The organism is Mitsuokella sp. AF21-1AC, from assembly GCF_003458855.1.
Taxonomy (GTDB): Bacteria; Bacillota; Negativicutes; order Selenomonadales; family Selenomonadaceae; genus Mitsuokella.
The window spans coordinates 1-45,001 of sequence record NZ_QRVW01000023.1 but is presented as its reverse complement, the minus strand read 5'-3'; the positions used below and the strand labels follow the sequence as shown (position 1 = coordinate 45,001).

39 protein-coding genes, 4 tRNA genes, 1 pseudogene, 1 riboswitch and 1 other annotated feature are annotated in these 45,001 nt (G+C 55.1%); of the genes and pseudogenes, 3 read left to right on the top strand and 41 right to left on the bottom strand.

Annotated elements, in window-relative coordinates; all coding sequences use genetic code 11:
- The 5 genes and pseudogenes from iscB to DWX75_RS09000 all read right to left on the bottom strand — a co-directional run.
- Window positions 1-891, bottom strand: a pseudogene (iscB, locus tag DWX75_RS09025) (RNA-guided endonuclease IscB); the annotation flags it as partial.
- Between the two features lie 458 nt (window positions 892-1,349).
- Window positions 1,350-2,762: a glycoside-pentoside-hexuronide (GPH):cation symporter gene (locus DWX75_RS09015; protein WP_118015994.1), complete on the bottom strand. Its 1,413-nt coding sequence runs from the start codon at window positions 2,760-2,762 to the stop codon at window positions 1,350-1,352.
- Window positions 2,763-2,791: 29 nt separating this feature from the next.
- Window positions 2,792-3,397 (bottom strand): AAA family ATPase, encoded by a 606-nt coding sequence (locus DWX75_RS09010; RefSeq protein ID WP_118015993.1) that lies wholly within the window; start codon window positions 3,395-3,397, stop codon window positions 2,792-2,794.
- Window positions 3,398-3,715: 318 nt separating this feature from the next.
- Entirely contained in the window at window positions 3,716-5,674 is a 1,959-nt protein-coding gene (gene htpG, locus DWX75_RS09005) for a molecular chaperone HtpG (RefSeq protein ID WP_118015992.1), read from the bottom strand.
- A 259-nt stretch (window positions 5,675-5,933) separates the two neighbouring features.
- Window positions 5,934-6,212 carry a diaminopimelate epimerase gene (locus tag DWX75_RS09000; RefSeq protein ID WP_233519550.1) on the bottom strand — a complete coding sequence of 93 codons (279 nt, stop codon included), beginning with the start codon at window positions 6,210-6,212 and terminating at the stop codon, window positions 5,934-5,936.
- A 217-nt stretch (window positions 6,213-6,429) separates the two neighbouring features.
- Between DWX75_RS09000 and DWX75_RS08995 the strand changes: the two genes are divergently transcribed.
- Window positions 6,430-7,326, top strand: coding sequence for an AraC family transcriptional regulator (locus DWX75_RS08995; protein WP_233519549.1), 897 nt, complete (start codon window positions 6,430-6,432; stop codon window positions 7,324-7,326).
- Here DWX75_RS08995 and DWX75_RS08990 read toward each other — a convergent pair.
- From DWX75_RS08990 to map, 23 genes are all read right to left on the bottom strand, one after another.
- Entirely contained in the window at window positions 7,281-8,132 is an 852-nt protein-coding gene (locus DWX75_RS08990) for an Mrp/NBP35 family ATP-binding protein (RefSeq protein WP_118015990.1), read from the bottom strand. The genes DWX75_RS08995 and DWX75_RS08990 overlap by 46 nt on opposite strands.
- A gap of 125 nt (window positions 8,133-8,257) precedes the next feature.
- Window positions 8,258-12,262 (bottom strand): DNA-directed RNA polymerase subunit beta', encoded by a 4,005-nt coding sequence (rpoC, locus tag DWX75_RS08985; protein WP_118015989.1) that lies wholly within the window; start codon window positions 12,260-12,262, stop codon window positions 8,258-8,260.
- 18 nt (window positions 12,263-12,280) lie between these two features.
- Window positions 12,281-15,997 carry a DNA-directed RNA polymerase subunit beta gene (rpoB, locus tag DWX75_RS08980; RefSeq protein ID WP_118015988.1) on the bottom strand — a complete coding sequence of 1,239 codons (3,717 nt, stop codon included), beginning with the start codon at window positions 15,995-15,997 and terminating at the stop codon, window positions 12,281-12,283.
- 277 nt (window positions 15,998-16,274) lie between these two features.
- The gene (rplL, locus tag DWX75_RS08975) at window positions 16,275-16,643 is read right to left on the bottom strand and encodes a 50S ribosomal protein L7/L12 (protein ID WP_118015987.1); all 369 of its coding nucleotides are present in this window, start codon (window positions 16,641-16,643) and stop codon (window positions 16,275-16,277) included.
- A 151-nt stretch (window positions 16,644-16,794) separates the two neighbouring features.
- Entirely contained in the window at window positions 16,795-17,334 is a 540-nt protein-coding gene (gene rplJ / locus DWX75_RS08970) for a 50S ribosomal protein L10 (RefSeq protein WP_118015986.1), read from the bottom strand.
- Window positions 17,335-17,529: 195 nt separating this feature from the next.
- Window positions 17,530-18,210, bottom strand: a complete 681-nt coding sequence (gene rplA, locus DWX75_RS08965; RefSeq protein WP_118015985.1) for a 50S ribosomal protein L1 — start codon at window positions 18,208-18,210, stop codon at window positions 17,530-17,532.
- Between the two features lie 61 nt (window positions 18,211-18,271).
- Window positions 18,272-18,697 (bottom strand): 50S ribosomal protein L11, encoded by a 426-nt coding sequence (gene rplK / locus DWX75_RS08960; RefSeq protein ID WP_118015984.1) that lies wholly within the window; start codon window positions 18,695-18,697, stop codon window positions 18,272-18,274.
- 42 nt (window positions 18,698-18,739) lie between these two features.
- Window positions 18,740-19,291, bottom strand: coding sequence for a transcription termination/antitermination protein NusG (gene nusG, locus DWX75_RS08955; RefSeq protein WP_118015983.1), 552 nt, complete (start codon window positions 19,289-19,291; stop codon window positions 18,740-18,742).
- Between the two features lie 15 nt (window positions 19,292-19,306).
- Window positions 19,307-19,486 carry a preprotein translocase subunit SecE gene (gene secE, locus DWX75_RS08950; protein WP_118015982.1) on the bottom strand — a complete coding sequence of 60 codons (180 nt, stop codon included), beginning with the start codon at window positions 19,484-19,486 and terminating at the stop codon, window positions 19,307-19,309.
- 33 nt (window positions 19,487-19,519) lie between these two features.
- The gene (rpmG, locus tag DWX75_RS08945; RefSeq protein ID WP_005839118.1) at window positions 19,520-19,669 is read right to left on the bottom strand and encodes a 50S ribosomal protein L33; all 150 of its coding nucleotides are present in this window, start codon (window positions 19,667-19,669) and stop codon (window positions 19,520-19,522) included.
- 180 nt (window positions 19,670-19,849) lie between these two features.
- A tRNA-Met gene (locus tag DWX75_RS08940) sits at window positions 19,850-19,926 on the bottom strand.
- A gap of 8 nt (window positions 19,927-19,934) precedes the next feature.
- A tRNA-Thr gene (locus DWX75_RS08935) sits at window positions 19,935-20,010 on the bottom strand.
- 11 nt (window positions 20,011-20,021) lie between these two features.
- Window positions 20,022-20,097: transfer RNA gene (locus tag DWX75_RS08930), tRNA-Met, on the bottom strand.
- Between the two features lie 50 nt (window positions 20,098-20,147).
- Window positions 20,148-20,223: transfer RNA gene (locus DWX75_RS08925), tRNA-Met, on the bottom strand.
- A gap of 128 nt (window positions 20,224-20,351) precedes the next feature.
- A complete protein-coding gene (locus DWX75_RS12140; RefSeq protein WP_233519551.1) occupies window positions 20,352-20,834 on the bottom strand; it encodes an IS30 family transposase in 483 nt (160 codons plus the stop codon).
- A complete protein-coding gene (locus DWX75_RS12135) occupies window positions 20,777-21,406 on the bottom strand; it encodes a helix-turn-helix domain-containing protein (protein ID WP_199497574.1) in 630 nt (209 codons plus the stop codon). The genes DWX75_RS12140 and DWX75_RS12135 overlap by 58 nt, the downstream gene beginning before the upstream one ends.
- A 131-nt stretch (window positions 21,407-21,537) precedes the next feature.
- Window positions 21,538-22,230, bottom strand: coding sequence for a M15 family metallopeptidase (locus tag DWX75_RS08915; protein ID WP_199497573.1), 693 nt, complete (start codon window positions 22,228-22,230; stop codon window positions 21,538-21,540).
- A 140-nt stretch (window positions 22,231-22,370) separates the two neighbouring features.
- The gene (locus tag DWX75_RS08910; RefSeq protein WP_233519547.1) at window positions 22,371-23,159 is read right to left on the bottom strand and encodes a transporter substrate-binding domain-containing protein; all 789 of its coding nucleotides are present in this window, start codon (window positions 23,157-23,159) and stop codon (window positions 22,371-22,373) included.
- 209 nt (window positions 23,160-23,368) lie between these two features.
- Window positions 23,369-24,493 (bottom strand): IS200/IS605 family element RNA-guided endonuclease TnpB, encoded by a 1,125-nt coding sequence (gene tnpB / locus DWX75_RS08905; RefSeq protein ID WP_118015980.1) that lies wholly within the window; start codon window positions 24,491-24,493, stop codon window positions 23,369-23,371.
- 5 nt (window positions 24,494-24,498) lie between these two features.
- Window positions 24,499-24,906, bottom strand: coding sequence for an IS200/IS605 family transposase (gene tnpA / locus DWX75_RS08900; protein ID WP_040636139.1), 408 nt, complete (start codon window positions 24,904-24,906; stop codon window positions 24,499-24,501).
- 454 nt (window positions 24,907-25,360) lie between these two features.
- Window positions 25,361-26,656 (bottom strand): diphosphate--fructose-6-phosphate 1-phosphotransferase, encoded by a 1,296-nt coding sequence (gene pfp, locus DWX75_RS08895; RefSeq protein ID WP_118015979.1) that lies wholly within the window; start codon window positions 26,654-26,656, stop codon window positions 25,361-25,363.
- A gap of 150 nt (window positions 26,657-26,806) precedes the next feature.
- On the bottom strand, window positions 26,807-28,123 hold the full coding sequence (locus tag DWX75_RS08890) for a DEAD/DEAH box helicase (protein ID WP_118015978.1): 1,317 nt from the start codon (window positions 28,121-28,123) through the stop codon (window positions 26,807-26,809).
- Between the two features lie 34 nt (window positions 28,124-28,157).
- The gene (gene map, locus DWX75_RS08885) at window positions 28,158-29,030 is read right to left on the bottom strand and encodes a type I methionyl aminopeptidase (protein WP_118015977.1); all 873 of its coding nucleotides are present in this window, start codon (window positions 29,028-29,030) and stop codon (window positions 28,158-28,160) included.
- Window positions 29,031-29,236: 206 nt separating this feature from the next.
- Between map and DWX75_RS08880 the strand changes: the two genes are divergently transcribed.
- Entirely contained in the window at window positions 29,237-30,082 is an 846-nt protein-coding gene (locus DWX75_RS08880; protein WP_118015976.1) for a polysaccharide deacetylase family protein, read from the top strand.
- 80 nt (window positions 30,083-30,162) lie between these two features.
- Here the strand turns inward: DWX75_RS08880 and clpB are convergent, their stop codons facing one another.
- The 12 genes from clpB to DWX75_RS08820 form a co-directional block, all read right to left on the bottom strand.
- Complete coding sequence (gene clpB / locus DWX75_RS08875; RefSeq protein WP_118015975.1) at window positions 30,163-32,757, bottom strand: ATP-dependent chaperone ClpB; 2,595 nt, start codon at window positions 32,755-32,757, stop codon at window positions 30,163-30,165.
- 169 nt (window positions 32,758-32,926) lie between these two features.
- A complete protein-coding gene (locus DWX75_RS08870) occupies window positions 32,927-33,616 on the bottom strand; it encodes a thiamine phosphate synthase (RefSeq protein ID WP_199497577.1) in 690 nt (229 codons plus the stop codon).
- A gap of 2 nt (window positions 33,617-33,618) precedes the next feature.
- On the bottom strand, window positions 33,619-33,969 hold the full coding sequence (locus tag DWX75_RS08865; protein ID WP_118015973.1) for an MTH1187 family thiamine-binding protein: 351 nt from the start codon (window positions 33,967-33,969) through the stop codon (window positions 33,619-33,621).
- Between the two features lie 28 nt (window positions 33,970-33,997).
- A complete protein-coding gene (locus tag DWX75_RS08860) occupies window positions 33,998-34,837 on the bottom strand; it encodes a hydroxyethylthiazole kinase (RefSeq protein WP_199497572.1) in 840 nt (279 codons plus the stop codon).
- 53 nt (window positions 34,838-34,890) lie between these two features.
- Window positions 34,891-34,989, bottom strand: a riboswitch (TPP riboswitch).
- 11 nt (window positions 34,990-35,000) lie between these two features.
- Window positions 35,001-35,999 carry a hypothetical protein gene (locus DWX75_RS08855; protein ID WP_118015972.1) on the bottom strand — a complete coding sequence of 333 codons (999 nt, stop codon included), beginning with the start codon at window positions 35,997-35,999 and terminating at the stop codon, window positions 35,001-35,003.
- Window positions 36,000-36,191: 192 nt separating this feature from the next.
- Window positions 36,192-36,761 (bottom strand): aminodeoxychorismate/anthranilate synthase component II, encoded by a 570-nt coding sequence (locus DWX75_RS08850; protein ID WP_118015971.1) that lies wholly within the window; start codon window positions 36,759-36,761, stop codon window positions 36,192-36,194.
- Window positions 36,742-38,241: an anthranilate synthase component I gene (trpE, locus tag DWX75_RS08845; protein ID WP_118015970.1), complete on the bottom strand. Its 1,500-nt coding sequence runs from the start codon at window positions 38,239-38,241 to the stop codon at window positions 36,742-36,744. Before trpE ends, DWX75_RS08850 begins: the two co-directional genes overlap by 20 nt.
- Window positions 38,242-38,256: 15 nt before the next feature.
- Window positions 38,257-39,060, bottom strand: coding sequence for a tryptophan synthase subunit alpha (gene trpA / locus DWX75_RS08840; RefSeq protein ID WP_118015969.1), 804 nt, complete (start codon window positions 39,058-39,060; stop codon window positions 38,257-38,259).
- Window positions 39,060-40,247: a tryptophan synthase subunit beta gene (gene trpB / locus DWX75_RS08835; RefSeq protein WP_118015968.1), complete on the bottom strand. Its 1,188-nt coding sequence runs from the start codon at window positions 40,245-40,247 to the stop codon at window positions 39,060-39,062. The genes trpA and trpB overlap by 1 nt, the downstream gene beginning before the upstream one ends.
- A gap of 32 nt (window positions 40,248-40,279) precedes the next feature.
- Window positions 40,280-41,062 carry an indole-3-glycerol phosphate synthase TrpC gene (trpC, locus tag DWX75_RS08830; RefSeq protein ID WP_118015996.1) on the bottom strand — a complete coding sequence of 261 codons (783 nt, stop codon included), beginning with the start codon at window positions 41,060-41,062 and terminating at the stop codon, window positions 40,280-40,282.
- A 2-nt stretch (window positions 41,063-41,064) separates the two neighbouring features.
- Window positions 41,065-41,688: a phosphoribosylanthranilate isomerase gene (locus DWX75_RS08825; protein WP_118015967.1), complete on the bottom strand. Its 624-nt coding sequence runs from the start codon at window positions 41,686-41,688 to the stop codon at window positions 41,065-41,067.
- Between the two features lie 66 nt (window positions 41,689-41,754).
- Window positions 41,755-42,008: a binding site (T-box leader), on the bottom strand.
- Between the two features lie 64 nt (window positions 42,009-42,072).
- Complete coding sequence (locus DWX75_RS08820) at window positions 42,073-42,771, bottom strand: Tat pathway signal sequence domain protein (protein WP_118015966.1); 699 nt, start codon at window positions 42,769-42,771, stop codon at window positions 42,073-42,075.
- 222 nt (window positions 42,772-42,993) lie between these two features.
- Between DWX75_RS08820 and DWX75_RS08815 the strand changes: the two genes are divergently transcribed.
- Window positions 42,994-43,200 (top strand): hypothetical protein, encoded by a 207-nt coding sequence (locus DWX75_RS08815; protein ID WP_118015965.1) that lies wholly within the window; start codon window positions 42,994-42,996, stop codon window positions 43,198-43,200.
- A 133-nt stretch (window positions 43,201-43,333) separates the two neighbouring features.
- On the opposite strand, the gene DWX75_RS08810 is transcribed toward DWX75_RS08815, so the two are convergent.
- Window positions 43,334-44,785: a transposase gene (locus tag DWX75_RS08810; RefSeq protein WP_233519546.1), complete on the bottom strand. Its 1,452-nt coding sequence runs from the start codon at window positions 44,783-44,785 to the stop codon at window positions 43,334-43,336.
- Window positions 44,786-45,001 lie beyond the last annotated feature (216 nt).

Here is a 45,001-nt window from a genome sequence, read left to right as displayed (position 1 = left end):
TCGACGTCAACCGATTCAGGTTCTAAATCCGCAATACAAATAGCGTCGTTGGAATGTGTCTTTATAATATTCCAGTCTTCACGCTTGTTTGCTGTGTCGCCGCCTGTGGTTAATACCAGGGGGGCACGACTCTGTAACTGTTCTCTAAACCAATGCTTGCCCTGCATGACCCGCTGGGCGTCGTCCAAGCCTTCGATATGACCTGCGGGACCAATCATCTTATAATACTTATCGGCAAACTGCACTTCTCTGCCGAATGTTCGAGCATGACATTTCGGGCAAAGCGTAATCAGATTGCTGATCGTGTCGGCCCCGCCTTTCTTTTTTGGAGTGATGTGATGTACCTCGAAGCGAGTATTTTCCTGGCCGCATTCCATGCACTTGCAGTCGTCACGGAAGATTGCCGCAATACGGAGGTTGGTGTCCAGACGGTTCGATTTCTGATACTGCCAGTGATACGGTTTATAGCCATCAGTCAGTGCCCGCATGTCAATCTTTACGTCCTCAAGCCAGTACCCATCCATGCGAATCCACTGACGTAATCGATCAATAACCCTCAGGGTTGCCTGCTTGCGTTGAATAATGGATGGCATAAGCCTCCCGCTGCGTCTTGATGAGGCACGATTGTTGAACCTTGCAGGGCGATAATGCTTATGATACCTGTGGTAACGACGATAGCCACGACGCTGCTCAAGTTTTTTCTTTACGTCCTTGCGTTGCTCAATTGTGCCCTTAAAGAGCACTTTGTTGCAGTTGGATAACCATAGGGAACCTCGACACCAGCTTTGCCTTATGCTGGCGAACCTGTCGCCAAGCATTTTGCTCGATTGTGGGGTCGAGCTGTTTCCCTTCAGCGTCCAAAACGAACGCATATTTCTTAATATCAGGCATCTCTGCCACCTTCCATTTTGGAGAACTTTCCTTCGTGCCCAAGTCATCGGAAGTTCATGTGTTTCCCTGTTGTCACCGCAAGGCATTAGCGGTGTTTCTTGGTTGGCACTCCCAGAGCAGCAGGCTGAAAGTACACCCGCAGGTGGTTTTTTAACTTTTCCCGATAACGTAGTTCATCCCGCAAACAGTTTTCACTGAACACGGTCACTTGGGCTAGAGACGGCTCGTTAAGCATGTACCCATAAGAATATTTGCCCACTTATGAGCACATTTGTCGATGTTATCGTCTACTTAACAGTTCGTCCTTAAACTTATACCTTATACCTTTTGTTTTCTCTTTTCCCGTAAGGATACATGAGAAAAGGCCGCTGTATCTTCATGGTACAACGGCCTCCTCCTCAGGTCAAATAACGGCTTTGTTTATTTGTACCCAGATGCTCGATCTGGCTGAGGCCTGATTATTTGCTCAGGTCTTCCCATTTCTCTTCAAGCTCGCGGACGATGCGCGCATGCTCTGCTTCCGTCAGCGTTACCTTTGCACGGTAGATGAAGGAAGCGATAACCATGAGGACGATCGGTGCGGCGAACATGACAATCTGGAAGTGGAACAGGGCATCCGGCTTGATATCAGCAGCGGAAGCACCGCCCGTCATGCCGACCCAGACGGCGACAAGGCCGATGATGCCGCTCGAGACAGCACCAGCGAATTTATCGACGAGCGGACGCACGCAGAGGCAGACAGCTTCATCGCGATGGCCGATCTTGAGCTGGCCATACTCGACGGAGTCCGTGATCGTCATGAGGACGACGAGGAAGACGAGCGGCTGCGGCAGAGCGAAGAGGCCTGCGCCGATGAGAGCCATCGTGACATTCGTGCCGGACATCGCATAAATCAGGAGTGCGACGAGCATGATTGCAATGGAAGCGAAGAAGAGCTTGCGGCGGCTGAACTTGGCCGTCAGAGCCGGGAACAGGGCAACGGCGATCAGGCCGATAACCGTGTTGATGACACCGAGGATCGAGAACTTCGTAGCATCACCGATGACGTAGATGAAGTAATAGAGGTTGAAGTTGTTGACGATGTTGATGCCGATACCATAGACGAGGTAAGCGATGGCCGTCCACATGAGCTGGTCGTTCTGCGTCAGGACCTTGAATACGTCTTTCGCGGAAGTCTCCGTCTTGTTCTCACGCAGTGCAGATTCCTGCTCGTGCGTGCCAAGGCCGAGGATGATGGCACCGAGCGTTGCGATACCGCCGCCGACGCAGGCGAATGCGAACCAACCAGTCGGGTCACCAGCACCGCCGTTCTGGTTCAGCGAGAAGTAGAGGACAACCGGCATGACGATGACCGTGACGAGGTTGGCGCCGAAAACGGAACCGATACGGGCGATCGTGGCCGTGATATCACGTTCGTGGGAATCAAAGGAAAGAGCCGGGATCATGGACCAGATGGCAACGTCCTTGGCGCTGTAGAAGATATCCATGATGAAGTAGACGATGGCGAAGAGAATCAGATAGAGCGTCGGATTCGTGACCGTCAGGCCGCCGAAATCCGTAAACAGCATGGCCAGTGTGATGGCTGCGACGAAGGCACCGACGATGACCCATGGCTTAAAGCGGCCCCAGCGCGTCTTCGTCTTATCGATCAGGTTGCCGATGAACGGATCGACGAAAAGTTCGAGGATACGGAGCACGAGGATGATTGTCGTGACAATGCCGATCATGTAGGCATCGTGGCTCGGATTATTGGAATGGAACAGGTTGCTTGTGACAAAGATCATGAAATAAGTGCCGATCATGGCATAGAACACGTCATGACCAAACGTGCCGCACGCATAGCAGATGCGCTGCAGTAATTTGCTATTCATTATGAATGCCTCCCTAAAAAATCAAGCCCTCAGCCTTTGATCTTGTCGATGTACGCGATGATGGCATCGGCAATCGTATCGAGCGATGCGCCCTTGCTCGTGTTGACAACGAGATCGTAATTCGCACCATCGCCCCACGTACGGCCCGTATAGTAATTGTAGTAACGGGCACGCTTCTCATTTTCGCGGTTGAGTTCCTTGAGGCTCTTGCCCTCATAGACCGTCTGACCGCGTTTCTCGCGATACTCATCATCGGCACAGACGAAGATGTCGAAATGGTTGTCGCTGTTGCGCAGGGCATAATCGGCGCAGCGGCCGAGGAAGATGCAGGAGCCATCCTGGGCGATCTTGCGAATGACAGCGGACTCGCTCATGAACATGCCCTGACTGGACTCGCCCATGTGCGTGCCGAAGGAATGGAACGGGATAAAGCTCATGGAAAGCGGCTTGACCGTATTCTCCATCTCGAGCAGTTCCTCCTCGCTGAGGTCATGGATGCCGAGCTTGGCCGCAGCCAGATGCACGAGCTGACGGTCGTAGAGCTTGATGCCCAGCTTCTCAGCCAGGATCCCTGCCAGCTCACGGCCACCCGCACCATACTGACGGCTGATCGTGATCACAAGGTTCTCTTTCATAGTGATTTCCCCCTTCAAATGTAAACGTTTTCTCACTACGGTAAAAAAACAGGTAGGCAATTTCCCCTCACGCCGTTTGAACACCTCGGCAGCGCGCCACCGATTGTCTTTTCTTTCGTAGTAGCAAACGTTTTCTTTTGCTTACAACTGTATTATACGCTATGGAATAATAAAAATCAAGATGGTTTTTGATTTTTTATTTGTTTTCATAATTGTATGTACATTTCTATAACAAATAAAAAAGAGAACATAGAGGGTAAACGTATTCCCCTATGTTCCCTTTTCTGAGAAAATCTATGAGAAAATGCTAAAAACTGCTTATTTGGCCATGAGCTTGGCGACTTTATTCGCGAAGTCGACCGGGTTCTCCGGCAGGATGCCCTCGATGAGCAGGGCCTGCGTGTAAAGAAGGTCGCAGTAATCCTTGAAATCCTGGCTGTCCTTGCCTGCCGTATGAAGCTGCTGCAGACGCTGGAAGAGCTCATGATGCGGGTTGATCTCAAGGATGCGCTTTGCTTTGAAGAGCGGATTCTTCATATCGGCAAAGGTCTGCTCCATGGCAAGCGACGGACCCGCTTCATCGGCGACAAGGCAGACGGCACTCGATTTGAGGCGTGCCGACACCTTGACATCCGCGACCTTATCGCCTAGGACTTCCTTGATGTCCTTCATGAGATCGCCGTTATCCTTCTGGATCTCCTCCGTCTCTTTCTTGACTTCCTGGCTCTCGGCATCGTCGAGATCGAGGTCGCCGCGGCTGATCGAGTGGAACGGCTTGCCCTCGTACTCGTGGATTGTCTCCAGGCAGAACTCATCGACCGGATCCAGAAGATACAGGACCTCGATGCCCTTGTCGCGCAGCGTTTCCATCTGCGGCAGATGCTCAATCGTTTCCTTATCCTTGGCCGTCGCATAGTAAATCTTCTTCTGGCTTTCCGGCATGCGTTCCACGTACTCCTTGAGCGAGACAAGCTTGCCTTCCTTGGAGCTCAGGAACAGGATGAGATCCTTGAGCTTGTCGACCGTATCCGACGAACCGCTGTAGATGCTGTTGTAGATGCCGATTTTCAAAGACTTGCCGTACTCGTTCCAGAACTTCTCGTAAGCTTCGCGGTCATTCTTGAGCTTGCGGGCCAGTGCCTTGAGAATGTTCTTCTCAAGCGCACGGCCAATCGTCCTGAGTTCGCGGCTCTGCTGCAGGAGCTCACGCGAGATATTGAGCGAGAGATCCGGCGAATCGACGAGGCCCTTCATGAAGCGCAGGTAATCCGGCAACAGGTCCTTACACTTGTCCATGATGAAGACATGGCGGCTATAGAGCTGCACGCCCGGCTCGTAATCCGTCTGATAGAGGTTGTACGGCGCATGTGCGGGGATGGCCAGGAGGGCCGTGTACTCCACGGCACCTTCGGCCTTCGTGTGGAAGACTTCCATCGGATCTTCCCACTCATGGAACTGATGCTTGAAGAATTCGTTGTACTCCTCTTTCTTGATTTCGGACTTGTTCTTCGTCCAAAGCGGCTGCATGGAGTTGAGCGTACGCGTCTCGACCTTCTTGATCTTCTCGGCTCCTTCAATCTCCTTGCCGTCCTTGTCCTTCGGCGTTTCTTCAAACGTGAAATCCATCTTGATCGGATAACGGACGTAATCGCTGTACTTCTTCACGAGGCGTTCGATCTCGTACGGATCCGTAAAGTCCTGCTCAGCTTCCTTGCCGCAGAATTCCTTCTTGAGATGCAGCGTGATGCTCGTGCCGCGTTCGACGCGCTCCGCTTCCTCGATGGTGTAGGAACCATCGGCCGAGGACTCCCACTTCCAGGCCTGTGCATCGCCGGCCTTGCGGGAAACAATCGTCACCTGGTCGGCGACCATGAAGGCCGAATAGAAACCGACGCCGAACTGGCCGATCATTTCCTTATCGGTGAGGTCCTTGTTCTCCTCTTTCGCCTTCTTGAGCTGCTCGAGGAATGCCTTAGTACCGGACTTCGCAATCGTGCCGATGTTCTCGATGAGTTCCTCGCGGTTCATGCCGATGCCGTTGTCGGCAATCGTCAGCGTATGCTGCTCGGCATCCGGCGTCAGGAAGATCTCGAAGTTCTCATCGCCTTCGAGTAGGCTGCGGTCCGTCAGGCTCTCGAAATGCGCCTTGTCGATGGCATCAGAAGCATTCGAGATGAGCTCGCGCAGGAAAATCTCATGGTTCGTGTAAATGGAATGGATCATGAGATCCAGCAGCTGCTTGGTTTCTGCCTTAAACTCGTATTTTTCTTTTCCCATGTGAATCTGCCTTTCTTATGGTAAAATTTGTTGACAAAGTCATTGTTAGCACTCACAATGTCCGAGTGCTAACGTACAGCTACTACTATACACCATAAACAACAAAAAGTCAAAGATAAAGACGAAAAAAGCCTGTCCTGGCAAAACCAGAACAGGCCCTTTCGCCTTTTTAACCCTGAAACGCATCTCTCTGTATGGTTCGCGGCAGATGCAGGCTTCGCTGCAGAGCCGCGCATTCAGGACATCCTGTCAGCGGTCTTCAGCCGGCACAGACGAGGCGCTCGGCATCAACGGCGCGCAGGCGCTCGACGAAGCCGTTCGTCAGGCGCAGCTCGTAATCTTCCTTGCTGCGGCTCAGCACGGCGTAATCGGCAGCGGTGAGTTCCTGCTGCTCGCCTTCCGGCGTGAAGGCGGCAAAGGAAGGAACTTCCTCACTGCCTGTGAAGACCAGCAAGCGGTCAGTGCCGACGCCATGACGGCGATGCATCAGCAGGCGGACAGCCGCCGCGCCCGGCAGGAATCCCTGTGTACCATCCATCACCATGTATTCCTTGTTTTCTGCTTTATAAACACGAACGACCATCATGAGGGCCACCAACCTTTCTTCTTTGCTTGCGATGGCTTTATTATAGCAGGAAGTTTTTCGCAAGAAAATCAGAAAATATGCTTTCTATATTGCAAAAAATGCTCTATGATACAAGTAAACACAGTTGAAAAGCAAAAGATATTCCCGTATGACAGGAGGATGATATATCATGGCAGCAATACCCGCCTACCCCAAGAAGGGGTATCTCAGCGGCGCCTTCCGCGTATTCCGCCTCAAGGACCGGAATCTGCGCGCGATCCCGTTCCACTATCACGACTTCCACAAGATCATCATGTTCCTCGGCGGCAGCGTCGACTACATCATAGAAGGAAAGACGTATCCCCTGCAGGAGCGCGATATTGTCTTCGTCTCGGCCGGCGAAATCCATCGGCCGGTCTTCCGGAACAGCGATACGCCGTACGAGCGCATCGTCATCTATGTTGCGCCGGATTTCCTCGCGCGCTGGTCCGCGCAGGCACACGGCGCAGATCTTGCGGCCTGCTTTGCGACGGCACGCGCTGAAGGCAGCGTCATGCATCAGCTGCCCGGCCACAGCCACGACCTGCTCTACCATATGGACAAAGTCGAAAAAACAGCCCACGGGCAAGGATTTGCCAATGGGCTGTATACCGAAATTGTCTTTATGGAATTCCTGATCCTGCTCAACCGCAGCATGGCCGAGCATGAACTGCGCACGCAGGAGGGCGTGACGTATGACCCAAAAATCCAGCAGGTCCTTCGCTACATCAGCAGCCATCTGACCGAGGAGCTCTCCGTCGAGCGCCTCTCTGAAGAGGTCTTCCTGAGCCGCTACTATCTCATGCGCAAGTTCAAGGAAGCCACAGGCTACAGCCTGCACCAGTACATCCAGAACAAACGCCTGCTGCTGGCCCGCGACCTGCTGCGCACGGATATGGCCGTCACACGCATCAGCACAGAGACCGGCTTCCATGATTACTCGACCTTCTCACGCGCCTTTCACGCGCATTTCCACTGCAGTCCGAAGGAATGGCGCAAAGCTCATGCCTCGGCGTCGTCCGGCTTGTCAGCAGCCAGGAGCTTCTGAACGGCATCCTGCATATGGGTATCGGCAATCGTCTCGATCTGGCCGGCATCGCATTCTGCTGCGAGCTGCGGCTCGATGGGAATGCGGGCGAGCACATCGAGATGGTAAGCCTTCGCGATCTCTTCAATGTGGCTGTGGCCGAAGATCTCATGGCGCTTGCCACAGTCCGGACACTCGAAATAGCTCATGTTCTCAACGAGTCCCAAGATGGGAACTTTCATGCCTTCCGCCATCTTGACGGCTTTCTCGACGATCATGGAGACGAGTTCCTGCGGGCTCGTGACGATGATGATGCCATCGAGCTTGATGGACTGCATGACCGTGAGCGGCACGTCGCCCGTTCCCGGCGGCATGTCGACAAACATGTAGTCGACATCTTCCCAGATGAAGTCGTGCCAGAACTGCTTGACGACGCCGCTGATGATCGGGCCGCGCCAGACGACGGGGTCTGTCGAATTCTCGAGCAGGAGATTCATGCTGACGATATCGATGCCGCCGGCCGTCGTCACGGGGTAAGCACCGACCTGGCTGCCACGCACCTCTCCTTTCACGCCGAACATCTTCGGGATGGATGGGCCCGTGATGTCGGCATCGAGGATGCCCGTATGCATGCCCTTGCGGCTCATGGCCACCGCCATGAGGCCCGTCACGAGCGATTTGCCGACGCCGCCCTTGCCGCTGACGACCGCGATGACGTGGCGGATGGAGCTCAGTTCATTCGGTGCTTCATGGAAGTCCTTCTTGCGCGTATCCTGGCCGCAGGTCGTGCCGCAGGAGCCGCAATCATGATTGCATGTTTCTGACATTTACAATACCTCCTAAAAACAAAGTAGCAGATACTTGATGTATTTTCGCGATAATAATGGAAAAACCCTCCCCAAAAACGGGGAAGGTTTTCTTTTTATGCGTTATGCACACCGCATTGGTGTCATCAGGCTCCCGTCTGCTCGGAAGTCTCTTCCGGCGTCTCTTCTGCCGGAGCTTCCGGAGCCGGTTTCGGGTGCGTCTCGACAACCTTGAGGTTGCGGTAACGGCTCATGCCCGTACCAGCCGGGATGAGCTTGCCGATGATGACATTCTCCTTGAGGCCGATGAGCGGATCGACCTTGCCCTTGATGGCGGCATCCGTCAGGACACGCGTCGTCTCCTGGAAGGACGCTGCTGACAGGAAGGAATCCGTAGCCAGCGATGCCTTCGTGATGCCGAGCAGGATCGGTTTTGCCACAGCCGGCTCGCCGCCTTCCTCGATGGCCTTCGTATTGGCCGACTCGAAGGAGTTGATGTCGATGTATTCGCCAGGCAGGAAATCCGTGCTGCCGGATTCCTCGATCTTGACCTTGTGGAGCATCTGGCGGACCATGACCTCGATGTGTTTATCGTTGATCTCAACACCCTGGGACTTGTATACCTTCTGTACTTCATACACGAGGTAGCGCTGCGTAGCCTGCAGGCCGCAGACGCGCAGGATGTCGTGCGGGTTCACCGAGCCTTCGGTGAGCTTGTCACCCGGCTTCAGATGCATGCCCTGCTTGACGTGCATGCGGGCACCATACGGGATGGCGTACTCACGTGCCTCGCCCTCAGCCGGACGAATCGTGACCTTGCGCATGCCCTTGCCGGAGTCCTCAACCTCAGCCACGCCCTCGATCTCAGCGATGATGGCATGATGCTTCGGCTTGCGGGCTTCGAAAAGTTCCTCGACACGCGGAAGACCCTGGGTGATATCGTCACCGGCGACACCGCCGGAATGGAAGGTACGCATCGTGAGCTGCGTGCCCGGCTCGCCGATGGACTGTGCGGCGATGATGCCGACAGCTTCGCCGATCTCGACCTCTGCCTGGTTGGCAAGGTCACGGCCGTAGCACTTGATGCAAACGCCGAACTGTGACTTACAGGTCAGGACGCTGCGGATCGATACGTGATCGCGTACTTTCTCGATGCGCTTGGCGAGTTCTTCGTCGACGCTGTCGTTGATGGAAGCAATCTTCTTACCCGTCCCCGGATCGATGATGTCTTCCGCCAGGACACGGCCGACAATGCGCTCTGCCAGCGACTCGATGATGCCGTCGCCTTCCTTGATGGCCTCGACCTCGATGCCGCGGACATTGTTGTCACGAACATGAAGCTCATGGGCCGTGCTGGAAAGGATGCGCTCGAAGTCTTCCGTCGTGATCTTCTTGCCGGCCTCGAGGATGACATTGTCTTCCTCGTCGACAACATCGTGCGTGACTTCTTTGCCGCAGGTCTCGCGGATCATGGAATCCTTGATCTTCTGGCGGGCAGCCTCATCCGGCTCGCCGAGGGAAATGACCTCGGTGACCATCGCGTTCGAAAGGGCAGCTTCCGAAGCCAGCGAGGAGCCGCGGACCATGATCTCGCGGACATTCTTCTCGCCGATCGTCGTGAGTTTCTCCTCGTCGAGGATCGTATCACGCGGGAAGAGAACTTCCTTCGTCTCCGGGTCGATGACATCGGCACCGAGCAAACGGCCCATGAGGCTGTCGTTGAGAATCTCGAGTGCATCGAAGGTCGAAGCGGCAAGGCGGGCACGAGCCTGCACGAGGTTCAGCGTCGAAACGTCGCAGTCTTCCTCGCGGACGATGACATCCTGCGCGACGTCGACGAGACGGCGCGTGAGGTAACCCGAGTCAGCCGTACGCAGTGCCGTATCGGCCAGACCCTTGCGGGCGCCATGCGAAGAAATGAAGTAATCGGATACCGACAGACCCTCACGGAAGTTCGCCGTGATTGGCAGGTCGATGATCTTACCGGACGGGTCAGCCATGAGGCCGCGCATGCCGGCCAGCTGACGCATCTGCTGTTTGTTACCACGGGCACCGGAGTCCGCCATCATGAAGATTGGATTGAAGGCATCCATGTTCTCCATCATGGCATCAGCGACGTCATCCGTGGCCTTCGACCAGAGGTCGACGACCTTGTGGTAGCGCTCGTCTTCCGTGATGAGACCACGGTCATACTGGCGCTCAATCTTGTTGACGATCTTCTGCGTATCGCCGATGATGACTTTCTTCTTCGGCGGCACGATGACATCGGAAATGGCAACCGTCATGCCGGCGATGCAGGCGTAATGGTAGCCGAGATTCTTGACGCCATCGATGACTTCTGCCGTCTTCGTGGCACCGAAGTGGTTATAGCAGTTGGCAACGAGTTTGCCAAGCTCTTTCTTGTTCATGAGAATGCCGAGACGCCACTCGCCAGTCTCCTTGTCCTGATGATAGTAACGCAGCTCCTGCGGCAGGATCTCGTTGAAGATCATGCGGCCGAGGGACGTGCGGACGAGGCCGTAGCCTTCGATACGGCACTGGATCTCAGCCTGGAGCTCGAGGTCATGCTGCTGGTAAGCAAGCAGGGCCTCGGCAATGCCCGTGACGACCTTGCCTTCGCCTTTTGCGCCCGGCTTGAGGATCGTCAGGTAGTAAGAACCGAGAACCATATCCTGCGTCGGGACGATGATCGGCTTGCCATCTTTCGGCGCGAGGATGTGGTTGGCGGCGAGCATCAGGATGCGGGCCTCCGTCTGGGCCTCAGCCGAAAGCGGCAGATGGATGGCCATCTGGTCACCATCGAAGTCGGCGTTGTAAGCCGTGCAGGCCAGCGGATGCAGCTTCAGGGCATGGCCCTCGGTGAGGACCGGCTCAAAAGCCTGGATGCCGAGGCGATGCAGCGTCGGGGCGCGGTTCAGGAGGACCGGATGCTCCTTGATGACGTCCTCGAGGACATCCCATACTTCAGGACGTGCACGCTCCACCATGCGCTTTGCGCTCTTGATGTTGTGCGCTGCGCCCGAGGAAACGAGCTTCTTCATGACGAACGGCTTGAAGAGCTCGAGGGCCATGGCCTTCGGCAGGCCGCACTGATGCAGCTTGAGCTCCGGGCCGACAACGATAACGGAACGGCCGGAATAGTCGACACGCTTGCCGAGCAGGTTCTGGCGGAAACGGCCCTGCTTGCCCTTGAGCATATCGGAAAGGGATTTCAGCGGGCGGTTGCCAGGCCCCGTGACCGGACGGCCGCGGCGGCCGTTGTCGATCAGGGCATCAACAGCTTCCTGCAGCATGCGCTTCTCGTTGCGGACGATGATGTCCGGCGCACCGAGATCGAGCAGGCGCTTGAGGCGGTTGTTGCGGTTGATGACACGGCGATAGAGGTCGTTGAGGTCGGACGTCGCAAAACGACCGCCGTCGAGCTGGACCATCGGGCGCAGCTCCGGCGGGATGACCGGCACGACGTCGAGAATCATCCACGACGGCTTGTTGCCGGACTTGCGGAATGCCTCGACCACCTCAAGGCGGCGGATGGCACGGACCTTCTTCTGACCGGAAGCCGTGCGGACTTCCTTGCGCAGGACTTCGCTCATGCGGTCGAGGTCGAGCTCCTCGAGGAGCTCCTTGATGGCCTCGGCGCCCATGCCGACGCGGAAGGTATTGCCGTATTTCTCAAGAGCTTCATGATAGTCCTTCTCAGACAGGAGGCTCTTCTTCGTGAGGTCCGTTTCGCCCGGATCAAGGACGATGTAGTAAGCGAAGTACAGGACTTTCTCGAGGGCGCGCGGGGAGATGTCGAGGATCAGGCCCATGCGGCTCGGGATGCCCTTGAAATACCAGATATGGGAAACCGGAGCGGCGAGCTCGATGTGGCCCATGCGCTCGCGGCGGACCTTGGCCCGCGTCACCTCGACGCCGCAGCGGTCGCAGATGATGCCCTTATAGCGGATGCGCTTGTACTTGCCGCAGTGACATTCCCAGTCACGAGTCGGTCCGAAGATACGCTCGCAGAACAGGCCGTCACGCTCCGGCTTGAGCGTACGGTAATTGATGGTTTCTGGCTTCTTGACTTCGCCATAGGACCACTCGCGAATCTTCTCCGGCGAGGCAAGACCGATGCGCATCGAATCAAAATTATTTACATCCAGCAAAGAGATGACACTCCCTTCTTATTCCTCATCCTTACCATCCGGCTCTACAATGGAACCGAGGCTGCCGATATCGGCAATGATGTCATCCGGCTTCTCGTCATCGGACGAAGCGCCTTCGTCATAATGGTCAACATTCTCCGGTTTTGGTTCTGCTGCACCATCTTTATTCGGGTCAACGCCTGCGACATCGAGATCGAGCTTCTTTGCCGTCTCATTGATGTTGATGTCGTCATCGTCATCATCCTGAATCATGATTTCCTTGGCATCCTCATTGAGCACCTTGATATCGAGGCCGATGGACTGAAGCTCCTTGATGAGGACCTTGAAGGATTCCGGCACACCCGGTTCCGGAATGTTCTCGCCCTTGACGATAGCTTCGTACGCCTTGACACGACCGACGACATCATCGGACTTGACCGTGAGGATTTCCTGCAGCGTGTAAGCAGCACCGTAAGCCTCGAGAGCCCAGACCTCCATTTCGCCGAAGCGCTGGCCGCCGAACTGAGCCTTACCACCGAGCGGCTGCTGGGTAACGAGGGAGTACGGGCCCGTGGAACGTGCGTGGATCTTATCATCAACGAGGTGATGCAGTTTGAGGAAGTACGTGCAGCCGACCGTTACGCGGTTCTCGAACGGTTCACCCGTGCGGCCGTCGTAAAGGACCGTCTTGCCGTCAACCGGCAGGCCTGCGGCCTTGATCGTACCGAATACTTCATCATCGCCGGCGCCGTCAAAGACTGGCGTTGCGATATGCAGGCCGGCGACATCCGGCTTCGGCATGCCGTAACGGTCCACATCGTAACCGAGATCGCGCAGACGCTGCTCAATCGTCGGATCATTCTCCTTGATCTGTTTGCCGATCTCGAGCACGGCACGGCCGAGATGCGCCTCAAGGATCTGTCCGATGTTCATGCGGGACGGGACGCCCAGCGGATTCAGTACGATATCGACCGGCGTGCCATCCGGCAGGAACGGCATGTCTTCCTGGCGCATGATGCGCGAGACGACACCCTTGTTGCCGTGACGGCCTGCCATCTTATCGCCGACGGAGATCTTGCGCTTCTGCGCGATGTAGACGCGCACGAGGCGGTTGACGCCCGGCGGCAGTTCATCGTTGTTCTCGCGGCTGAAGATCTTGACATCGACAATCTTGCCCTGCTCACCGTGCGGGACGCGCAGCGACGTATCGCGGACCTCGCGGGCCTTCTCACCGAAGATGGCGCGCAGCAGGCGCTCCTCAGCCGTCAGTTCCGTCTCGCCTTTCGGCGTGACCTTGCCGACGAGGATATCGCCAGGACGCACGTCAGCGCCGATGGAGATGATGCCTTCATCATCGAGATCCTTGAGGGCTTCTTCCGCCACATTCGGGATATCGCGCGTGATTTCCTCAGGTCCGAGCTTCGTATCGCGGGCATCGCATTCGTACTCCTCGATATGGATGGACGTGTAGATATCGCGCTTGACGAGATTCTCAGAGAGCAGCACGGCATCCTCGTAGTTGTAGCCTTCCCACGGCATGTAAGCAACGATGATGTTGTAGCCGAGGGCGAGTTCGCCGTGGTCCGTAGCCGGGCCGTCTGCGATTGGCTGCTTCTCCTCTATGCGGTCGCCCTTGAAGACGATCGGGACCTGGTTGATGCAGGTTCCCTGGTTGGAACGCAGGAACTTCTGCAGTTTATAGTGATCGAGTTCGCCCTTGTCGGTGCGGACATCGATGTGATCAGCCGTAACTTCCTCGACGACGCCGGCATGCTTGGCGAGTACCATGACGCCGGAGTCACAGGCAGCCTTGTACTCCATGCCCGTGCCGACGAGCGGAGCCTGCGTGCGCAGCAAAGGCACAGCCTGGCGCTGCATGTTCGCGCCCATCAGGGCACGGTTCGCATCATCGTTTTCGAGGAATGGGATCATGGCCGTGGCAATCGAGAAGACCTGGCGCGGGCTGACGTCCATGTAGTCGACCGTTTCGCGCGCATGCAGACCGGTTTCCTCATTGTAACGTGCCGTGACACGCTCATTGATGAACCACTCATTCTCGTCGAGCGGCTCATTGGCCTGAGCGATGACGAGTTCATCCTCTTCATCGGCCGTCAGGTAGCGGACTTCATCCGTCACGCGATGCGTCTCCTTGTCGACACGGCGGTACGGCGTCTCCATGAAACCGAACTGGTTGACACGGGCATACGTAGCCAGCGAACCGATGAGGCCGATGTTCGGACCTTCCGGGGATTCAACCGGGCACATGCGGCCGTAATGGGAGTTGTGTACGTCGCGGACCTCGAAACCGGCGCGCTCACGGGACAGACCGCCCGGGCCAAGGGCCGAGAGACGGCGCTTATGCGTGAGCTCGGACAGCGGATTGTGCTGGTCCATGAACTGCGACAGCTGGGAGGAACCGAAGAATTCCTTGACCGCAGCGACGACCGGACGAATGTTGATGAGCGCCTGCGGCGTAATGACATCGACGTCCTGGATCGTCATGCGTTCGCGCACGACACGCTCCATGCGGGAAAGGCCGATGCGGAACTGATTCTGCAGCAGTTCACCCACGGCACGGACGCGGCGGTTGCCGAGATGATCGATATCATCCGTCGTGCCGAAGCCGTCCATGAGGTTCAGCAGGTAGCTGATGGACGCAAGGATATCGTTCTTCGTGATCGTGCGGTCATGGATGTCGAGCGTCGGCGAGCAGAGCAGACGGACTTTGCCGCCGTCCTTCTTCATCAGGTACAGCGTGATGAGCTTGCCATCGCCGAAGAGCTGCTTCTCGCGCTCCACATCGACAGCATCGAGCATCTCTTCCGTCACGACTTCGCCCTGCGGAATGACGATCTCGCCCGTTTCCTGGTCGACAATCGGTTCTGCGAGGACCTTGCCGAGGATGCGGCGCTTCCAGCCGAGCTTCTTCGTCAGCTTGTAACGGCCGACCGTTGCGAGGTCGTAGCGCTTCGGGTCAAAGAACAGCGAATTGAGGAGCTGCGTAGCATTGTCCTCATTGGCCGGTTCACCCGGACGCAGGCGCTTGTAAATCTCGATGACAGCCTTGCCCTGAGACTTGACTTCTTCGCCATCGCGCTCAATCGTGTTGAGCATGCGCGGATCATCGCCAAAGAGCTCCAGGATCTTCTCGTCCGTATCAAAGCCAAGGGCACGGATGAAGTAAGTCACCGGCATCTTGCGCGTGCGGTCAATGCGGACGGACACGACATCATTCGTATCCGTCTCGAGTTCAATCCATGCGCCACGGTTCGGAATGACCGTAGCATTGTAGAGGTGCTTGCCGGTCGGATCGATCTCCTCGCCGTAATAAGCACCCGGAGAACGAACGAGCTGGCTGACGATAACACGCTCTGCACCATTGATGATAAACGTACCTGTATCTGTCATGAGCGGGAAATCTCCCATGAAGACTTCCTGCTCCTTGATTTCGCCTGTCTCGCGATTGATGAGGCGGACATTCACCCGAAGAGGTGCAGCCAGCGTCACATCACGCTCTTTGCACTCGTCGAGCTCATATTTCGGCTCGCCGAGCGAGAAGCTCTCGAAGGACAGTACCAGATTTCCGGAGAAATCCTGGATTGGCGAGATATCATGGAAGATTTCCTGCAGCCCTTTATCGAGGAACCACTTGTAGCTGTTCCGCTGGATGTCCAGCAGATGCGGCATTTCCATGACCTCTTTGATTCTGGCATAGCTATACCTGGTTCGTTTGCCCACCGGCACAGGATTAAACATTAAATCCTTCACCCCTTAGCCTGATTTACTAGAATGATCTTTGAAAGATAGAGAAACAACACAAATAGACGCGGAACCATAGAACAAGAAAAAAACAAGGTATGCTTATTTTTTTACACCTTGCTTCCGTTCCTTTCCGCTGACACATGGTTTTCCCTATTCATTTTCCTGTAGTTTAACACTATATCATAGCTTTTCTGACATGTCAACCCCAACAAGGAAAATCATAAAAAAAGAACCGCCCCAGGGGGACGGTTCCGAAACGCGTCAACTGAAATTACTTCAGCTCAACCGTAGCGCCAGCCTCTTCGAGCTTAGCCTTGAGAGCTTCAGCGTCAGTCTTGGCAATGTTCTCTTTGACCGGAGCCGGAGCGCCATCAACGAGAGCCTTGGCTTCCTTCAGGCCGAGGCCCGTAGCTTCACGGACAGCCTTGATAACGTTGATTTTCTTGTCGCCAACAGCGGAGAGAACAACCGTGAACTCGGTCTTCTCTTCAGCAGCAGCACCAGCAGCAGCGCCGGCAGCAGCAACAGCAACCGGAGCAGCAGCGCTAACGCCGAACTTCTCTTCCATAGCCTTTACGAGCTCGGACAGCTCGAGGACAGTCATGTTTTCAATGGCTTCCATGATTTCTTCTTTAGTCATTTGAATTTACCTCCAATTTTCTTGTATCTTCGTTTTGATTTTCTTCTTTTCGGGAATGTCCCGGATAACCACGGACCGAAGCCCGCGATCAAACTTGTTCAAGAGAAGCTAAGCAGCTTCTCGTCTGAGTCCCCCATTCAAAGAAACGGGATTATGCGGACTCTTTCTGTGCGCGGACAGCGTCAAGCACATAGACCGCGTTGCGAATAACACCCTGCAGAACATTGACCGTATTGGAAATCGGAGCGTTCATGCTGCCAAGCAGCTTGGCAATGAGTTCTTCGCGGGACGGCAGAGCTGCGAGAGCCTTGACCTCATCGACACCGATGACCTTGCCCTCGACAACACCGACTTTAACCGTCAGGATCTCAGCTTCTTCAAGCTTGTTCTTCTTCATGAAGCCGCAGATAACCTTGGCCGGTGCGACAGCATCCTCCGTGGAGAATGCGAAAGCCGTCGTGCCTTCGAGATGCTCGTCGATACCTTCGAGGCCAGCCTCTTTGGCAGCGATGCGCATCATCGTATTCTTTACAACATGATAGGAAACGCCTGCTTCGCGGAGTTCGCGGCGGAGTTCCGTATCCTGTGCAACCGTAAGACCTTTGTAGCTCGTAAGCACGACGCCCTTAGCGGACTCGAGCTGCTCCTTGAGCTGAGCGACAACAGCCTGTTTAGCGGAAGTAACACCCATTCTAGTTACACCTCCTGTCATTCTGGATTTTAAAACAGATCAAAAAACCTCCGGCTGTCCGCCGGAGGTCACATTTTCGAAGTTAGGTGACTCCGGCCTCGGCAGGCGACACGATCGTCGTTAGATGATGGAATATCAAACCTGCTGTCTACAGCCTTCGATATGCGATTGTGGAGACCGGAGTCTCGCTGATCCTCAGAACTGGACTGGTACGCCCGGGCCCATCGTCGCGCTCACCGTGACGGAGCGGATGTACTGGCCTTTTGCAGCAGCCGGTTTTACGCGGATCAGTGTATCAATCAGGGCCTGGAAGTTCTGCTGAAGCTTCTCAGCGTCGAACGATGCCTTGCCGATCGGGCAATGAACATTGCCGGCCTTATCGGTGCGGTATTCGACTTTACCTGCTTTAATCTCGCTGATGGCCTTCGTGAGATCCATCGTGACCGTACCCAGTTTCGGGTTCGGCATGAGGCCGCGAGGACCAAGGATCTTACCAAGACGACCAACCGTGCCCATCATATCCGGCGTAGCGACAGCGACATCGAAGTCGAGCCAGCCGCCCTGGATCTTCTGGACAATTTCATCGGAGCCGACGAAATCTGCACCTGCAGCCTCGGCTTCCTTAACCTTCTCGCCTTTGGCAAAGACGAGGACGCGCTTGGATTTGCCCGTGCCATGCGGCAGGACCATAGCGCCGCGGACCTGCTGATCAGCATACTTCGGATCAACGCCGAGACGGACGTGCAGCTCGATCGTTTCATCGAACTTCTTCGTAGCCGTCTTCTTGACGAGTTCCATTGCCTCAGCAGCCGGATAAAGCTTACCAGCCTCTACGAGCTTGGCAGCTTCCTGATATTTCTTACCAGCTTTAGACATTGTCATTCTCCTTTGTTGTGGTTATAACGGTATTGCCTCCCACAGGAGGAAGGGTCTGGGATCAGTCGACGATCTCAATACCCATGCTGCGTGCCGTACCCTCGATCATGCGGGTAGCAGCTTCGATATCGCCAGCGTTGAGATCTTTCATCTTGCTCTCAGCGATTTCCTGTGCCTTTGCACGCGGCAGTTTTGCGACCTTGTTCTTGTTCGGTTCGCCAGAAGCCTTGTCGAGGCCAGCAGCTTTCTTCAGCAGAACAGCAGCCGGCGGCGTCTTCGTGATGAACGTGAAGGATCTATCCTCAAAAACCGTAATCACGACCGGGATGATAAGACCAGCCTGCGATTTAGTTCTTTCGTTGAATTCCTTACAAAAGCCCATGATGTTGACACCGGCCTGACCGAGGGCAGGACCTACCGGAGGAGCCGGATTAGCTTTGCCAGCCATAACCTGAAGCTTTACGATTTTCGCAACTTTTTTAGCCATTGTAGTTTTCACCTCCTAAAAAGAATAACTTGTTGGTTCCGGTCAAAGCTTTTCGACCTGATCGAAACCAAGGTCAATCGGAGTCTCTTCCACGAGAACCTTGAGACGCGCTTTTTCCTCGTCAATCTCGGTAACCGTGCCCGTATAGTTCTCAAAGACACCCGTATTGATGCGAACCACATCCCCGATTGCCACATCGAGCTCGGGTTTATGTTCTTCTTCGCCCATGGATTTCAGAATACGTTTTGCCTCAGCATCAGTAAGCGGTATCGGATGTTTCTCGGAACCGACAAAACCGGTTACACCGGTGGTGTTGCGCACAACGTACCAGGAATGTTCGTCGACGATCATGTCGACCAGCACATACCCGGGGAAGACCTTCCGCGGAACGACCTTTTTCTTGCCGTCCTTGATTTCGACCTCATCCTCAACGGGTACAACCACATTGAAGATCATGTTGCCCATGTTGGCCGTATGGATGAGACGCTCAAGGTTAGCCTTGACCTTATTCTCATAACCCGAATACGTATGGATAACGTACCAGGCTCTGCCAGGATTATCCTGACGAAGATCCATCTCGTCTTTATCTGCCATGCTCTTTCACCCAGCTTACCTTAAAATGATGTGGAACAATCTCGCGAAGAATGTGTCACAGATCCAGATCAAAGCACAGACGACGGCTACGGCAATGCCAACGACACCCGTATACGTCACGACCTCTTTTCTCGTGGCCCAGGACACCTTTTTCATCTCTGCGACTACTTCGTCCAGGAACTTCTTCACAATCACTTCACATCCCCGTTCGTACCGCGAACCGCGCTCTTACTTCGTTTCCTTATGCACCGTATGCTTCTTGCAGAACTTGCAGTACTTATTGAACTCCAGACGATCCGGGTTGTTCTTCTTGTTCTTGTTGGTGCGGTAGTTGCGGCTATGGCACTCCGTGCACTCCAACGTGATATTGTTGCGCATCCTTTATTACACCCCTTACGTTGCAAAAGTTGACCTTTTCATAATGTCACTAATACAATTTATCACACTTGCAAAAGCCTGTCAACAAAATTTCCTTGACAAAACAAAATCTTTTTCCCAAGGAAGCGGACTGGTTCGTGACATAAATAAAACCCCTGCAAAGGGGTCATGGAACAAAATTGGTGGCGGCACAGAGATTTGAACTCCGGACACTGCGGGTATGAACCGCATGCTCTAGCCAACTGAGCTATGCCGCCGTATATTATGGAGCTGATAACCAGGATTGAACTGGTGACCTTATCCTTACCAAGGATACGCTCTACCGACTGAGCTATATCAGCAACTTTCCATTTGGTTGCGGGGACAGGACTTGAACCTGTGACCTTCGGGTTATGAGCCCGACGAGCTACCGACTGCTCCACCCCGCGATGATACAGATAAAATCTGTTCTCTATATGTAAATAATGGAATTATCATTTGGTTGCGGGAACAGGACTTGAACCTGTGACCTTCGGGTTATGAGCCCGACGAGCTACCGACTGCTCCATCCCGCGATATCGTCGCGCACCGGAGTAGTAACCCCGGCTGACAAGAAGTAATTATAGAGCATATTAAGCATCATGTCAACACCTTTTCTAAAAAAAAATAAAAAAGGGTGAATTGCAACTCTAAGTGTCACAAATTATTTTGCCTTTGAAACAGCATACATTTCATTGGCAGATTTCCCTGAAAACAGCTTTCTTGGATAATTGTTCATAAAATCTTCTATCGTTTGTACGAAAGCATCTGTATAATCCCCGATGTCTCTTCCCTTTGGGATAAACCGCCGAATGAGACGGTTGTTGTTTTCGTTGCTCCCTCGTTCGTATGAACAGAAGCTGTGCGCATAAAAGTAAGGTATTCCCATTCCTTCAAAGTAGTCTGCATTCATGAATTCCGAACCGTTGTCGCTCGTTATCGTTTTGAAATCCTCTTTGCTGTACGCACCGCTGCTCAGGACTTCCCCGAAGGTCCGGACCATGCTTTCCATGCTTTTGTCTGGCATCTTCCGCACGATTTTCCGGCGTGTCTTCCTCTCTGTGAGAACCAGCAGACATGCCTTGCTCTTCACTTTCCCCACCACGGTATCCATTTCCCAGTGCTCGCATTCTTCCCGTCTATCAATTTCCGGCGCTCTTTCATCAATGCTTCTTCCCCCCCCCGCTTCGCAATCCGTTTCTTCTGTGGGGCATATGCCTTCTTCCGCCGATAGTTCGGCAGATCTTCACTCTTCAACCGCAGGAAAAGACCGTGGTGGATATAATTGTACAGGGTTTTCAGGCAGAACGGTATCTTGAAACGTTTCCTCAGCTGTTCCAGTGCTGCATATGGCGAGCAGTGCTTCTCTTTTATGAGCACTTCTATCGCTTCGGCAAGTTCCCTCTCTTTGCCAATCTTCAGCGCGCCCTGCCTGGCGCGCTGTTTCGCCTCATACCGGGTCTGTGCGGCTTCTGCCGAATAGGTCTGGTACATTCTCCAGTCACTGCGCTTTAAAGTGACTTCTCCGCGCCGCAGCTCCCGATAGATTGTGCGGACACTCACCTGGATTTCAGCCGCTATATCAGCGGCTTTCCACCCTTGTCTGCGAAGCGCTTCAATTTTCCCGCGCTCGATGCCTGTAAGGTGTTTGTTTTTTGTCTTGTTCTGATATAATGGAATTGCATCAGCGATTCTCCTTTGGTTAATTTTTTGTTCCAAAACAATTATACCAAAGAATCGCTGGTGTTTTTTGCTATTCAGACTGGGAAACTTTGTGCCACTTTATTTTACAATTCATATTCTATCATCCTTTCTCCTAGTTATAGAACACGATATGAGATAGCTATCGCTTACTGGATGGGGAACATAAAATAAGTATCCGGATACGGCTCATTTTTCAACGTAAAATGCCACCATTCCGTATCTAGCGGTTTGAAGTCATTGCGAATCATCGCCTCGCGCAGAATCATGCGATTTTTGAACTGCACTTCATTGATTTGTCCATTTTTCGGCTTTTTGTTGCCTTTATATTTGCCCGTGTATTTGCCTGTTTCAGGATTGCCACACCAGTCGGGATGACTTTCCACACCAAAGTGATCAAAGACGTTCCCCATATCCACCTCTTTTCCTGTCCGCATATCAAAGAGCATCAAATCCAGTGTGGAACCACGGCTGTGGCCTGACTTAGCATCAATATAGCCATCGGCGAAAAGGCGAGTCTTATCCACCTGCGGATAAAAATACTCCTTCATACGTTTGTCGCCAAGATTCTCCGCCCAAGCGACAAAATTATCAACAGCCATCTGTGGCCGGTACGCATCGTAAACCTTCAACCGATAGCCCTGCTTTACCACATCATCAGAAACTGCCCGCAATGCCTTGGCCGCCTGTCTTGTCAAAAACATACGCGGAGCCTGATAGCCTGCAATGCGATCTCCTACAAAGTTATAGGTGAAATAATAACGCGGTTCCAAAATGACATCCGGCACCGCCTCCGATAGCTCCACAAAACCGGAACTATTGGCAGGATTTACCTTTGTCACGATAACGAGCGACCCCTGTGGTGCCTGTTCGGCACGGACCTCTGGAACAGCCATAGTAAGCGCAATAGTCATACTTGCAGCAATTAATAATCCCTAAATCACTTTACTGAGTTTTGTTTGCATCCTAAAAACCTCCCTATTTACTTCAGATACTTATTCTCCAACGTCTTCATGGTACCATCCATGCGCAGTTCTGCCAGAACAAAATTGATATAATTCAGCCATTCCTGGTCCCCCTTAGCCATGAGTATGCCGCAGGAGTGGCGTGTAAACGGCTCATTTATCAGCGGTGCGGCCAGCCGCTTATCGCTTCTGACATAATGCGCCGCCTCCACGGTTTCCGTAATCATGATGTCTGCCTTGCCTTCAGCAATCTGGCGTGGAATGTCAGCATTCTCATTGTGCACAATGAGCTGCACATGTTTCAGATTGGCATGAGCAAATTTTTCGTTCGTGCCGCCGGGATTTATCATTACCCGCACATCCGGTTTGTCAATATCTGAAAGACTTTTAAAACGCTTGGCATCTTTCTGGCGGCAGAGAATTGTTTTTCCGAACATCCCCTCTCCATAGGCATCGGACATGGCCATGATCTTTTCCCGATTGAAGTTGCGGGAAATGCCGCATAGGGCAATATCGAATTTATCTGCTTGTGTGTCGGCCGCAAGGGTTGGCCAGGTTGTCGGCACATATTCGATTTTCACCCCCAAGGACTCGGCAATCAGCTTGGAAATCTCGGCATCTATCCCTTCATATTTCCCCGTCTCCAGGTTCCGATACGACATGGGGATATAATCCCCCGTTGTGCCAATGCGAATAGTTCCCCTCGCCAAAATATCTTCCAAATGTCCCGCGGAGGCAATCCCCAGCGGCAAAAGCATAACTACCGTAAAACACAAGGTCAACAATACCCTCTCGATTATTCTCATTGTCATAGCCCCCCTCTCTTGTATGTCATCGGACAATCTTCTTATTTTTCTTCAAGATTCAATTCTACACCAGCTGTTGACACTCCCCATGCCTAAAGGCAGGGGATTCTTGGTTCGACGACCACTGCGCCGCCTCCGAGGAATTGGCGTCTTACACGATCTCCCCAAGCGTGAATTCCCGTGTGCCCCACGGTATGTTCTATTTCCGTTCATGCAACTTTGGATTTGTCTTCCAAAGCCTTGCGCAGGATGTTCTTTGCGGCATTCACATCTCTGTCGTGATGGGTTCCGCATGCTGGGCAATCCCATTCGCGGACGCTCAAATCCTTTGTCAGTGGATTCTGACAACCGCAGACGGAGCAAGTCTGACTTGACGGGTAGAACGTATCAACTTGGAGCAGTTCGCCGCCGTGTCGTTCTGTCTTATACGACAGCTGACGAAAAAATTCGCTCCAGCTCACATCTGAGATGGACTTCGCGAGTTTATGATGCCGCAGCATTCCCTTGATGTTCAGATGTTCTACGGCTACTGTTTGATTTTCACGAGCAAGCCGTGTCGATATCTTGTGAAGGAAATCCCTGCGAATATTTGCGATACGTTCATGGACGCGAGCAACACGGACACGCGCTCTTTCACGATTCACTGATCTCGACATCTTTCGGGAAAGCCGCCGCTGCTCTCGGCGGAGCTTGCGCTGGAGCTTCTTCAGTGGATGTGGGTTCTCTACGGTATCGCCGTTGCTATCCGAATAGAATACCTTCAACCCAACGTCAATACCAATCTGCTTGCCATCGTTTGGGCAGGACAAGGATCCTTTTTCTGCTTCGACACAAAGCGAAACGTAGTATTTGCCTGAGGCAGCCCGGCTTACCGTGGCAGAGAGAATCCGGCCATCGAAGTCACGGCTCTGCTTGATTCTCACAAGACCGATCTTCGGGAGCTTGATCCTCTTGTCGATGATACGGATACCGTTTGTTTGATTGCGCGTCCGGTAGGACTGGCTGTGACTATGTTTCGACTTGAAGCGCGGGTATCTTGCCCGCTTTGCAAAGAAGTTCTGAAACGCGCGGTCAAGGTTCCTCAGGGATTCCTGCAATGCCATGCTGTCCGCTTTGGACAGCCATGCAGTTTCCTCGCGCTTCTTGAGGTCAGTGAGCAATTTGCTTGTCTTGACGTAAGTCAGCGAATTGTGATTCGCTTTCCATTCGTCGCGACGCACCGCGAGGAAGTGGTTGAATACGAAACGTACACAGCCAAGCGTGCGGTTGATGAGGTTTTCCTGCGTCCTGTTCGGATAGATGCGGAACTTATAGCCCAGTGTGTACGTTTCCATTTTTCTCACTTCCTTTGCGATGTCTTTTGGCTCTCGATATACTGCTTGACGATTCCAAGCGGCGCACCGCCGACCGTAGAACAGAAATAGGAATTTGTCCAAAGTGTCGGCAGTTTCGTTGTCAGCCAATGAAATTCCTGTCTTAGTATCCTCGACGTTTTGCCCTTGATTGTCTTCACTGCTTTGTGAATTCCGAATTGCGGATCTACCTCCAAAAGCAGATGTACATGGTCTGGCATGATTTCCATCTCGATGACCTCAAAGTGGTTTTCGGCCGCGATGGACTGTATGAGCTCCTTCAATCTCACATCCACACCATTTACGAGCACTTTTCGACGATACTTAGGACAGAATACAATGTGATATTTACAGGAATATACGATGTTACGGTTTGAATGATATACTCTGTTCATACTTGTATTATATTATACTTTAATAGTTAATACAAGTATGAAGGAGGAAAAAGTTGTCCGCCTTCAATTGCTTACGCAAATTCGGCGGACGCGCCTTGTATCCCCAACCCTAAAGGGCGGGGTTTTACGGCGCTTTCGATAAAAAAGTAGTATCTTTTCACGCTCAATTAGTGTAAGATGTTTGTAGTGGCACATAGCTCCTCCTGGGATCTGGGTTGTTGTTGCAAACACCATTATACCAGAAGTCTATGTGTCATTTCTTTATTTTGTTGCACTTACATTGTAAATCCGCCTTCCAAAACAATTATACCAAAGAATCGCTGGTGTTTTTTGCTATTCAGACCGGGAAACTTTGTGCCACTTTATTTTACAATTCATAAAAAAATAAAAAAAGACGGCAGGAGAATTTCTCCCGCCGCCTGCCAAGGGGCTGATTCCTGCACACAGGGTGCCTTTATTTCTTTGCTGCTTCCTCTTTCTGCTCCGGTGCCGGCGTTGGGGCATCGTCAAAGAGATAGGCATAGCGGGCCTTGAAGGCCTCCGGCGTCATGCGATACGCATTGGCAAGGCCCGGATCGTCGAGATCCTCCTTCTCCATGCGCATCATCGAGCCGCGGGCAATGCGATACTGTACGGATTTGATGTTAACCTTGCGCACGCGCGTCTTGCCCGTGGCCGGGTCTTTGATGTCCTCGAAGCGCATCGGCACGGCCTCATTGTTCTGAATGGAAATCAGAGCACCGCTGTCGCCGCGCATAAGGAACTTGACGGCCGAATAGCCGAGCGAGCGCGCGTAGTCGATATCGTAGGCAATCGGCGCCGAGCAGCGCAGCTCGTAACCGATTTCCTTATCAATGACGGAAATCTTGATGCCGATCTTCTTGACCTCAGCCAGTACGGCCTGCTTGAGGATTTCACCAAAGTCGAGCTCACTGTAGCGGATATGGCCGTGCTCGTCCATGACGACCTCGCCGAGTTTTTTGAAGTCTTCCGGCATGATCTTCTCGATGACGCCTTCGGCAATGACGGCTACGCCGTAATTCTTGCCCGTCAGGTAGCGCTTGACGATGGCACCCGTGATGATATCGACGAGCTGCTGCAGCGGGATCTTCTCCTGCGGGAACTCCTCCGGGATGATCGTGATGGCGGCACCGGCGCTGCGGCCCATGCCGAGAGCCAAGTGACCGGCCGTGCGGCCCATGGCAATCGTGAAGTACCAGCGGTTGTTCGTCGTACGCGCATCTTCCATGAGGTTCTCGATCTCCGTCGTCGCAAAGGCGCGGGCCGTCTCGAAACCGAACGTCGGCACGCCTTCCGGCAGCGGCAGATCGTTATCGATGGTTTTCGGCACATGAACGACATTGATCGTACGCCCCATCTTGCGGGCTTCTTCGGAAACGGCTGCCGAGCTGTAGGCCGTATCGTCGCCGCCGATCGTCACGAGATGCGTGACGCCGAGCTCCGTCAGTGTCTCGACGACCGTGCGCAGATCCGACTCCTTCTTCGTTGGGTTGAAGCGGGACATCTTGAGGATGCAGCCGCCCGTCATATGGATGTGGCTGATGTCCTTCGGTTCGAGGCGCACGTAGTTCTTCTCACCGCGGGCCAAGCGTGAAAAACCATCGTATATGCCAAGCACATCCCAGCCGTGACGCGTTGCTTCATTCGTGATGCCGGAAATGACACTGTTGATGCCAGGAGCCGGGCCGCCGCCACAGACGATTGCGATAACTTTCTTGATGCCGATCATGTAAATACCCCCTTGTTGAACTGAATCTATTTTCTTTATTTCGCTCTTTCCTGCCAGATTCCTGCCTGTTTCTTCGTTTTTATATAATTTTTTGACAACTTTTTCGTTAAAATAAAACTGCACCAGCCCAAAAGCTGATGCAGTCCTGTATCAGTGCCGTCCCATCTTCGAGCGGCGGCTCATATTCGTCTTGGTTCCATGCGGCTTCTGACGGCGGCTCCGGTCATTGCGGCCCTTGTGCGCGGCGCCCTTGCGGTTCGCGTATTTGGACAGCGGCTTCTTCTTCGCCTTGTGCTCCTGTCGCTTGTCCCGGATCTCCTTGAGGATCTGCTCCTGCTTCTCCTTGTGGCGGCGGCCGCGCTCCGAACGCTGCTTCTCGATGCGGCTCTTGATGCCCGACTCGATGCGGCGCAGCAGATCATACTGGCGCGCATTGACGAATGTCACGGCCTTGCCGTGCTCACCGGCGCGGCCCGTGCGGCCGATGCGGTGGATGTAGCTCTCCGCATCGTGCGGGATATCATAGTTGAAAACATGCGTCACACCTTCGATATCGAGGCCGCGCGCGGCGATATCCGTCGCACAGAGGATTTGGAGCTCCGCCTTGCGGAAACGCTTGAGGACCAGCGCGCGCTGGACCTGCGAAAGGTCGCCGTGCAGCTCATCGACGAGATAGCCGCGGGCCGCAAGTGCCATCGTCACCATATGCGCGCGCTGCTTCGTATGGCAGAACACCATGGCCAGATAAGGCTGATCCTGATTGATGAGCTCACAGAGCTTGTCGATCTTCGTCTCCTCGGTCGTATCGACGATGACTTGCTCGATGGCATCGAGCGTCACATGCTCCGATTTGACCGCGATATTCTCCGGCGTCTGCATGTAACGCAGCGAAAGCGCCTTGATGCGGTCCGGCATCGTCGCCGAAAACAGCATGAGCTGACGATCCGGCGCCGTCTCCTTGAGCAGGAGCTCCACATCCTCGATGAAGCCCAGGCGCATCATCTCATCCGCCTCATCCAGCACGACCTTGTTGACCTGAGAGAGATCAATCGTCCTGCGGCGCAGGTGATCGAGCAGGCGTCCCGGCGTGCCGATGATGAGCTGCGGATGGCGCCGCAGCTTCTGCTTCTGGCGCTCGATATCCTGCCCGCCGTAAATGACGAGCGAGGAAATGCCCGCGGCCTCCCCGACCGTCTTTGCCACCTTCGCGATCTGGATGGCCAGTTCACGCGTCGGCGTCACGACGAGCGCCTGTGCGACCTCAGCCTGCGGCTTGAGTTTCTCGATGATCGGCAGCAGGAAGGCCAGCGTCTTGCCCGTGCCAGTCTGCGCCTGCACGATGCAGTCGCGGCCGGCCCGCACGACGGGGATGGCCTGTTCCTGCACCGGCGTCGCCTCGCGGATGCCCTGATAGCGCAGGACCTCGCAGAGTTCATCCCGAATGCCTAAATCCTTGAATGTTGTCATTGCTTCTGATTATCCTTTCGCGTTATACCGTTCTTCAGGACGAAAGAACCTCCGTCCCCGTCTCCGTGATGAGGATCGTGTTCTCCCACTGGGCCGAGAGCTTCTTGTCCTTTGTGCGGACCGTCCAGCCATCGCCCTTGTCAACCACGACTTTGTACGAACCCTCGTTGATCATCGGCTCAACCGTCAGGATCATGCCCGGCACGAGCAGCATGCCCGTATCCTTCTCGCCGACATGCGGGACAAACGGCTCCATATGAAAATCCTTGCCAACGCCATGGCCGCCGAGATCCGTGACGACGGAATAGCCATTCTCATGCGCATGGGCTTCGCAGGCCGCGCCGATATCGCCGAGGAAATGCCAGGGCTTGGCTGCTGCGACGCCGAGTTCCATGCACTCCTTCGTGACGCGCACGAGCTTCTCCGCTTCAGGCGAAGCCTGGCCGACAATGTACATGCGCGAAGCATCCGCATAATAGCCGTTGAGGATCGTCGTGATATCGATGTTGAGGATATCGCCTTCCTTGAGGATGGTCTTCTGCGACGGAATGCCGTGGCAGACGACCTCATTGATGGAGATGCAGACATTCTTCGGATAGCCTTCATAATTGAGGCAGGCGGGGATGCCGCCGCGCTCGCGGATGTAGTCGGCAGCGGCCTGGTCGAGGCTCGCCGTATCCACGCCCGGCTTCACGAGCTCCGTCATGAGGTCAAGCGCACCATCGTTGATGACGCCTGCTGCCCGCACACCGGCAATATCCTTCTCATTGTTGATGATCTTCTTCGGCGGACGCACCTGACCCTTGAAGATATCGAATTTCATTTCCGAGATACGCTCGTCAAAATCCGCGTGGCACTTCTTATATTTCTTGCCGCTGCCACACCAGCATAAATCATTTCTCATCATGATGTGAAAAAACTCCTTCTTCCTTAGAATAGTCCGGCTCTTTCCGCCGATTCCTAAGTATATGGTACGTATCTATTATAGGACGGATTTCAGGATTCGTAAAACAATTTCTTGAGACTTCACGTTCCTTGACCGTACCAACGCCTTGTTATATACTAAACGGTATGTAAATTTTCTACGAGCTTGAAAGAAAAGGATGTGTCTGGATGACTAGATGGTTGAAACGAATCCTGCTGCTGCTCCTGATCGCATGCATTGGCATCGTCGGGATCTGCGCCTATCGGATGCACACAGCGGACCGGGCCGTGCCGGTGCTGAACTACCACCAGATCAATGACCGTGACCAAAACTCTCTGACCGTACAGACGGCACAATTTGAAGAAGAGATGCAGTATCTCGTCGACAATGGCTACCACGCCATCACGCCGGAAGAAATGCTCGATGCCTGGGAAAACGGCACGCCGCTTCCGGAAAAGCCTGTCATCATCACCTTCGATGACGGCTACGTCGACAACTACAAGAATGCCTTCCCGATCCTGCAGAAATACAACCTCAAGGCAACGATCTTCCTGATTTCCGATTTCATAGGCACGTACCCCAATTACATGACCTGGGGCGAAGTCGAAGAAATGCAGCAGAGCGGCCTCATCGACTTCGAGAGCCATACGCTCTCGCATCCGGAACTCGACAAAATCCCGGCCGATGAAGTCTGGACGCAGCTTTCCGCCTCCAAGCAGGCCCTCGAATGGCGGCTGAATAAGCCGATTCGCTTCATCGCCTACCCCTGCGGCTCCTATGACCAGGAACTCGAGCGCATGACAAAGGAGGCCGGCTACCGCGCTGCCTTCACCGTGCACTACGGTCTGGCTTCCCCCTCGGAGAATCCCTTCGTCCTCGACCGCGTGCCGATTTTCGGCTGCACGACGCATCAGTTCCTGCGCTTCCGCCTGCGCCTTGAGTACGCGCCGATTTTCGCGCCGCTCGACGCGCTGAGCCGCAGCCTCGTTAAGGACGGCCATACGATTCTCGCAAAATTCGTCCCGGCACCATAACATCCGTACAAAAAAGACTCCCGCATGATTGCTCATGCAGGAGTCCTTTTTATATGGCAACTTGTGTCAGACGCACAAGTTTAATCTTCCACCGTCGCCTTGACCTGCGTCGTGAAGGTGAAATCATGTCCATCGTAGCCGATCTCGACGGTATCGCCTTCCTGCACGTCGCCGCGGATAATCTTCTTGGAGAGTGCCGTTTCAACCGTATGCACGAGCAGGCGGCGCAGCGGACGGGCACCGAAGTTCGGGTCGAAGCCCTGATTGGCAAGTGCCGTCAGAGCCTCATCGGTCCAGGCAAGGGAAATCTTGACCTGACGCTCCAGGCGTTCGCCGAGGCTCTTGAGCATGATGGCGGCAATCTTCTTGACCTGTTCCTTCTCGAGGGCCTTGAAGACGATGATGTCATCGACACGGTTGAGGAATTCCGGACGGAAGTAATCCTTGAGGATATCCTTGACCGCAACCTTTGCCTCCTCATAGCTCTTGTTGAGGATCTCATGCGAGCCGAGGTTCGACGTCATGATGATGACCGTGTTCTTGAAGTTGACGACACGGCCCTTGCCATCCGTCAGGCGGCCATCGTCGAGGATCTGCAGCAGCACGTTGAAGACATCGCGGTGTGCCTTCTCGATCTCATCGAGCAGGATGACGCTGTACGGACGGCGGCGCACGGCTTCCGTGAGCTGCCCGCCTTCATCGTAGCCGACGTAGCCCGGAGGCGCGCCGATGAGACGCGATACGCTGTGCTTCTCCATGTACTCCGACATATCGATGCGGATCATGCTGCGCTCATCATCGAAGAGGGCTTCTGCCAGCGTCTTTGCGAGCTCCGTCTTGCCAACGCCCGTCGGGCCGAGGAAGATGAACGAACCGATTGGGCGGTTCGGGTCCTTGATGCCGGCACGCGCGCGCAGGATGGCTTCGCTGACGGCCTTGACGGCTTCATCCTGGCCGACGACGCGGTCGTGCAGCACATCTTCAAGATGCAGCAGCTTCTCGCGTTCGCCCGTCAGCATCTTCGTCACAGGGATACCCGTCCAGCGGCTGACGACCTTGGCGATGTCCTCCTCGCCGACTTCCTCCTTGAGCAGGCGGTCGTCCTTGGATTTGGCCGCGATGATCGCTTCTTCCTCCTTGAGTTTCTTCTGGAGTTCCGGCAGCTTGCCGTACTTGAGTTCCGACATGCGGTTGAGGTCGTACGCACGCTCGGCTGCTTCCATCTCGCTGTTCACGCCGTCAATTTCCTTCTTGATGGCGCGCACGCGCAGGATGGCATTCTTTTCCGTCTCCCACTGCTTCTTGAGTTCCGCTTCCTGCTGCTGCAGGTCAGCCTTCTCTTTCGTGATGCGGGAGAGCTTCTGCTGCGAAGCTTCATCCGTCTCCTTCTTGAGTGCCTGCTCCTCGATCTCCAGCTGCATGATCTTGCGGCGGATCTCATCGAGCGGCGCCGGCATGGATTCAATCTCCGTGCGCAGCTTGGCAGCGGCTTCATCGACGAGGTCGATGGCCTTATCCGGCAGGAAACGGTCGGAAATGTAGCGGTCGGAAAGCGTGGCGGCTGCGACGAGCGCCGCATCACGGATGCGCACGCCATGATGAACTTCGTAACGTTCCTTGAGGCCACGCAGGATTGAGATCGTATCCTCGACACTCGGCTCACCGACCATGACCGGCTGGAAGCGGCGCTCGAGAGCCGTATCCTTCTCGATGTACTTGCGGTATTCGTTGAGCGTCGTCGCGCCAATGCAGCGCAGCTCGCCGCGCGCCAGCATCGGTTTCAGGAGATTGCCGGCATCCATGGCGCCTTCCGAGGCACCGGCACCGACGACCGTATGAAGCTCATCGATGAAGAGCAGGATCTGTCCTTCCGACTTGGCAATCTCATTGAGTACGTTCTTCAAGCGTTCCTCGAATTCGCCACGGTACTTCGCACCGGCGATCAGAGAACCCATATCGAGTGAGAACAGCGTCTTGTTCTTGAGGGATTCCGGTACATCGCCCGCCACGATGCGGCGTGCGAGGCCTTCGACGATGGCCGTCTTGCCGACACCCGGCTCACCGATGAGCACCGGGTTGTTTTTCGTCCGGCGCGAAAGGATCTCGATGGTGCGGCGAATCTCCTCGTCGCGGCCGATAACCGGATCGAGCTTGCCGGCACGCGCCGCAGCCGTCAGATCGCGGCCGAATTTCTCGAGGGATTTATAGCCCTCTTCCGGATTATCCGTCGTGACATTCTGTTTGCGGTTCTTCTTGATGGAAGCCTGGATGGCAGATTTCGTCAGATGGAACTGACGGCAGATATCCTGCACCTCGCTGCTGCCGTCCGTCACAAGGGCCAGCAGCAGATGTTCCGTCGAAACGTAATCGTCCTTCATGGATTTGGCATATTCCTCGGCGCGGCCGAGCACGCGGACCATGTCCATGCCCATGCCGAGGCGGTCCGTGCCCTTGACACTCGGGATCTTCGCGAGTTCCTGCTCGAGTCTTGCCTTGAGCATCGGTAGATCTGCCTGGCATTCCTCAAAGATCGTCGCGAGCAGCCCCTCAGGTTCCTTGGCCAGTGCCAGGAGCACATGGGCCGACGTGATTTCCTGATGATATTTCATGGCCGCGATCTGCTGAGCGGATTGCAGGGCCGCCAGCGTCTTGGCTGTGTATTTTTCTTGTCCCATAATCGTATCCTCCATAATCGCTCTGTCTGATTTTCTGATTCTTGCGGAGCGGCTTTCGTCCGTTCCTGAATCTTATTATAGCGCAATAAGTCAAAAAGTCAAATACTTTTTCGACTTTTTGACTTATTTTTTCAAAATTTTTTTGGAGGGCAATTCACAGGCAAAAAGCTCAGGATTTTCGCCAGATGGACACCATCTCTTTCGCTGCCCGGCCGGGATTTTCAGCTCCCGCCACGGCGCTGACCACGAAGAAACCTTCGACGCCTGTCGCCTTGAGTGCAGGCAGATCGCAGGCCTTGACGCCGCCGCCCACAACGACGGGCACCGGGCTGATGCGGTGAAGCTCCGTGAGCTCTTCAAAGCTCCGCGTGATCACGCGCCCATCGGCCCCGCGGCCGCAGTCGCGCTTCGTCGGCGTCTCGTGCAGCGGCCCCGCGCCAAAATAATCGATATCGGATGTATCGGCATGGCGGACGTAATCGAGAAGCTCATTCGTGCGGGCGGAGAGGCCGATGACCCCGCGCTCGCCAAGATACTTGCGGCAGACACTCACGGGCACATCGCTCTGCCCCACATGGATGCCATCCACCTTGATGCCCTGCTCACGTGCGGCCAGCACGACATCGAGACGATCATCGACAAGCAAGGCCACCGCGTCCTCCTTGTGGAGCTCCTGCAGCACGCAAGCCGTCTCGCCGCACAGATTTATGAGCTCCCTTGCCGATGCCGTCTTGGAACGCAGCTGCAGGCACGTAAAGCCGTGGCTGACCGCCGCGCGGATAACCTCTGGCACCGGCCGCCCGAGTGTGTTCTCCGGCCCCACGACAAAGTACGCGGAGATATCGAGTCGTTCACGCATATTCACTTCGCATCGCTTCCTTCCTGATTTTCCTGATTCACCTGATTCGCCTTTGCCATGGCAATCTTTTTCTCCATGCGTTCCAGCTTGCCATGCATCATATCCTGATAACCCGGACGGATGTCCGCCTTCAGGACCACCTCCGTGCGGATACCGCGGTCGGCCAGCACCATCGTGGCCTTCTTCACCACGGCCATCACCTCATCCCATTCGCCTTCGATCTCCGTGAACATCGAATTGGTGCGGTTCGGCAGTCCCGATTCCCGGATGACCTGCACGACCTCGCCGACATAAGACGACATTTCCTCACCGGTCCCGCACGGAGCAATGGCCACCGCAATCAGCGCATTCATCGTAAAGCCCCCTTTTCATGCCATCGATTCATATCATATAGAACGGATTGTCCGCAATCTCCTCGGGCTTTGCCTGATAGAGCTCATCGAGGAAATAAGCGGCGAAAGTACCCGGTCCGCCGGCACGCTGTTCGGCTTTCTTTCCGGCGAAATTGTATGCCTGCACAGCCGCCAGCGCCGCGAAAAATGGCGTGGTCACAGCGGCGTAGACGGCTGCCACGCCGCCGAGAGAGCATCCGGCACCCGTGACCTTCGTGAAAAGCTCTGAGCCGCCCTCGCTCATGACCGTTGTCGTGCCGTCCGTCACGAGATCAAGGGGGCCCGACACGGCCGTGGCACCGCCTGTGAAGCGGGCCAGCGATTCGGCCGCCAGCTTTGCCTCGCGCACGCTGTCCGTCGCATCGACGCCGCGCACGCCGTCAGCCGCCATGCCCGAATCGAGCTGCCAGAGATTCGCGAGCGCGATGATTTCCGACGCATTGCCGCGCACGATGGCCGGCGGCGTCTGGCGGAACGCGAGCAAAAGGTCCCGCCGCATGCCGCCGAGTCCGATGCCGACGGGGTCGAGCACCCAGGGATGGTGATGATCAGCCAGGCTGTGCGCCGTCAGCGGCAGCGTCTTCTCGTAGATGGGCAACAGCGTCCCCATGTTGATGTACATGGCACTGCCGAGAGCCGCCATGCCCGTCCCTTCATCGGGCAGATAGACCATGGCGGCTGAACCGCCGGCCGCCAGCTGCGCATTCGCCACGAAATTGATTGTCACCGAATTCGTGATGGATGGCACGAGCGGCGTCGTCTCCTTCGCCTTGCGGACGGCCAGGAGAATGCCCTGCTTGATTTCTTCCAGTTCCATATCTATCACCATTGCCTTTCTTTCTCCAGGAGACCCGGCGTCAAAAAGAGCCCGCCTGCCGGCGAGCTCCGAATTTCTTTGCTCCCTTCGCGAGTCTTGACTCCACAGGTTCTAAGGGTCAGGCCATGCCTTCTCAACACCGAGGTGTACCCCTGCAAATAATCGATATGCGATTTTACTTGACGTCTGCCTTCTTGCCGGCAGGCGCGGCGTTTTCATTGGCCGTGCCGGCCTTGATATCGCGCGCACTGGCCAGGATCTCAGCGGGGACCTGCACATCCTCGAGCTCGTTGAAGTCACGGCCCTTGAGGCTCAATTCCACCGTGCTGTTTTCGAGAGCCTTGCGGTACGAATCCTTATCCTCGCGCGTCATATCGCTGCGCTTCAGATAGATGAGCCCCGCCTTGCGGATGGGCTCCGTCAGATTGGCGTGGAAATCCGTCAGCGTGTTCTTCTCCTCATCGATGGTCACCGTATACGTGAAATCCGGCACATTCTTAAGGATTGACTCCAGCGTTTTCTGCATGTCGGCATTGGCGAGGTTCGGGTGCTCATTCTCGAGATAGAGCTTGCCGAGGGCCTTGCCATCCACCGTCACGAGGTACGTCTGTGCCGCTCCTTCCTTCACGTCAAACTGCACATCCTTCGCAAAATCCATGAAGCCGTTGCGGAAAGCCGCCGTCCAGAACCCGTTGACCGTCTTGTCCATCGGCTGGCGCTTCGTCACGGATTTCTCCCATTCGCCATGGCCGAGACGGCAGTAAAAGGCCGTGGCCTGCTCCGTCTCGCGGATGTAGTAGGCGAGATCGCGCTCAAATTCCGGCGCGCCCGGCAGCGAAAAACCGATGGCCATCTGCCCCTTTGCGCGCGTGTACGGCTCGGATACAAATGAGATGCCGCTCGTAAGCGTGGCACTGCCCTTCGGCGTCGTCGCCACCAGCGACAAATCATACGTCCCGTTCTTGACTTCTGCCAATTGATCGAAAGCCTTATCCAGCGAAGCCCTGGCATCGAGCGGCACCACCGTTTCGGCAGGCGCTGCTGCCGGTGCTGACGGTTCAGCCGTTGCCACGGGTTCTGCAGCTACAGGTGCCATCGAGGCTTCCCCATAGGGAGCCAGCCACAGGGACAGTGCCAGCAAAGCAGCGGCCATCCCCTTTCTCTTGGACATCATAAGGCATCTTCCTCCTCCCGGTTCCAGTCAGCGGCCATCATGCAGACAGGCAGCAGCTGGAATAGTCTTCCCCATTACGGGATGTTTCTTTATGTTATTCCCCGGTACCGGGCAAAAATCCTGCTTGCTGCACATGATTTCTAAAAGAAACCCAAACGATTTCCAAGAGGTGCTAAAAAAGTGCTTAGATATTCAGGAAAGATGCGCGAGGAAGTTCTGCATCATCGTCTTCCCCGTCGGCGTCAGGATGGATTCCGGATGGAACTGGATGCCCTCGATGTCCATCTCCTTGTGGCGCACGCCCATGATTGTGCCATCGTGCAGCTCACTCGTGACTTCGAGGCAGTCGGGCAGCGTCGCACGGTCGATGATCAGTGAATGATAGCGGCCGACCTCGATATCCTGTGGCAGGCCGGCATAGAGCCCCTTGCCGTTGTGGTGCAGCGGCGATACCTTGCCGTGAATAATCTTGCCCGCGCGCACGACCTTGCCGCCGAAGACCTCGCCGATGGCCTGATGGCCAAGGCAGATACCGAGAATTGGCACCTCGCCGCCGAGCTCGCGAATCACATCCTCGCTGATGCCGGCGTCCTTCGGCACGCCGGGCCCCGGCGAGATGACAATGCCCTCGTAGCCGCGACGCCGGACCTCCTCCACCGTCGTCTTGTCGTGGCGGATGACCTCGACCTCGGCCCCAAGCTCCGACAGGAGCTGGTAAACGTTGTACGTAAAGGAGTCGTAGTTATCTAAAAGCAACAACATCGTTTTCCACCTCCTCTACGACCTCAAACAACGCCTTTGATTTCTGCAGGATTTCCTGGTATTCCTTTTCGGGAACAGAGTCGGCGACGATGCCGGCCCCCGACTGGATGATGGCGGTGTCGTCGTTCTCGATGCGCATCGTGCGCAGCGTGATGCACATATCCATGTTGCCGCAGAAATCCATGTAGCCGACCGTACCCGAATACGAATTGCGCGGCACGGGCTCAAGCTCATGGATGATCTCCATGGCGCGCAGCTTCGGCGCGCCGCTGACCGTCCCCGCGGGGAACGTCGCCTTGAGCACATCCATCGGCGTATACCCCTGCTTGAGCTTGCCTACGACCTCCGACACCATGTGCATGACATGGCTGAAATACTCGACCTGGCGCAGCTTCGTCACGCGCACGCTGCCCGGCTCGCTGATGCGGCCGATATCGTTGCGCGCGAGATCGACAAGCATCGAGTGTTCCGCACACTCCTTGACATCCTTCTGCAGGCCCTCCGCGAGCGTCTTGTCCTCCTGCGGATTCCTGCCGCGGCGGCGCGTGCCGGCAATCGGGTATGTGTAGACCGTATCGCCCGACACCTTGACGAGCATCTCCGGCGAAGCGCCGACGAGCTTCACGCGGCCGAAATTGAAGTAGAACATGTACGGCGAGGGATTGACCTGACGCAACCGGCGATAGAAGTCAAAGCAGGGCTTCGTAATCTTCTCGCGGAACTGGCGCGACGGCACGACCTGGAAGATATCACCCGCGAAGATATGCTCCTTGGCCTTGCGGATGGCTGCAAGGAAATCCTCGGGGGCCTGGCCGAATTTCTTGAGGAAGTCGACCTTTTCCCGGCGTTTAGCCGCTTTTTTCTCCTGTTTCGGCAGCGGCGCCGAGAGCCGTTCTTCAAGGGATGCGATCTTGGCGGCGACGGCATCGTACGCCTCGTCGATGTCGCGTCCATCGACATCGGCCAGGCAGACGAGCCTGGCGCGGTTGCGCAGTGCGTCGTAGACGACGAGCACACGGCAGATCATGAACTGCCCCAAAAGTTCTTCCTCGCCTAAATCCATGCCGCGCACGCGGTCGAACGTTGCGACGATATCGTAGTTGAGATAGCCGACCATGCCGCCGTTGGCGAGCGGCAGCGACGGATCTTCGACGGCCGGGCGGAAATTCTTCATGTACGCCTTGATGGTGTCGACGGGCGCGCCGTCGATGCACTTCATCAGGTCATTCTCCTTGATCATCAGCTTGTTGCGAAAGACCTGCAGCCGGGCAAACGGCTCAGCACCGATAAAGGAATAGCGGCCGAACTGCTGATGCGTCGTATCGACGGATTCGAGGATAAAGCCCTTCTTTTCGCCGACAAGCTTGTAATAAACGGATACCGGCGTATCCATATCCATGTTGATCTCTTTGGTGACGGCGATGAGATTCGTCTCCGCCGCGAGCTTATGGAACGCCTCCCGTGATGGTTTCAGCTCCATGATGACCCCTTCCTTTCAGGCTTTCCGGGCATATGCCTTGTCGAGTGCCGCACGCATGTCGCGGATGAGCTGCACGGCTTCCTCCATCTTGCCATCGAGCAGGCGCTTGACGACGGCACTGCCAACAATCACGGCATCGCTCTTGGCGGCAGCCTCGACGGCCGCTTCCGGTGAACCGATGCCGAAGCCGACAGCCAGCGGCGTGTCCGTAAACCGGCGGGCCTTCTCACAGACCTTGCCGATCGTCGAATAATCGATTTTCTTGACGCCCGTAACGCCGTTGTTCGAAACGCAGTAGATGAAACCCGTCGCGCCCTTGCACGTCTCCGCCATGCGCGCTTCCGTCGTGCCTGGCGTGATGAACTCAGTCAGATGGAAGTCATGCGCCGCGCAGATTCTGCGCATTTCGCCCGACTCCTCATGCGGCACATCGGGAACGATGACGCCGTCCATGCCCGCAGCCTTGAAATCCGTGACGAATTTCTCAAAGCCGTAATGGTACATGTTGTTGATGTAACCCATGCCGATCAGCGGGATATCCGAGAACGTGCGGATCTTGCGGACAATCTCGAGTTCCTTCTTGAGCGTCATGCCGTTCCTGAGAGCCACAACCGAAGCCGTCTGGATGACGGGACCGTCGGCCATCGGATCGGAGAACGGCAGGCCGAGCTCGATGACATCGGCACCGGCGGCCTCCGCCTGCTTCACAGCCTCGATGGTCGTTTCGACATCCGGCGCGCCAGCCGTGATATAGATGAAGATTCCTTTTTTGCCGGCTGCCTTGAGAGCGGCCATTTTTTTATCCAAACGCGTGCTCATTACTCAATCTCCTCCCCGAGAACCTTTGCTACCATCTGTACATCCTTGTCGCCGCGGCCCGAGAGCGTGACGACAACCGTCTCGTCCGGACTCGTCGTCGGCATCAGATTCTCGAGGTACGCGAGTGCATGCGAACTCTCCATGGCGGGGATGATGCCCTCGATCTTCGAGAGGCGCTGGAACGCATCGAGTGCTTCCTGGTCCGTGACGGATACGTACTTGACGATGCCGGCATCCTTATAATAGGAATGTTCCGGTCCGACACCCGGATAATCAAGGCCTGCCGAGATGGAGTATGCCTCGACGACCTGGCCGTCCGGATCCTGCAGCAAATAGCTGAAAGCACCGTGCAGGATGCCCGGCTCGCCGGCCCCCGACAGCGTCTTGGCATTATCGGTCGGCGCTTCACCGCGGCCACCGGCCTCGACGCCGAACTTCTTGACAACCGGGTCATTGCGGAAGTCGTAGAACGTGCCGATGGCATTGCTGCCGCCGCCGACGCAGGCGATGAGGTAGTTCGGCAGGCCGCCGATCTTCTCCATCATCTGCGCACGAATCTCCTCGCCAATGACCTTCTGGAAGTCGCGCACGATCGTCGGATATGGATGCGGACCGACGGCAGAACCGATGATGTAATGCGTATCCGTGATATTCGTCGCCCAGTAGCGGATGGCCTCACTCGTCGCATCCTTGAGCGTTCCCGTCCCCGAGGAAACCGGGATGACCTTGGCGCCGAGCAGCTTCATGCGGAAAACGTTGAGCTTCTGACGTTCCACATCGAGCGCACCCATGAATACATGGCACTCCATGCCGAAAAGCGCGGCGACCGTCGCCGAAGCGACGCCGTGCTGACCGGCGCCCGTCTCCGCGACGATGCGCTTCTTGCCCATGCGCTTGGCGAGCAGCGCCTGGCCGAGCGCGTTGTTGATCTTGTGCGCGCCCGTGTGCAGGAGGTCCTCACGCTTGAGGAAGATCTTCGCACGGCCGTAATGTTTCGTGAGCTTCTCGGCGTAATACAGATTCGTCGGACGGCCGGCATATTCGCGCAAGTAACTCTTGAATTCCTCCTGGAACTCCGGATCATCCTTGTATTTTGCATAAGCGGCCTCCAGCTCGTTGAGAGCCGGCATTACGATTTCCGGGACATACTGTCCGCCATAAGCTCCAAATCTGCCTTTCGTATTCATGTATATCTTCCTTTCCATTCTTACCATCTGTTTTATGCACGGGCCTTGACACCGGCAAAGGCCCGCGTCTGCGCGGCGACATCATCGGCCCGCACAAGACCCTCCCCGACGAGGATGCCCTGGCAGCCCGCATCAGCCAGCCGCTGGGCATCATCCAGCGTGAAGATGCCGCTCTCGCTGATGAGCGTCCGCTCGCGGTCCGCATACGGCAGGAGCTCCATCGTCTGCTCGATCGACGTCGTAAAGCTCACGAGGTTGCGGTTGTTGATGCCGATGAACTCAGCCGGCGTCGCGAGCGCTGCCTCCATATCACGGCGGTCATGAACCTCGACGAGTGCATCCATGCCGAGGCTCCAAGTTGTGTAGAGGAAGGACTTGAGCTGCTCCGGCGTCAGGATGCGCGCGATGAGCAGGACGGCGTCGGCGCCGAGCAGCCTGGCCTCGTAGATCTGATACGGATCGATGATGAAATCTTTCCGCAGAAGCGGCAGCTTCACCTCGCCGCGGACCTTGCGGAAATCCTCATTGCAGCCGAGGAAATGCGGGTCCGTATGCACCGAGAGCATCGCGGCACCGTTGTCCTCGTAGATATGTGCGAGCTCCTCCACCGTGTACCTCCGGCACAGGCGGCCCTTGGCCGGGCTCTGCAGCTTGCACTCGGCAATGAGGTTCCATGGCTTCGCCTTGAACGCCTGCGCCATGCGGAAGGACGCCGGCGAGAGGCCCCGTTTCACCTCCGCAAGCGGCAGCTCCTGCTTGGCCGCCGCCACGATATCGCGTTTCTTCGCCACGATCTCAGCTAATATATCCCGCAATGTCAATTCCTCCCATTCCATGCTGCTACCTTCTGCATGAAGGAGCGTATCTTGTCGACTGATTTCTCTTTGTGCACCTCGAGGCTGCCCGAGACATCGACGCCGTACGGCTGGAAAATCTCCGCCGCCTCGGTGACATTTGCCTCGCTGATGCCACCGGCTATCAGTACCGGCTTCTCGACGGCCCGAATCTCCGCTGCGGCACGCTGCCAGTCAAAGGACTCACCCGTGCCGCCCGCCTGTCCCGGCCGGTACGCATCGACGAGGATGAACTCCGCCGGGAAATCATTGGCGGCCGCGGCCGAGAAACCGTCGCCGTACCGGTAAGCCTTGATGACGGGCCGGTTCAGCCGCCTGACGTACGCTGCATCCTCGTGACCGTGCAGCTGGATGTAATCGAGCCCGGCCTCATCCGCCGCCGCACAGACCTTTGCAGGCTCTTCATCGACGAAGACCCCGACCTTCCTGGCCCGATGAACCGTGCGTCCGATGACGGCGGCCTCAGCCGGCGTCACGAAGCGGTGACTGTCCGGCCAGAAGATGAAACCGATGAAATCCGCCCCCGCCTCATCGGCAGCCCGTGCCGCCGCTTCTGTCTTCATGCCGCATAATTTCGCTCGAAGCATCCTGCCATCTCCTCATCTGTATCCCATAAACATAAAAAACCCCGCCTGACAGATTCGTTTTCTGCCTGACGGGGCGAATATTCGTTTCGCGGTGCCACCCGAATTCAACAGCAGCCACTGCTGTTCTTCTCATCCGGTACGGGAACAAAGTCCGATACCGTAGCCCGATAACGGGGGCAGCCGTCCCAGCCTACTTCCTCACGGGTTCGGTGGGCTCTCGCAGGACCATTCACAAGGCATATCGCGCCGGACCTTGCACCAGCCGCCGGCTCGCTGAAGGGATAGAGACCTTGCTACTATTTCCTGTTCGATGATTTCATCTGTAACACTGTTAACTTGTTGATGGGTCTTATATTACACGCATCTTTTTGCCTTGTCAAGGGTTTATTCACAAAAATCCTGCATGTCTCCGCCCATAATACCAGGATAATGACCATCATCATCCATGTGGCGCGCCATTCTGTCCCCTGTTTGTGGACGAACAGCTGATTCATCCACGCCGAGCTGCTTGGCCACATCCGACCACGTATTGTTGATTTTCTTATAGGACAGGACTTTCCGGACATCTTTGTCCGCCGCCTTGGCCAGACGGCCGGCCATGTCGATATCCTGCGGACGGTAGCCATCCTTCAGCAGTGCAACGACGGTATCCTGGTCGACATTGCCCTGCTGGCTGATGCGCTTGGCCGTCATCTCATCACGCTCGGCCAGGACCTGATCATGGGTGACGCCGAGCTTTGCGCCGATATCACGCCAATCAGCGTCGTCGGTCTTCATCGCCATGACATCGTCAAAGGACTTGCCGCTGAGCTTGGCCAGCATGGCGGCCTGACCGATGTCGCGGAAATCCTTCTTGTCCTCGAGGGCCGTCTGGACCTGGCTCTCGCTGACGCCAAACTCCTCAGCAATGCGTTTTGCCATATCCGCCGTATCCATCTGACGTCCGCCACGCGGTCCCATTGCCTGTGTGGCAGCATATGAATGAGCTGCCCCGGACTGCGTCGAAAGCAGCCCCACGCCGCCAGCCGTCAGGATTGCACCGGCCAGCATGCCGGCTATCATTTTCTTCTTGAGCAAATTCATATCATCATCGCCTTTCTGTTGCATCATTATCCGTAAAATCAGAAATATCCATAACGTTTTTTGTTATGGATACAGTATAGGTGTTCGGATTTAACTTGTCTTTAGCAACGAGTTAGAAATACATTGTATTTCTTTCCAGTCAAATTTCAAAAAAACAAGGAAAAAAACGTGCCGATGTCGTATAATAATAAATACAGGTTATTACAGAAAGAGGTGACTAGGATGACTGAACAGGAAATCGAGAAACTCGTCCAGGATAAGCTCAGCGAAGCTTACAAGGAAAACGAGCCGCCGAAGAAGTTCTTCCTCACGGAGAATGGCCGCGGCGTCGTCGATGGCGGTGACATGTACAACGCTGTCGTAGAGGACGTGCTCCGCATCGTGCAGAAAGCCATGACGGAGACGCTCAAGGAAGCGCTGAAAAAATAAGCTCGTAATAAAAAGGGGCTGTGACAAAATGTAAAATCATTTTGTCCACAGCCTCTTTTTGCGTGCCGAGAGCTTCCTGTCCTGAAAAAAGGGTATACAACCCCTTTCCCCATAAAATGGTATACCATCCATCCTATGCGGCCTGTCTCATCTTTTGCTTTTTGTTGTAGTACTTATACAGGTTGTGACCTATTGAAACCAGGAAAATCTCCATGCGGACAGCATCGCTGCCTCTCCGCACTATTTTTTTGTACCAGCGGTCTGTCTTCAAGATACCGAATGTTCCCTCTGCTTGGATTGAGCGGTTCATCCGCAACAGCGCTCCCTGGATGCTGTTCAGATTCTCCACGACCTCTTGGTGCATGGCGGTCAGTTCTCGATTTATCCGGATGGTCCTGTTCCGGTCTGTCCGCTTGCAGTCAGATGCACAGGGGCATCCTGTACAGTCCTCGCATTGGTAGACCTCTTCCTGGCGGCCAAAACGGTTCCCTCTCACATTCTGGCGATACAGGAAACGGAAGGCCCGTCCATTTGGACAATGCAGTGTACCGGTCTCATCAATCTTGAAGTTCACGGCTCGGTAGGGATCCTGCTGATATGCCTTATCTGTCATCTCTTTCTTGTACATAGGGAACTTCATGTACTTCTCCATTCCATGCTGCTCGCAATAGATGTAATTATTGAATGAACCGTACCCGGCATCCGCTATGGGATATTTGGGGTAGAAGCTATATTTCTCGTGGAACTTCTCCATCAACGGGATGAAGCAGTCCATATCTGAGCGGTAATGGTTCACATCTGCAACAGCGATATACTCATCGGCAATACCAAATTGGACGTTGTAAGCAGGGAGCAGGCGTCCGTTCCCCATATAGTCCTGCTTGACTCGCATGAATGTGGCTGAGTGGTCCGTCTTGGCATAACTGTTCCGTCCGTCACCGCAGATCTGCAGTTTCTCGGTGTACTCGTCCAGCTTACTCATATATTCCCGAAGCCGCTCGTAATGACGTTGCTGCGGGCTCTTGTGGTGTCCGCGCCCGTGGACGAAGTCTGCTTCATCGAGCTTCCAGAAGGCAGTGTATTGCTTCAGCACCTCGGCCAGATACTCTGGGGCGTATTCCGTGTTTGTAGGGATGGCAATGCCGCTGGGAGCCAGTTCCGCATTGAGTTCTTCAAACAGTGCGGTTATCTTTGCAAACAAGCGGTAACGCGATTTCTCTGTGGCCTTCTTCCACACCCATTGATATTTATTTGCATTTGCTTCGAACTTCGATCCGTCAATGTACAGGTGGTTGAGGTCGATATGCTCCTCAGCAAATATCTGGCGGTTCAGGTCGTAGAACAGTTCTTCCACGGAAGGCTGGAGCACATCGTGGATGAAATAGCCGAACGTCCGGTAAGATGGGGTCTCGTGCTTCATGAGATACATGAAACGAAGGTTGACACGGCAATTGTCCTCGAGCTCGCGCAGTGAGATGTAGCCGTACTTCATGAATCCGAATAAGACTGTTTTCAACATGCTGACCGGGTCGTACCGAAGACGGCCAGTGCAGTGAGCTGGCACAGCCTTCAGGTACTTCTCCAAATTGATTCCCTCCATGAATCGGTCAAAAACCAGCACAGGATCACAGATATCCAGATAATCCGAAATAAACACTGGCAAAATGCCTTGTATTGTTTTAGAATGATATGTGGTAATCTTTTCCATAGTGGGATATAGAAAATTTTACCACAAAGAGGGCCGCATGCTCAATGAGCATGCGGCCCTCTTGTTTTTGGGGATCTGTTATTTCACAGCCCC

Bases quoted from the DNA above. Each gene is read 5' to 3' on its own strand.
- DWX75_RS09015 (WP_118015994.1), bottom strand. From the start codon at position 2,762: ATGAATAGCAAATTACTGCAGCGCATCTGCTATGCGTGCGGCACGTTT.
- DWX75_RS09010 (WP_118015993.1), bottom strand. From the start codon at position 3,397: ATGAAAGAGAACCTTGTGATCACGATCAGCCGTCAGTATGGTGCGGGT.
- htpG (WP_118015992.1), bottom strand. From the start codon at position 5,674: ATGGGAAAAGAAAAATACGAGTTTAAGGCAGAAACCAAGCAGCTGCTG.
- DWX75_RS09000 (WP_233519550.1), bottom strand. From the start codon at position 6,212: ATGGATGGTACACAGGGATTCCTGCCGGGCGCGGCGGCTGTCCGCCTG.
- DWX75_RS08995 (WP_233519549.1), top strand. From the start codon at position 6,430: ATGGCAGCAATACCCGCCTACCCCAAGAAGGGGTATCTCAGCGGCGCC.
- DWX75_RS08990 (WP_118015990.1), bottom strand. From the start codon at position 8,132: ATGTCAGAAACATGCAATCATGATTGCGGCTCCTGCGGCACGACCTGC.
- rpoB (WP_118015988.1), bottom strand. From the start codon at position 15,997: ATGTTTAATCCTGTGCCGGTGGGCAAACGAACCAGGTATAGCTATGCC.
- rplL (WP_118015987.1), bottom strand. From the start codon at position 16,643: ATGACTAAAGAAGAAATCATGGAAGCCATTGAAAACATGACTGTCCTC.
- rplJ (WP_118015986.1), bottom strand. From the start codon at position 17,334: ATGGGTGTTACTTCCGCTAAACAGGCTGTTGTCGCTCAGCTCAAGGAG.
- rplA (WP_118015985.1), bottom strand. From the start codon at position 18,210: ATGTCTAAAGCTGGTAAGAAATATCAGGAAGCTGCCAAGCTCGTAGAG.
- rplK (WP_118015984.1), bottom strand. From the start codon at position 18,697: ATGGCTAAAAAAGTTGCGAAAATCGTAAAGCTTCAGGTTATGGCTGGC.
- nusG (WP_118015983.1), bottom strand. From the start codon at position 19,291: ATGGCAGATAAAGACGAGATGGATCTTCGTCAGGATAATCCTGGCAGA.
- rpmG (WP_005839118.1), bottom strand. From the start codon at position 19,669: ATGCGCAACAATATCACGTTGGAGTGCACGGAGTGCCATAGCCGCAAC.
- DWX75_RS08910 (WP_233519547.1), bottom strand. From the start codon at position 23,159: ATGAGAATAATCGAGAGGGTATTGTTGACCTTGTGTTTTACGGTAGTT.
- tnpB (WP_118015980.1), bottom strand. From the start codon at position 24,493: ATGGAAACGTACACACTGGGCTATAAGTTCCGCATCTATCCGAACAGG.
- tnpA (WP_040636139.1), bottom strand. From the start codon at position 24,906: ATGAACAGAGTATATCATTCAAACCGTAACATCGTATATTCCTGTAAA.
- pfp (WP_118015979.1), bottom strand. From the start codon at position 26,656: ATGATCGGCATCAAGAAAGTTATCGCAATCGTCTGTGGCGGCGGCCCG.
- DWX75_RS08890 (WP_118015978.1), bottom strand. From the start codon at position 28,123: ATGACAACATTCAAGGATTTAGGCATTCGGGATGAACTCTGCGAGGTC.
- map (WP_118015977.1), bottom strand. From the start codon at position 29,030: ATGATGAGAAATGATTTATGCTGGTGTGGCAGCGGCAAGAAATATAAG.
- DWX75_RS08880 (WP_118015976.1), top strand. From the start codon at position 29,237: ATGACTAGATGGTTGAAACGAATCCTGCTGCTGCTCCTGATCGCATGC.
- clpB (WP_118015975.1), bottom strand. From the start codon at position 32,757: ATGGGACAAGAAAAATACACAGCCAAGACGCTGGCGGCCCTGCAATCC.
- DWX75_RS08870 (WP_199497577.1), bottom strand. From the start codon at position 33,616: ATGCGTGAACGACTCGATATCTCCGCGTACTTTGTCGTGGGGCCGGAG.
- DWX75_RS08865 (WP_118015973.1), bottom strand. From the start codon at position 33,969: ATGAATGCGCTGATTGCGGTGGCCATTGCTCCGTGCGGGACCGGTGAG.
- DWX75_RS08860 (WP_199497572.1), bottom strand. From the start codon at position 34,837: ATGGTGATAGATATGGAACTGGAAGAAATCAAGCAGGGCATTCTCCTG.
- DWX75_RS08855 (WP_118015972.1), bottom strand. From the start codon at position 35,999: ATGATGTCCAAGAGAAAGGGGATGGCCGCTGCTTTGCTGGCACTGTCC.
- DWX75_RS08850 (WP_118015971.1), bottom strand. From the start codon at position 36,761: ATGTTGTTGCTTTTAGATAACTACGACTCCTTTACGTACAACGTTTAC.
- trpE (WP_118015970.1), bottom strand. From the start codon at position 38,241: ATGGAGCTGAAACCATCACGGGAGGCGTTCCATAAGCTCGCGGCGGAG.
- trpA (WP_118015969.1), bottom strand. From the start codon at position 39,060: ATGAGCACGCGTTTGGATAAAAAAATGGCCGCTCTCAAGGCAGCCGGC.
- trpB (WP_118015968.1), bottom strand. From the start codon at position 40,247: ATGAATACGAAAGGCAGATTTGGAGCTTATGGCGGACAGTATGTCCCG.
- DWX75_RS08825 (WP_118015967.1), bottom strand. From the start codon at position 41,688: ATGCTTCGAGCGAAATTATGCGGCATGAAGACAGAAGCGGCGGCACGG.
- DWX75_RS08820 (WP_118015966.1), bottom strand. From the start codon at position 42,771: ATGAATTTGCTCAAGAAGAAAATGATAGCCGGCATGCTGGCCGGTGCA.
- DWX75_RS08815 (WP_118015965.1), top strand. From the start codon at position 42,994: ATGACTGAACAGGAAATCGAGAAACTCGTCCAGGATAAGCTCAGCGAA.